Below are 50,433 nucleotides of genomic sequence, written 5' to 3' on the forward strand. Positions count from 1 at the left end.
ATGACGTCCCACCACTCCTGCGCGAGCGCGTAGCGCGCGTCGTGCTCGGTGGGCAGGTCGGCGCCCATCGCCCGGTACTCGGGTTCGTTCCAGCCGGCCACGATGTTGATGCCCGCGCGGCCGCCGCCCACCCGGTCGGCTGTGGCCAGCTGCTTGGCCACCACGACGGGGTGGTTGAACGCGGTGTGGACGGTGGTGAACACGGTGAGCCCGCGGGTGTTCGCGAGCAGCGCCGCGGCCAGCGTCGTCGGGTCGAGCACACCCTCGTGGAAGTTCGTCTCGCCGCCGTAGCCGATCCAGCGGGCGATGGGGAGCAGGAAGTCGATGCCGACCTCGTCGGCCAGCTTCGCCAGCCGCAGGTTGTCCTCCCAGCTGCCCGACCAGCGCTCGGGGATCTTCGTCACGGCGAGCCCCGACGAACAGTTGGCCGAGAACAGCCCCAGCTTGAATCCCTTGCCGTCGGCGACGGGCTTGACCATGGCCACTCCTCCAGCTGCGGTGCCGATGCGGATTGCGGAAGTCTCGCCTCCGGGATCAGGTGGGGCCATCCGCTTTGCGTGGTGGATGTCCGGACTGCGCACTCGGTGCGGGCGGCGGCGAGTGGACCTTGCGTCCTTGTGACGATCGGCACAGATGCTCTACGCTGCTCGCGGGTCAGAGCGGACCGGTTACGGAGGTCGGCATGTACGTCGCGCTTTTCTGGGGCAAAGTCAGGCCGGAGTGGCAGAACGACGACTGCGCGGCGATCGGCGGGCGCATGTTCGAGCGGGCCTCGGCGATGCCGGGGTTCGTCGCGCTGCACAAGCTCGACGTGCCCGACGGCCGTGAGCTGGCGGTCGCGTACTTCGAGACCGAAGAGCAGATGCGCGCCTGGTACGACGATCCCGAGCACCGAGCCGTGGAAACCTTGGGGCGCCGCGAGATCCTCGAGGACTACACGATCGAGATCCTCGAGCTGAAACGGGCGTACACCAAGGCGTCGTCGACCTTCGCGCCCACGGTGGCCGACGAACGCGCCGCCGACGGGATCGTGGCGGGGCTGCGAGCGGCGCCGGCGTCCTAAGTCCCGGCCAGCGCCCGGCCGGGTGACGTGCCGTAGTGCTCGCGGTGCAGCGCGGCGAAGCGGTGGGCGTTGCTGAACCCCCACCGCAGCGCCACGGCCGTCACCGTCGTGTCCTCCGGGCTCTTCGCGACGAGTTCCTCGTGGGCCCGGCGCAGGCGGATCTCGCGCAGGTGTTTCATCGGCGACGGCAGGTCGGCGCGGTGGAACGCCGCGTGCAGGCCGCGCACGCTCAGGCCCGCCGCGGCGGCGACGTCCTCGACGCGCACGTCGGTGTCCGCGTGCAGTTCCAGGAAGTCCCGCGCCCGCCGCACCGCGCGCGGAGCCGCCGGGCCGGCCGGGGGCGCGACCGTGGTGTCGAGGGTGTGGGGGAACGCGTCCAGCACCGTCGCGACGGCGAGCCGGAACAGCTGGGTCTCGGCCAGGCCGTGGTCGAGCGTGCCGCCGAACCGCGTGAGGTGGTCGGTGAGCAGGTGCCCGACGGCGCGCCACTGGTGAGCCCGGTGCGGTGCCGGTTCCCGGATCGCGAAGCGGACCGGCGCCGGCTCGTCGAATCCGAGCAGTTCGGCCGCCGTGTGTTCGAACGCCGCCCGGTCGAAGACGAAGTTCGTGACGCGCGCGTCGCCGGACCAGGTCAGGCGGCGCCGGCGGTAGGCGTCCATGGCGAGCGCGCCCGTGGTGGTGCGGGTGAGCTCGTCGGCGTCCGATTCGACGGAGAACGAGCCGGCCTGCGGTGCGGCCACCACGATGAAGTCGCCGAACGGCAGCGGTTCCACCACCACTTCCTCGCCGCCGAACGTCAGGTCCATCACGCGGACGCGCCCCGCGCCGCGGGTGACGTGGTGGCAGAAGAACGCGGCCGGGCCGCTCGGGCGCAGCTTGTACGGGCAGTACACCCGGGACAGCCGGGTCACCGCCTCGTCGGGGTCGGCCGTGCGCAGCACCTCCGCGTGCGACATCCGCGCAGTCTATCCCGGATCGGTGACGGACGTCCGAATGGTGAGAGGCCCGGGAGCGCGCGGTGAGTGCCGGAACCGGCCCCCGCCGTGCGCTCCCGGGCCTCGCCGGTGCGGCTGCCTGGCTCCTATCTTCGCCGGAAGTCACGCGCGGGCCCCGCGCGAAACGAATTCACGCACTCCGGTCCGGTGTGGACGGTTCCGGCCGGGTGCGGACGTGGAGGAGTCCGGGATGTCCGAGAAGTTCTTCGAGGCCGTGCGCCAGGCGCTCGGCGCCGAGGCCGTCGACACGAGCGCGGAAGCCGTGGCGCGCTTCGGGTTCAACCGGCTGCCGGGCGGCGACCGCGTGCCCGCCGGGGTCGTCTGGCCCGGCTCGGCGGCAGACGTGCGGGCGGTGGTGCGGCTCGCCGGGCAGCACGGCGTGGCCGTGTGGCCGGCCAGCACGGGGCACAACCTCGGACTGGGCGAGTACAGCCCGGTGCGCGACGCGCAGGTCGTGCTGGACCTGGGCCGCCGCATGAACCGCGTGCTGGAGGTGAACGAGACGCTCGGGTACGCGGTCGTCGAGCCGGGGGTCACGTTCCGGCAGCTGCGTGCGGAACTGGCCGCCCGCGGCGACGCGCTGATGCTCAGCGGCACGTCCGGCCCGCCCGACGGCGGTGTGCTCGGCAACGCCCTCGACCGCGGCGCGGGCTACACGCCCTACTTCGACCACTTCGGCATGCTCAGCGGCCTCGAGGTCGTGCTGCCCGACGGCGAGCTCTTCCACACCGGTGACGGCACGCTCGCCGGCGCGAAGACCCGCTACGTCAACAAATCCGGCTTCGGCCCGATGCTCGAAGGCCTGTTCTCGCAGTCCAACTACGGGATCGTGACGAGCGCGGCGATCTGGCTCATGCCGCGGCCGCCCGTGGTGCGCGCGTGGGGCTTCACCTTCCCCGACGACGCCGACCTGCCCGCGATCATCGAGATCGTGCGCGGGCTGAAGCTGGCGAACGCCGTGCCCACGCTGATCAAGGTCACCAGCGGGGCCTACGGGTTCGCGACCGAAGCCACCCACCCCCGCTACGAGCCGGGTGCCGGCGCGCTGTCCGATGCGGAGAGGCGGCGGTTGCAGGACGAGTACGGCACCGGCGCGTGGACGGTGACCGGCGCGTTCTACGGCCCGACCGGCGATGCCGTCGAGCCGATGATCCGCCGCGTGCGCGACGTCTTCGAGGCCACCGGCAAAGCGACGTACCTCTCGCACGACGAGATCGCCGCGAGCCCGGTGTTCCGGATCCACCTCGACACGTTCAGCGGCGAGCCGACGGAAGCCGAGCTCGGCCTGCTCGACTGGCGCCCCGGCGGCGGCGCGACCTGGTTCCTGCCCGCGACGCCGATGATCGGGGAGATCGCGCAGCAGCACCAAGAACTCTCGCGGCGGATCCTCACCGAGCACGGCTTCGAGTACTTCGCCGAATTCGTGTGCGGGCCACGGGCGGCCCGGGCGCTGCACCTCGTCATCTACAACCGTGCCGACGAGGCCGAGCGGCAGCGCATGAACGACTGCTACGCGGCCCTGGTCGAGGCCTACGACCGCATCGGCTGCCCGATCGGGCGGACCCCGACCGACTGGCAGGAACGCGCGATGGACCGGCTGCCCTCGCTGCGCAAGCTCGCCGGTGCGCTCAAAGGCGCGCTGGACCCGCAGGGCGTGCTCGCTCCCGGCAAGTACGGGATCAGCTGATGACGGGCGAAGTGCGCTGCGGGGGCCGGGTGATCGAGCTGGTCGAGCCGAAACGCTTCGCCGAGCGCCGGCAGCCGGTGCCGGAGCCGGGCCCCGGTGAAGTCGTGGTGCGCATGCGCGCGCTCGGCTTGTGCGGCACGGACTTGCACCTGTACGGCGGTCGGGCCACGCACTACCCGCACGTCGTCGGCCACGACGGTGCCGCCGAGGTGGTCGCGGTGGGCGAAGGCGTGTCCGGCGTGGCCACCGGGCCGCGGGTGACGATCGATCCGGTCGCCCACTGTGGACGGTGCGCGCACTGCGCGGCGGGTCGTCCGCAGCTCTGTCTTGAGGGCGGGTACCTGGGCATGCTGGGCCCCGGCCTGCTCGCCGAGTACGTGTGCGTGCCCGCGCGCCTGGCCGTCCCGCTGCCCGACGAGGTGTCCGATCTGGCGGCGACGGTGCTCGAACCGGTCGCGGTCGCGCTGCACCTGCTGAAGCGGGTGGCACCGCTGGTGCCGGAACCACTGCCGTGCGCCGTCGTGGGCGGCGGCCCACTGGGGATCCTGCTCGCGCTCGTGCTCGGGCACCACGGGTACTCGCCGCACGTGTTCGAACCGCACCCGGGTCGCCGCGCGCTCGCCGCGGCGGCGGGACTGCCCGCACACCCGCCGGAGGCCGCCGACGTCGGTTCGGGGGCACGGCTGGTCGTCGAAACCTCCGCGGCCGCCACCGGGGTCGCGCTGGCCGACGAGCTGGCCACCCCGGGCTCGATCGTCGCGGTGGTCGGGCGCGCGCCGCACTCGGTCGAACCGCCGAGCGTGCTGCTCAAGGAGCTCACGATCGTGGGCGTCAAGGGCGGACCGGGGCAGTACCCCGAGTCCGTGCGGCTCGTCGCCGAAGGCGCGCTCGATCCGGAAGCCGTGCTGACACACCGGTTCGGCTGGACCGAAGCCGGGGAAGCCTTCCGCCGCACCACCGACGAACCGGACCGCGTCGTCCGGGCTGCCTTGCACGGAGCGTGGGAGTGAACCTCGGCGGAGTGGTGCGGTACGGCCCGGAGCCGAGCCAGTTCGCCGAACTGTGGCCGGGTTCCGGGCCCGCCCGCGGCCTCGCGGTGCTGCTGCACGGCGGGTGGTGGCGGGCGCGCCACGGACTCGACCAGCTGAACCCGTTGTGCGCCGTCCTGGTCGGACGCGGCTGGGCCGTGGCCAACGTCGAGTACCGCCGCGTCGACGGCGACACCGGCGGCTGGCCCGCGACGGTGACCGACGTGCTCGAAGCCGTGCGGACGGCGCGGTCGTGGCACGCGCGACCCGGCCCGGCCGTCGCGATCGGACACTCCGCCGGCGGGCACCTCGCGCTGCTGGCCGCCGCGGAGTCCGCTGTGGACGCGGCGGTCGGGCTCGCGCCGATCACCGACCTGCCGCGGTGCGCCGAAGCGGGCCTGGGGGAGGGCGCGACGCCGCTGTTCCTCGGCGCCGCGGGCCCGGCGGCAGCCCGGGACGCGTCACCGCGGTTCCGGCTGCCCCTGGGCCGGCCGCACCTGGTGGTGCACGGGGATCGCGACGAGCGCGTTCCGGTCGAGCACAGCCGGGACTACGTAGCCGCCGCCCGCGCGGCGGGGGACGAAGTGGACTACGCCGAGCTGCCCGGCGCCGGTCACTTCGCCGTGACCGACCCGGGGCACCGCGCGTGGTCCGACGTCCGCACGTGGCTCGAAAAGCGGTTCCCGTGAGCGGAAGTTTTCGCGGAAACCGTCGAAATTGCCGAGAGCGCAACATCTCCGTTGAACGCGTTCGCCGCCGTGCCGATCATTCTGCCGTACCGACAACGAAGTCCGGTCTCGCCCAAGGATGTGCACCATGAAGTTCTCCCTGTTCTACCCGGTTTCCCTCGGTTCGCCGGACACGAAGCCGCTCGGCTCGGGTCTGCTCGGGCTCGACGCGGGACTCTACGGCCGGGCCGTCGCCGAACTGCGCGAGCAGGCGGTCCGAGCCGACGAAACCGGCTGGACGTCGCTGATGATGGCGGAGCACCACTTCGAAGTGGAGGGCTACCACGTCACGCCGAACCCGTTGCTGCTCAACGTGCACCTCGCCGCGCACACGAAACGGCTGCGGCACGGGCAGATGGGGCTCGTGCTGCCGAACTGGAACCCGCTGCGGCTGGCCGAGGACATCGCCGTCGCCGATCACCTCACCGGCGGGCGGCTCGACATCGGCCTCTCCCGCGGCTACCAGGCCCGGTCGGTCGGTGTGCTCGCGCAGCACGTCGGCGCGTCCTCGGCGGGCGCCGAAGCCACCGACGCGCGCAACCGGCGCGTGTTCGAAGAGTGGTTCGACGTCATGCGGCGCTCGTGGACCGAGGACCTGTGGTCGCGCGAAGGCGAGTTCATCCAGGTGCCGCCCGCCGGACTGCCCTGGGCCCACCCGATCTCGACGCGGCTGGGCGCCGGCGTCGCCGACGGTCAGGTGGCGCAGCTCGCCACCGTCCCGAAGCCGGTGCAGCTGCCGCACCCGCCCGTGTTCACGACCGTCACCAAGAGCGCCGCGAGCATCGAATGGGCCGCGAAGGTGGGCAGCTCCATCGTCACGCTCGCCACGGGCGACGACGTCGTCCACGGCATCTTCCAGAGCTACGCCGACGCGGCGGCGAAACACGGCCGCACGGTCCGCCCCGGTGAGTACCGGCCCGAAGGCGGGGTGGCGCTGTGCCGGCTCGTCGCGGTGGCCGAGACGCACGAGGAGGCGTGGGAGAGCGCCCGCCAGAGCCTCGCGTTCATGGGCGACTGGCTCGGCGAGTTCGGCTTCTTCGAGGCCTGGCGCCTGCCCGGGCAGGAGGGGCCGGTGCCCCGGACGCTCGAACAGCTCGTGGAGGCCGGGATGCTGCTGGTCGGCACGCCCGACGAGGTCGGCGAGCAGGTGCAACGGCTGCAGGACGAATTCGGGCTCGAGTACCTCGTGTTCATCGCCTGTGCCGGAGCGGTGGAGCACCGCCGGATGCTGGACACGATCGGCCTGTTCGGCGAGCACGTGATCCCCGCGTTCCAGCCCGTCCCGGTGGCCTGAGGTGCCCGAGGGGCCGGGCCGGACCGGGGAACCCGACCTGCAGTCGGTGCGGCGGGCGTTCGCGGCCCTCGACGTGCTGGTCGCGTCGGCGCCGCGAGCGGTGCGCGTCGCCGACCTGGCCCGGCACCTCGAAGTCAGCCCCGCGACCGCGTCCCGGGTGCTCACGACGCTGGTCGAGGAGGGTTACGCCGCGCGGACGCCCGACCGCCGCTACACGATCGGCGTGCGGTCACTGCCGCTGGCCACGAACTGGCTGCGGCGCCTGCGCGACGCGGCGCTGGGCCCGGCGATCCGCGTCGCGGACCAGACCGGCGAGATCGTGGTGGTCAGCCAGCTGCTGGGCGGTGAGCAGGTCCCGCTGCTGTGGCACCTGCCGCGGCGGCGCGAGGGCATCGGGGCCGACGTGCTCGGCCACGTGCTCAGCCCGTACCCGCTGTGGGCGACCGCGAGCGGCCGCGCGCTGCTGGGCAGCTTGCCGTCCGAACAGCGCAGCCGGTTGCTACCACCCGAACCCGTACCCCGGCTGACCGACGCGACCCCGCTCGACCGGGCGGGGATCAGGAGCGCCATCAAGGCCGGGCTCAAGGGCGGCCTGCACTTCGAGCGAGGCGAAGTCCACAGCGGACTGTGGTGCTGCTCGGTCGCGCTCGAACCCACCGGCTCCGGCGAGCGGCTCGCCCTCGCGGCGGTCTGCCTGGCCGAGCCCAGCGCCACCCAGGAAAGACGAATCCACCGCGTACTGCGGCAAGAGGCGTTCACCACGATCGTCGGTCTCACAGCGCTCGGGGCGCCGGAGTGAGGCAGACTCGGGGACGCGGGAGAGGAGTGCCATGACCGTCACCACGGGGCCGGCCGGCGTCGACGGGGAGCTGTTCCGCGAAGCGATGGCGGGCGTGTGCGCGCCGGTGTCCGTCGTGACGACCCTGCACGAGGGCCGCCCGCACGGGACGACGGTCAGCGCGTTCGCGGCCCTCTCGGCCGATCCGCCGCTGGTGAGCGTCGCGCTCGACACCGGGTCACGGCTGCTCGCCCGCGTCCGCGCCACCGGGCGGATCGGGATCAACGTGCTGACGCGGGAGCATTCGGCCCTCGCACTGAGCTTCGCGAGCAAGGCGGCGGACAAGTTCGCGGGCGTCGACTGGCTCCTCGAGGACGGCCTGCCGCGGCTGGCCGGCGCCGGGTGGCTCGCCTGCACCGTCGCGGACCTGGTGCCGGGCGGTGATCACGTCGTCGCGTTCGTCCGCGTCACGTCGGCGGTGCCGCGGCTGGACGAACCGCTGACGTACCACAATCGGGCGTTCGGCACCCATCTCCCGGAGGAGGCAGGATCGTGAAGGTTGTCGTCGGCACGGAGCCGCAGCTGGTGGAGGCGGACGACCTGACGTCGCTGTCGGTCGAACGCCGCGGCGGGGCGGACGTGGACGCGGTGCTGCGCGCGGCCGGCGCCGGCACGGTGGCGGACGAGCACGCGTGGCTCTCGATCGCTTGGCTGCGGGCCCGGGGCCCGGCCGGCGACGCCGAGTGGCCCGCCGGGTTCGCGAAGATGATCCACTACGCCGCCTCGAAGGGCTGGGCGGACGCCGAGCACAAGACCGTGCGCGCCCACATCGTCTGAGCCGGGGGAGAGGAGCGCGCATGGACGCGATCGTCGTCGGCAGCGGGATCAACGGCCTCGTCGCCGCGGCCGAGCTGGCCGGCGCCGGGTGGTCGGTGACGCTGGTGGAGCGCACCGACCGGCTCGGCGGGTTCATCACCAGCGAGGAGCGCACGCTGCCGGGTTACGTCCACGACACGTTCTCCTCGTGGCACCCGTTGTTCGTCTCCGGCGGCGCCTACGCGGCGCTCGGCGAGGACCTCCACCGCCACGGGCTGGTCTACCGCAACACCGACGGCCCCCTCGTCGCGAGCATCGCCGACGACGGGCACGCCGCCGTCGCCCACCGCGACCCCGAGCGGACCGCGGCCGGGTTCGAGCACGCCGAGGACCGGGCGCGGTACCTGAAGGCGCTGCGGGACTTCCTCGACCACGCCGGCCCGATCGGCGGACTGCTGGGTTCGGAGCTGCGCTCGCCGGCGTTGCTGCGCCACGGGGGCGGCCTCGCGCGCGAACTCGGGCGCACCGGTACGGAGCGGTGGCTGCGCGACTTCGTGACGAGTGGCCGGTCGTGGTGCGCGCGGGAGTTCACCGGCCGCGAGGCCGATCACCTGTGGGCGCCGTGGCTGCTGCACGCGGGCCTCTCGCCCGACCAGGCCACCGGCGGGTTCATGGTGCCGGTGCTCGCCGCGACCCTGCACGGCTTCGGCCTGCCCGTCGTCGAAGGCGGCGCCGGGCGGTTCGTGGACGCGTTCCGCTCGCTGCTGGAGGAACGCGGGGTCGAGATCCGCACGGGCGCGCCCGTGGAGCGCATCCTCGTCGAGCGCGGCCGTGCGACGGGGGTCGTCGCCGGGGGCACGACGCTGCGCGCGGACCGGGCCGTGCTGGCTTCGGTGACGCCGACGGCGTTGTACGGCGAGCTGCTGCCCGCCGACACCGTGCGCGCCGCGGTCGCCGACGAAGCGCGGCGCTTCCGCTACGGCCGTGGCGAGATGCAGATCCACGTCGCGCTGTCCGCCCCGCCGGCGTGGCGCGACGACCGGCTGCGCGAGATGCCGCTCGTCCACGTGTCCGACGGCTCGCCGAGCACGGGCATCGCCTGCGCCCAGGCGGAAGCCGGCCTGCTGCCCGACCGGCCGACCATCGTCGTCGGCCAGCAGTACGTGCTCGACCCGTCCCGCGTGCCCGCGGGCGCCGCCGCGCTCTGGTTGCAGCTGCAGGAGGTGCCGTTCGCGCCGGTCGGCGACGCGGCCGGCGAACTCGACGTCTCCGGCGGCTGGACCGCCGATCTCGCCCACGGGTACGCCGACCGCGTGCTGGACCGCATCGCGCGGCACGCTCCTGGGCTGCGTGAACAGGTCCTGGCCGTCGACGTGCTCACTCCGGCGGACCTGCCGCAGCTCAACGTCAACGCGGTCGCCGGCGATCCGTACGGCGGCTCGGCGGAGGTCGACCAGAGCTACCTGTGGCGGCCGCTGCCCAGCGCCGGTCGCCACCGCACGCCGGTGGCGGGCCTCTGGCACATCGGTGCCTCGACGCACCCGGGCGCCGGTCTGGGCGGGGGATCGGGGCACCTCGTGGCCCAGACCCTGCTCACGCCTTCCCGCTCGGAGCGGGTGTCGGCGTTCGTCAAGGGCTTGCGCCGCTGAGCTGTGCGGTCGCGGGCGGATCGACCTAGCATCGACCGGGCCGATTTCCTCACCGGCAGGCGGGAGGTGGCATGGTCCGCGGCGGCGAGCCACCCGTGAACCCGCCCGAGAAAGCGGTGCTGCGGCGCGCGCAGGCGATCCTCAAGTCGTTCGACGCGAGTTCCTCGGTGCTCGGGATCAGCGAGCTGGCCCGGCGCAGCGGCCTGCCGAAGGCGACCGTGCACCGGCTGGTGCAGGAGCTCGTCGAATGCGAGCTGCTGGAGCGCGACGGGCGCCGCTACCGCCTCGGCGGGTGGCTCTACGAGCTCGGCCAGCGCGCGCCGGTGCACCGTTCGCTGCGCGTGGTCGCCGCGCCGTTCCTCGACGACCTTGCCCACGTCACGCAGGAAACCGTCCTGCTCGTGGTACCGGGCCACGACGGGATGCTGTTCACGGAGAAGTACGTGGGCAGCCGGGGCCGCGGCCGGGTCGTGACGCAGCTCGACGGCCGGGTCCCGGTGTACAGCGCGGCTTCCGGCAAGGCCATCCTCGCGTTCGGCCCGCCGGAACGGGTCGACGAGGTGTGCGAATCGGCCTCGCCCGACGCGTATCCGCCGCTGGACGCGGCGCGGCTGCGCGCCGAGCTGGGTGAGATCCGCCGCCGCGGGTACGCCGTGTCGCACATCGAACCGGCCCCGGGCTACGGCGCCATCGCCGCCCCCGTGTGGTCCGACGGTGCCGTCGTCGCGGCGCTGAGCGTGGTGGCGCCCGGTGACCGGCTCGACGTCGGCCGGTTCTCGGCCGCGCTGCTGCTGGCGTGCACCGCGCTGACCCGCCGCCTGCGCGGCGCCCGGGCGCAAGCGTTCCACTGACCGGACCGTTGGTCTTCACCACGGGCGCTCGGCGCCGCACCATGGCCGCTCCCCAGCGGGACGGGCGCTCGTCCCGGGCAGACGAGGAGGACCAATGGCGGACTCTCTTCCCCCACCGCGCCGGTCGATGCGCCGCATCGTCCTGGCGGGCCTCGTGGGCAACGCCCTGGAGTGGTACGACTTCTTCCTCTACGGCACGGCCGCCGCGACCGTGTTCAACAAGCTGTTCTTCCCCGCGGTGGACCCGATCGCCGGCACGATCGCCGCCTTCGGCACCTACGCTCTCGGCTTCGCCGCGCGCCCGATCGGCGGCCTCGTCTTCGGCCACTTCGGCGACCGGATCGGCCGGCGCGCGATGCTCGTCACCACGCTCACGATCATGGGCCTCACCACCGCTCTGGTCGGCGTGCTGCCCACCTACCAGCAGATCGGGCTCTGGGCGCCGATCCTGCTGACGGTGCTGCGGGTGATCCAGGGCATCGCCGTCGGCGGTGAGTGGGGCGGCGGCGTGCTGCTCATCAGCGAGAACGCCGACCCGCGCAAACGCGGCATGCAGTCGGCGCTGGGCCAGAGCGGCGTCAGCGTCGGGTTCGTGCTCAGCGCGGCCGTGTTCGCGCTGCTGAGCGGGACGACCAGCCCGGCGGCGTTCCAGTCGTGGGGGTGGCGGATCCCGTTCCTGATCGGGATCGTGCTGCTGGGCGTCGGCCTGGTGATCCGGCTGAACGTGCTCGAAACGCAGTCGTTCCGCCAGGTGCAGCAGCGCCGCGAAACCGAACGCTTCCCCGTGCTCGCCGCGATCCGGCAGCACCCGCGCGCGGTGGTCGTGTCGTTCGGCGCGCGCCTGGCGGAGAACGGCGGCAGCTACATCTTCCTGGTTTTCGTGCTCACGTACGCGAACCAGCTCGGCATCGCGCAGTGGGTCACGCTCGTCGGCGTGGTCCTCGGCGAACTCTTCGAGGCGATCGCGATGCCGTTCTGGGGCGCGCTGACCGACCGCGTCGGGCGGCGGCCGGTGTACCTCGCGGGCGCGATCGCGATGATCGTCTGGGCGGTGCCGTTCTTCGCCCTGCTGCACACGCGCGAAACCGTGCTCGTGTGGGTCGCGCTCGTGGTCGCGAACGCGGTGTGCCACGGCGCGATGATCGGGGCGCAGGCGAGCTTTTTCAGCGAACTGTTCGGCAGCGGCGTGCGCTACAGCGGGGTCGCGCTCGGGCACGAGCTCGCCTCGGTGCTGGCCGGCGGCCTGTCGCCGCTCATCGCGACCGTGCTGCTCGCGTGGCTCGGCACGTGGTGGCCGATCGCGGCCTACCTCGGACTGCTCGGGCTGCTCACCGTCGCTGCGCTCGCGTACGCGCCCGAAACCGCCGCTCGCGACCTCGACGCGATCGGCCGGACGGACGCCGAGCGCACCACGGAACTCGCCCGATGACCGCGGCCGCCCTCGTCGCCGCGTACGAGCACCCGTACACCCGGCATCCCGCGTCGGGCACGACGACCGAGCAGGTCCTGCGAGCCGCGTTCCGGGGCGTGCTGGCCGAAGCCGGCCTGCGCGCCGAGGACGTAGACGGGCTGGGGGTCGCGTCGTTCACGCTCGCACCCGACCACGCGATCGATCTCGCGTGGCGGCTCGGCCTGCGGCTGCGCTGGCTCATGGAGGATCCGCACGGCGGCGCGAGCGGGCTCAACCTCCTGCAGCACGCGATCCGCGCGGTCGAGGCCGGCGACGCGGCGACCGTCGTCCTGCTCGCCGGTGACCACCTCGACCGCGCGGCGTTCCGGCACCTGGTGGAGAACTACAACCGGGCCACGGCGGAAACCCTGACCCCGCTGGGGATCGCCGGGCCCAACGCGCTGTTCGCGATGCTGACCCAGCGGCACGGCCAGGCCACCGGACTGTCCGAAAAGGACTACGCGCAAGTGCCGCTGTCGCAACGCCGCTGGGCCGCGCGCAACCCGCACGCGGTGTACCGCGCACCGCTCACGCTGGACGACTACCTGGCCGCCCCCGTCGTCGCGCCGCCCCTGCGCCGCTACGACTGCGTGCCGGTGGTGACCGGCGCGGACGCCGTGGTCGTCAGGGCCGGCGCGGAAGGGCCGCGCGTCGAGGTCCGCGCTTTCGGAGCCAGCCACAACCACGACGGGCAGCGGGGCGACGGGCTGCACACCGGCCACCACCTCGTCGCCGACCGGCTGTGGGCCGACGCGGCGCTCGGCCCCGCCGACGTCGACCTCGCCTGCGTCTACGACGACTACCCCGTGATGGCCCTGGCCCAGCTGCAGGACCTCGGGCTGGCGCCGGACCCGCGGCGCTTCCTGCACGAACGCCTCGCCGACGGGCACTGGCCGCTCAACCCGTCGGGCGGGCAGCTGTCCGCGGGCCAGGCCGGTGCCGCCGCCGGGCTGCACGGGCTCGTCGAAGCCGTGCGGCACCTGCTCGGCCGCGCCGGCGAGCGGCAGGTCGACCGGGCGCGCCACGCGCTCGTCACCGGCTACGGGATGGTCCTGCACCGCTACGGCGCCTGCGCCAACGCCACGATCCTGGAGGGGAAACGATGAGCGACGCGGTGACCGCCCGGGTCGAGCAGGTGACCGAGGCGAACGGGGTGCGCGTGGCGACCCTGCGCACCGGCGCAGGGGACGTCGTCGTCGGACGGCTCGACGGCGCCGAGGCACCCGGCGACGACGTCCGGGTGACCGCGGCGCCGTCCGGTCCGGGGACGGCGTGGGTCCCGGCCGGTCACCGGCTGCCCGACCGGGCCGAGCCGGCGCGGGCGCTGTGGCCCGCGACCTGCACGGTGCCCCGGCTGCTCACGCGCCAGGCCGAAGTGCACGGCGACCGGCCGCTGGTCGTCTGCGGAGCCGTGACCTGGACGTACCGGGACACCGCGGACCGCGCCGCGCGCGCGGCGGGGATGCTGCAACGCCGCGGCGTGGTGGCCGGCGACCGCGTGGCGCTGCTGTGCGGGAACCGCCTGGAACTGCTGGAGATCGTGCTGGGCTGCGCGTGGCTGGGCGCGATCGCGGTGCCGCTCAACACCGCCGTGCGCGGCGCCGGGCTGCGGCACACGCTGGCCGATTCCGGCGCGAGCGTGCTCGTGGCCGAACCGCACCTGGTCACGGCGCTCGAAGGCATCGACGTGCCCGAGACGCTGGCGCAGATCTGGGTGCTCGACGGTCCGGACCACCCGGTGCCCGCCGATCCCGTGCCCCCGGCCGACGCCGCGCCGGGCGACACCGTCGCGATCCTCTACACCTCCGGCACCACCGGACTGCCCAAGGGCGTGTGCTGCCCGCACGCGCAGTTCTTCTGGTTCGGAGTCACGGTCGCCGAATGCCTGGAGCTCGAACCCGCCGACGTGCTCTACACCTGCCTGCCGCTGTTCCACATCAACGCCCTCACCGCGTTCTTCCAGGCGCTCGTGACCGGGGCCCGGATCGTCTACGGCGAACGGTTCTCCGTATCGCGGTACTGGACCGAGGCCGAGGCGTGCGGGGCGACGGTCACGTACCTGCTGGGCGCCATGGTGCAGCTGCTGCTGGCCGCGCCGGAGTCCGAACGCGACAGTGCCCACGCGGTGCGGATCGCGCTGTCGCCGGCGACCCCGACGGCGTCGCACGAACCGTTCCGCGAGCGCTTCGGCGTGCGGCTGATCGAGGGGTACGCGTCGACGGAGACGAACATGATGGTCGGCGCGCACGCTCGCAGCCAGCGGCCGGGCTGGATGGGCGTGGTGCTGCCGGACTACGAGGCGCGCGTCGTCGACCCCGCGGGCCTCGACGTCCCCGACGGCGAAGCGGGGGAGCTGGTGTGCCGCTCGCGCCTGCCGTTCGCGTTCGCGACCGGCTACTTCGGCAACCCCGCTGCCACCGCCGCGGCCTGGCACGACCTGTGGTTCCACACCGGCGACCGGGTGGTGCGCGACGGCGCCGGGTGGCTGCGGTTCGTCGACCGCGTGAAGGACAGCATCCGCCGCCGGGGTGAGAACATCTCGTCGATGGAGGTCGAGCAGGTGCTGGCCGCGCACCCGGCCGTCGCGGCGGTAGCGGTCTTCGCGGTCCCGTCGGAGCTCGCGGAGGACGAGGTCATGGGCGCCGTCGTCCGGCGCGCCGATATCACGCCGCTGGAGCTGGTGCAGTGGTGTGAACCGCGGCTGTCGTACTTCGCGATCCCGCGGTACGTGGACTTCGTCGACGACCTGCCGCTCACCGAGAACGGCAAGGTCCGCAAGGCCGTGCTGCGCTCGCGCGGGGTGACCGGGGGGACGTGGGACCGCGAGGCGGCCGGCTACCGGCTCCGGCGCTGACGTCTCGTCCCCGCGTATGAGGGGACCGCCGCTTTTCGTCCTCGCGGTCGATCTTCCGAGTGCCGCCGTTCGGCGAACCTGGGAGGGAAGCCGAGGGACGGAGAACGGAATGGCATCGACGGACTTTCTCACCGAGGTGCGGCGCCCGCCGCGGGGCGAGGTCAAGGGCCTGCCCGTGTGGTACTTCGCGCTGGCCGGATTGCTGGTGGCGAGCAACGACATCGCCACGCAGTTCAGCGACCGCTACGCGTGGGTGGCGCTGCTGCCGCTCGTCCTGCTGCTGGTGCACGTGGTCCTGTGGTCGACGATGCTGTCGCGCCGGCGGCAGTACCTGAAGGCTGTGTGGCGGCGGAAGCAGGCTCTCGGGCTGGTCGCCGTGCTGTTCGTCGTGCGCCTGCTCCTGCAGGTCGTGCTGTCGCGGGTGACCGACAGCGTCGCACCGCTGCACAGTTACGCGCACCTGATCATCGGCCTGGTGCTGCTGGTCGTGACGACCGCGGCGGCGTGGTTCGACCAGTGGCTGGTGCTGCGGGTGCTCGACAAGGACCGCGCGTGACGCGACGTGGTCCGCAGCGCGGCGACGGCGGTGAGCGTGGATGCTGGGGACATGGCTCAGACTCTGCGGCTCGGTGCCGTCACGGTCACCCCGGTGTTCGAGTTCGCGACACCCAGCCGCCCGCCCGAGGTGATGTTCCCGGACCTGGACCGCGCCGTCTGGCGTGCGCACGAGAGCTGGCTCGCGCCCGACTTCTGGGATCCCGGGACCGGTCTCCTGCAGACGCGGGTGCAGACCTGGGTGCTGCGCAGCGGCGGGGAGACCGTGCTCGTCGACACCGGGGCGGGCAACGGCAAGGCGCGGCCGGAGATGCCGGTGTTCGACCACCTCGACACGGATTTCCTCGCCCGGCTGCGGGCGGCCGGCGTCGCCCCGGACGACGTGACGACCGTGGTCAACACGCACCTGCACGCCGACCACGTCGGCTGGAACACCGTGCTCGACGGTGGCGAGTGGGTGCCGGCGTTCCCGAACGCGCGGTACCTCGTGTCCCGCGCGGACCACGACTTCTGGAACCCGGCCACCGGTTCGCCCACCCGGCTCGGTGCGGGCAACGACGGCGTGTTCGAAGACAGCGTGGCGCCGGTAGCGCGGGCCGGGAACCTGGTGCTCTGGGAGGATTCGTTCGCGGTGACCGCCGAACTGCGGCTGGAACCCGCGCCCGGGCACACCCCCGGTTCGGCCGTGCTCGTCGCCGAGTCCGGCGGAGACCTGGGGCTATTCGTCGGCGACGTGCTGCACCACCCGATCCAGCTCGTCGCTCCGGATCTGAACAGCTGCTTCTGCGAAGACCCGGCGAGCGCCCGCGCGACCCGGCGGCGGCTCTTGGACCGCGCGGCCGACGCGACGGCGCTGGTGTTCCCGGCACACCTCGGCGGCGGGCTCGCGGTCGAGGTGCGCCGGTCGGGGAGCGCGTTCTCGGTGGCGCGCTGGGGGTTCGAGGCATGACGATCGTCCGGACCACCGGCGGGCGGTCGAAGGCCGGCGCGATCCCCACGGTGTGGACGTTGCCGGGATCCCTTACGCGCCAACGCGAACCTCCGCGGCGACCCGGCGAACGTGACCGTGGCCGGGCCGCCGGCGCCATGCTCGTGGCGTGCCTGTTCGCTTTGCCCGGGGCGGACGGGTTGTTCCGGCGCTAGATCAGCCAGATCTGCAGCGGGGCGCCGCTTCCCGAACCGGGCGGCGACCGGCGACCGATCACGTCGTTGACCGGACCCGCTCCGGCCGCCGCGCGCGCCGGCCGGTGACCATGCTGACGATGCCGGTGACGAAGGTCAGGATCAGGCCGGCGGACATCACGACGTTGCCCGCGACAGTGCCGAGGTCGGCGGACACCAGGTTCGGGGTGAGCTGCCCGGAAATCCCGCCGACCCCGACGATCCAGAACGCGATGAGCACGCTGAACACCGCGTGCCACCACCAGCGGGCGGTGGCCAGCGAGAGCAGGCCGGCCACGAGGATGAACAGGATGCCGGGCGGGAACGCGAGCCCGAAGGATCCTTGCGCCGCGGCGAACTTCGCCGGGTCGGCGGCCCACTGCACGAGCAGCCCGACGATCCCGATGACCAAGCCGGCGAACGCGAACAGGGTGAATCGGTTGAGACTGCGGACCATGTCCGACTCCTTCACAGGGAATGGGGACGCGACGAACCGGCGGTGACGACCGCGGCCACCCCGCACACCGCGGCGACGGCGAACCCGGCCAGCTGCCCCTGCCGGCCGCGAAGTCCCCGACGTGGCCCGGGTCGAGTAGCCGGTGCGCGGACTCCGGGGACGCGACGCCACCGAGGTTGAAGAACGCACTCATCGCCGTGACGGCCAGCGGCGTGAACCGCCACGGCACCACCGCGAACGCGGGGTAGACGAGCGGCCTCGGCCCGCCGTACCCGGTGGCCTCGTCGGCGACCGCTGCCACCACCAGCGCACCACACGTGGCGACGAGGAACCCCGATGCCGGCCGTGCGCACGGCCGAGCGCGGTGCGGGCTCGCTGGATCTGTGCGGACACCGGACTTCCCCTCACCGCGGGAACTGCGTTCGCGACCAGTGTCGGGGCGGGGCAGCGCACAGGAATCCGCCGGGAAGCGACACTTCGGCGGCGGGGAATACCTCACGGGACGTACGCGCAGCGTTGATCCGGCGCGGTTGCCCGGCCGTCGTTGCTGCGCTTGCAGTGGTCCGGAGCGCCGGAAGCGCCTACCCGTCGCGCAGACTGCCCTGCGACAGCACGGTGATGACCTCCGCGTCGCCCCCCCCGCCGAGGTCGGCGAACCGGTGCCGGCGCCCGGCCTGCGAGTAGCCGCTGTCGCCAGCCCCGAGCGTCATCATCGGATCGTTGCCCTCGAGCGAAAGCAGGTCCTGAGGCCGGCTCCGACGCGTCCTGACCGGAAATTCGCTGGTGACCGCCGAGCTGCCGCGGGCACACTGCGGGCGTGGCCGTACTGGAGAAAACCGCGTCCGCACGGGGGACCGGGCTGAGCCTGGCCTCGTGGGTGCTGTTCGGCTGCTCCGGTCCGCTGGCGAAGGCCGTCATGGCGGCCGGCTGGTCGCCGGGTGAGGTGACGGCGGTGCGGATCGCGCTGGCGGCCGGGTTGCTGCTGCCGGTGGTCGCGGTGCTGCGGCCGGGGGCGCTGCGGTTCCGGCGTCGTGAGCTGCCGCTGGTGTTCGGCTACGGCTTGCTCGGCGTGGCCGGCGTGCAGCTGTTCTTCTTCGTGGCGGTGGCGCGGATCCCGGTCGGCGTGGCGATGGTGCTGGTGAACCTGGCGCCGGCGCTGGTGGCGTTGTGGGTCCGGGTGGTGCGGCGCACGCGGCTGCCCGCGCTGGTGTGGGCCGGGCTCGCGCTGGCCCTGCTGGGGCTGGCGCTGGTCGCGGAGTTCTGGCACGGGGCGCGGCTGGACCCGGTCGGCGTCGCGGCCGGGCTCGCGTCGGCCGCTTGCTCGGCGGGGTACTTCCTGCTCGGGGAGCACGGCGCGCGCCGCCACGACTCGTTCGGGCTGACGGCGGCCGGGCTCGCGATCGGCGCGGTGGTGCTGGCCGTCGTCAGCCCGCCGTGGTCCGCCGGGCCGCTCACGAGCACCGCGGCGCTCGGCGGCCTCCGGATTCCGGTGTGGCTGCTGGTCGTGGTGCTCGCCGCGTTCGCCACCGCGGTGCCGTACCTCGCGGGGTTGCGGGCCCTGCGTGACCTGTCGTCGTCGCGGGCGAGTGTGCTGGCGCTCGTGGAACCGCTGGTGGCCGCCGTGCTCGCCTGGGTGCTGCTCGGTCAGGCGCTCGGGCCGGTGCAGCTGGCGGGCGTGGTGCTGCTGTTGGCCGGAGCGGTACTGGTGCAGGTCGCGAGCTCGCGGGTGCTGCCCGCACCGGGATGACGCGTCAGCGGAGCACCTCCGCGTTGTGCTCGCCGATTCCCGGCGCCGGGCGCGGGTCGAGGCGCGTGCCGTCGACCACCAGCGGGGATTTCGGGGCGCGGTGGGGCCCCACGCCGGGCTGGTCGAGGGTCGCGAACAGCTCCCCGTCGAGCGCGCCCGACCCGGGGAGTTCGGCGAAGGTCCGGTAGCGCTGCCACAGGATCCGGTTGCCCTCCAGCGCTTCGGCCGCTTCGGCGAACGGCGTGCGCTCGAACCACTGCGCCAGCAGCGTCGAGATCAGTTCGCGGTGTTCGTACCGCGCCGCTTCGCCGGTGAAGTCGATCCCGAGCGAGGCGGACAGGGCGGTGAACGTGTCCGTCAGGCCCGTGGCGGTCAGGAGCTTGGCCCAGTGCCGCTCGGTGAGCACGACGATCACCACGCGAACGCCGTCGGCGGTGGTGAAGTCGCGGCCGTACGTGCCGTGGACGTCGTTGCCGGATTTGGTGCGTTCGTGGTCGGTGACCTGGGCTTCGGCGAGGTAACCGAGGTTGCCGGCGGTGGCGAGGGCGACGTCTTCCAGCGCGACGCGCAGCGATGTGCCCCGGCCCGTCTGAAGCCGGCGGCGTTCGGCGGCGAGCAGGCCCGTCGCGAGGTACAGGCCGGCAGCGAGGTCCCACGCGGGCAGCACGTGGTTCACCGGCGCGGGCAGAGCGGCCGGTCCCGTGATGAGCGGGAAGCCGGTGGCCGCCTGCACGGTGTAGTCCACGGCGCCACCGCCGTCGGCGCGGCCTTCCAGCAGCGCGTGGATCACGTCGGGGCGCCGCGCCGAGAGGGCTTCGTAGGTGAGTTCCGGATGGCGGTCGGTGTTCGTCACGACGACACACGGTCCACTGTGGACGATCAGGTCGGCCACTCGCTCCCGGCCTTCGGCCGCCCCGAGGTCGAGGGCGATGGCGCGTTTGCCCTTGTTGAGCCCGGTCCAGTACAGGCTCGTGCCCTCGTCGGACAGCGGCCAGCGCGTGCGATCGGGCGCACCGCCGAGGGGTTCGACGCGCACGACGTCGGCCCCCAGCTGAGCGAGCGTGAGCCCGCACAGGGGAGTGGCGACGTAGCTGGAGATCTCGACGACGCGCAGTCCCGCGAGCAGCGGCTCAGGCATCGGCTTTCCCCGTGAAGTCGGGCTTGCGGCGCTCGCGGTGCGACGCGAGGCCTTCCCGCACTTCCGGGCCGGCGAACCCGTAGAACTCCAGCGCCACCGACGCGTCGAAGATCGCGCCGGCGAGCTGGCGGTACCACATGTTGAGGCTCTGCTTGGTGAAGCGGATCGCGTTCGGGGCGCCGTTGGCGAGCTCGTGGGCGATCTCCCGCGCCGTCGGCAGCAGGTCCGCGTCGTCGTCGACGCACAGCGACACCAGGCCGATCCGCTCGGCCTCCTCGCCGGTGAGCGGGCGGCACGTGAGCAGGTAGTACTTCGCCTTCGCCATGCCGCACAACAACGGCCAGCAGATCGCCGCGTGGTCCCCGGCCGCGACGCCGAGCCGCGTGTGACCGTCGACGATCTTCGCCGTCCTGGTCACCACGGACACGTCGGCCAACACCCCCGCGACGAGTCCGGCGCCGACCGCCGGGCCGTGGATCGCCGAGACGATCGGCTTCGAGCAGTCGATCACGTTGTACACGAGGTCACGCGCCTCCCGCATGGTGCGCGAGCGGGCTTCGAAATCGGTGGTCAGCTTCTCGACCAGGTCGAACGAGCCACCGGCCGAGAACCCCTTGCCCTCGCCGCGCAGCAGGACCGCGTTCACCTCGGGGTCGCGGTCGAACTCACGCCAGATGTCCGCGAGCTCCCCGTGCGCCTCGTCGCTCACGGCGTTGAGGTTCGGCGCGTCCAGCACCAGTTCGACGACACCGTCCTCGTCCGGCCCGTCGACCCTCAGCTGCGCGAAACGTCCGTATCGGCTCATGCGGCTCCCTCCGTGGTCAGGCGGCGGGCGGGCGCGGACCTTCGAGGCGAGGTGACGTCACGCCCTCTCGCCGTGCGGACCGGGCCGGTGCCCATCCTCGCCGTGAGGCTAGCGAGTCCTGGGTGAGAGGGCGCAGCGGACGAAGGTGTTCCGCCACCCGGGTGGGCCCCCAGCGCGCGGATCCGGGCACGCCGAGCTCTTTGCGGAACAGCTCGTGGAAGCCTGCTTGAGCTCGCTACCCGGTCGGTGGTCGTGTCGCACTCGTCGGCTTTCGCGGTGCGCAACCTGACCGGGTGCCACCAGCAGAGCCACCGGCCGTTCGGGCCGGCGGGCGGGCTCGCCGCCCAGCCGGCCGAAGCGCGGCTCGACGGCGTGCCGGTGCCGGTGGCGGCCACAGTTCGCCCGCGGACCGCCCGGCCGAACTGGTGCTGCGCGACGAGCGGTCGACTGCGGAGGAGGCCCGCGACGTTTACAGGGTGGAGGTGGATCTGGACGCCCTGACGGTGATCCGGTCACCGCGCGGTGACCTCGAACCGTAGCCCGGATCACGGCCGGGGCCGCCGCTGAACGACACGAGCGCGGGGGTCGGCCGCGGTGCGTCCGTCGAGCCACGAGGCGGGGTCGAACGTGTTCGCGGAGGGCAGCTGGTCGGGGTCCCGGTGGAAGAACAGCGGGTAGCTGAAGAACGCCGTCTTTTCCGGGCCCCACGCGGTGGCGGTGCGGCTTTGGTGGGCCAGAGCCGCACGGATTCGAGCACGGCCGCGGGGAAGCTAGTGCGATTGGGTGAGGTCGCGGCCCGCCGGCTCGGCGTGGACTTCGGCGAGGCGGTCCGGATGCGTCGCAAGCAGCGCCTGGACCCGGAAGACGACGATCCCGGCCGCGTCGGAGGCGAACAGCCGGCGGGGCAGCTGTCCCACCGGGTCGGTGTCACCGCTGTCCGGTCGGGCCGCCGGGCTGGCGGCGAGGCTACCCGGCCGTGGCAGCGCCACCTGCTCGCGGACGCGATCGAGGAACCGCTGCCGCGTCTCGCGGCGCTGGGGCTGTGCCCGCACGCCCAGTTGGCATCCAGGCGCAGTTGTGCGAGCAGGTCGGTCAGCTCGGCCGTCGCGGCGCCGCGGCCGGCGCAGTTCGTCGACGGCCGGCCGGTCGGCTCGCAGCTCCTGCGCGATCCCCATCACCTATGGCCGGCGCTTGATCACGCCGGTCGCGAGCCTCGGCAGCACCACCGCGCCACCACGCGCACGGTGTCGGCCACGGACGCTCGTGCGGCGGGCTCGCGCGGCTTCGAGATCTCGGCGAGGGCCGGGTCTTGTCGCGTCACCGTGTCCGGGGCTTACCCATTGCGGGCCGCGCGTCCAACGTCGACGCACCGCAGTGCCGCCGGGATCCACCGCGCCCGCCGCTGGGCCGAATGGCCGGTTGCCGTGCTCCGCTCGGTCGAGAGTTCTTTTCGGGCCGCCAGGAAAAAGGCCACCTACTCGTCGGTGAAATAGCACGTTCATCCTCAGGAAAATGGCCTTGGTGACGAGAGGATCGACGTCGAAGGTTCTGCGCTCGCCCGGGACCGTGATCAAGCACATCTTGGCTCAGTGAAGCCGTGAACTGATCTTCGCGGCACCGTCGCGGACGTTTTCTTGATCGCGTGTTTTCGGGGTCGGGACAGCGGGTAGCTGAAATGAGTGACGCAGCCACATTCCTGTTCGCCTTGTTTTCGGGGGCGGCGTGCGGGTTGTGAGTGTGGAACTCGCTACCGCAACAGTCAGGAGGAGCGGTTATGAAGGCAGGAACGCGGATGGCGCTCGGCGTCGCGGCGGGATATTTGTTGGGGCGTACGAAGAAGGGGCGTCTGGCGTTGATGCTCGCGGCGGCCGGGGCCACCGGCAAGACCGGCGTGTCACCGGCGAAGCTCGTCCAAAGTGGCCTGAAGCAGCTGAGCTCGACCGCCGAGGTCGGGCAGCTGACGTCGCTGGCGCGGGATCAGCTGCTCACCGCGGCCAAGTCCGCGGCGGTGACGGCGGCGAGCGGGCGGATCGAGTCCCTGAGCGAACGTCTCCAGGACGGTGGCGGGCTCAAGCAGGCCGCGAAGTCCGGGGGGAAGGCCGCCGGGAAGGTCACCGGCGCGAAGACGGACGACGAAGCCGGCGAGGACGAAGAGACCGGCGAAGTCGAGGACGAAGCCGAGGTCGTGGACGAGGAGGAGCCGGAAGAAACCGGTTCCGCGAAGTCGCGACGGCGTGGGTCGAGCCGCCGGTCGGGTGAGGACGACGACGAGAGCGGCGAGCGTCCGCCACGCCGGCGTTCGGCGAGCCGGAGGTCCGCGTCGTCCGAGGACGACGACGAAGGCTCGGGCAGCACCCGCACAGCCACCCGCCGCTCGCCCGTGCGGCGGGCGAGGAGGTGAACCCAGTGGTCACGAAGACCCTGAAGAAGACCACGGACAAAGTGACGGACACGGCCGGCAAAGCGACCGGCGCGGCTACCGGTGCGGCTACCGGCGCGGTGTCGAAAGCGACCGGCGACACCAGCGTGCTGACCGATGCGCTGAAGGGGCTGGGCCAGGCGGCGATGAACCGCGCGACGACTTCGCTGACCAAGCGGATCTCGTCCACGGCCGGGCGCCTGACCGACTTCGCCGAAGGCGGTGGCGGGAGCCTGCTGGAAGCCGCCACCGGCGGCAAGCCCAGCGTCAAGGGCAAAGCGATGGTGGGCGCGGTCAAGGGCGGGCTGTCCGGGATCGCGCAGAAGGTCAAGGACGCGTTCACCGGCGGGGGCGGCGGTGGCCGGGGCGACAAGATCAAGCTCACCAACATCGTCGAGGAGATCGACATCGGCGCGCCCATCGACCTCGTGTACGACCAGTGGACCCGGTTCACCGAGTTCCCGTCGTTCATGAAGAAGGTCAAGAACGTCGAGCAGGTCAGCGACGAGACGACCGAGTGGAAGGCGCAGGTCTTCTGGTCGCACCGCAGCTGGGAGGCCACCATCCTCGAACAGGTGCCCTACGAGCGGATCGTGTGGCGCTCGAAGGCCCAGAAGGGCCACGTCGACGGCGCGGTGACCTTCCACGAGCTGACCCCGGACCTCACGAAGGTCGTGCTCGTGCTCGCGTACCACCCGCAGGGCCTGTTCGAGCGCACCGGCAACATCTGGCGCGCCCAGGGCCGCCGCGTGCGGCTGGAGCTCAAGCACTTCCGCCGGCACGTGATGACCGAGGCCCTGCTGAACCCCGACGACGTCGAGGGCTGGCACGGCGAGATCCACGACGGCCAGGTCGTCGAGCAGCAGGACGAGGACAGCGACCGCGAAGAAGGCGTCGGCACCGAGTCCGAACAGGACGAAGGCGACCGCGAAGCCGGTTCCGAAGAGGACGAGTACGGCGAGACCGACGAGGACGCCGAAGAGTCCGAAGAGGAGCCGGAGGAAACCGAAGACACCGACGAGTCCGAAGACACCGACGAAGCCGATGAGGACGCCGAAGACGAGCAGCCTCGCCGCCGGCGCGCCCGCGCGGGGGCCGGCAGAAGTCGTGGAGGGAACCGATGACGACAGCCGTACAGCCGTCCGGAGGGGGCGGGGGATTCGACCGGCCGAGCTCGAGCAGCCTCGCCGACGTGATCGACACGATCCTCGACAAGGGTCTCGTGATCGACGCGTACGTGCGGGTGTCCCTGGTGGGCATCGAGCTGCTCACCATCGACGCGCGGGTCGTCGTGGCCAGTGTGGACACCTACCTGCGGTTCGCCGAGGCCGTGAACCGGCTGGACATCTCCGACACCGAGCAGAAGGGGTTGCCCGACCTGCTCGAGGACGTGACCTCCGGTGGCGCCAAGGCGAAGACCAAGGGCGCGATCGAGGCGGCCGGCGACAAGCTGCGCGACATCCTCGGCGAGGACGAGGAAGAAGGCGAACCCGCGGGCCGGGGACGAAAGGGGCGGTGACGCGATGAGTACCGACACGAAGACCGGCACCGCCGTCTACGTCTACGGCATCGTGCCCTCCGACGTCGAGCTCGACGACGACGTGCAGGGCGTGGGCGACCCGCCCGCGGCCGTCACGACCGTGCGGAGCGGACCGATCGCGGCGCTGGTGAGCGAAATCCCCGAGGACGCGCCACTGGGCCGGCCCGAGGACCTCACCGCGCACGCCGGTCTGCTGGACGCGGCCGCCGCCGAACTGCCCGTGCTGCCCCTGCGCTTCGGCGCCGTGGTCACGGACGAGCAGGCGGTCGTCGAGGAGCTCCTCGACGCGAACCGCGACGACTTCACCGCCGCGCTCGACCAGCTCGAGGGCAAGGCGGAGTTCATCGTGAGGGCGCGCTACGACGAGCAGGCCATCCTGCGGGAGGTCCTGTCCGGCAGCGAGCAGCTGCAGCAACTGGCCGAGGCGATCCGGGGCAAGCCCGAGGACGCCACCCGCAACGAGCGGATGGCGCTGGGCGAGCAGATCACCCAGGCGATCGAGGCGAACCGCGCGGCCGACACCCAGCGCGTGGCCGACGCGCTCGCCGACGTGGCCGAAGGGATGGCCCCGCGGCAGCCGACCCACGAGGAGGAAGCCGTGCACCTGGCTGTCCTGGCCGAAACCGCGCGGCAGGAGGACCTGGAAGCCGCGCTGGACGAGCTTGCGAAGGAGTGGGAAGGCCGCGTCGAAGTCCGCCTGCTCGGACCCTTGGCGGCGTACGACTTCGTCGTCACCCGGACGCCGGAGTAAGGCGATGGGTCTGCTTTCGGGGATCGCCGGCCTGCCGCTCGCGCCGCTGCGCGGAGTGCTCGCCCTGGGCGAGCTGATCCGGCGCCGGGTCGACGAGGAGATGCACGACCCCGCGTCCGTGCGGCGCGAGCTGGAAGCCGTGGAACGGGCGCGGGCGGCCGGCGAGATCTCCGCCGGGGAAGAAGCCGAGCGGCAGCAACGGGTGCTGGATCGACTGACCCGGGCCCGGCCCGGGCCGTCCGACGAGAAGAGGAGGTGACGGCCGATGGCCACGTCGAAGGGCGAGAGCCGCACGTCGTCGACCCGCCCTCGTGCGAGGGACGCAGTGGTCGCCTCGACGGCGGCGGCCGCGGCGGTGCGGCAGCTGGACGAGCTGATCACGAGCGAGCCGGTGGGCGTCACGTCCGTCGAGCCGGTCGAGGACGGCTGGATCGTGGAGGTGGAGGTGATCGAAGAACACCGCATCCCGTCTTCGGCCGATCTGCTGGGGCTGTACGAGATCGAGCTGGACGGCGAGGGTGACCTCCTCGCGTTCCGCCGGACGAACCGGTACGCGCGCGGCAAGGCGGGTACCGGCAACGAGGGGAGCTGACATGGTTTCGGGGCAACCGGTCACCAGGTCCCAGGGTGGGCTGGGCGCCGCGGGCGGCCAGCCCGCGAACCTCGGTGACATCCTCGAACGCGTCCTGGACAAGGGACTCGTCATCGCCGGCGACATCCGGGTCAACCTGCTCGACATCGAGCTGCTGACCATCAAGCTGCGGCTCGTGATCGCGTCGCTGGAGACGGCGCGCGAGGTCGGCATCAATTGGTGGGAGAGCGACCCGTGGCTGACCGGCGACAACGGGCAGCTGCAGAACGAGAACCGGCGGCTGCGCGCGCGCATCGCCGAACTGGAGTCGGGGCGCGCACCGGAGGCCATCGAGGCCGGCGAGTCCGTCGAGTCCATCGAGTCCATCGAGGACGGTGGGGGCGACGATGACCGGGAATGATGCGACCGGTGTCTGGCTGTACGCCGTGACGCGTCCGGCCGGGCTCGCCGAGCCGGACGCGCCGCCGGGCGTGGCGGGGGAGCCGCCGCGGGTCGTCGAAGCGGGCGGGCTGGCCGCGGTCGTCGGCGACGTGCCGCTGACCTCGTTCGGCGAGGAAGCCTTGCACCGCAACCTCGAAGACCTCGACTGGCTCGCCGCAGTGGCCCGCGCGCACGACACGGTGATCGCGAACCTGGTGGACCGCGCGCCGGTGGTCCCGATCCGGCTCGCCACCGTTTACCACGACGACGCATCGGTGCGCGCGGTCCTCGAGCAGCGAGCCGCGGACTTCGAGCGGACGCTGCGGCACGTATCGGGCCGGGTCGAATGGGGCGTGAAGGCGTTCCTGGACACCGAACCGGAGCCGGCCGCCGCCGCATCGCCGGGCAAGGGCGCGGGTGCCGCGTACCTGGCCCGGCGGCGAAACGCGTTGGCCGCGCGGGAAAAACGAGAGCAGCGCGCGGCCGAGGAGGTGCGGCGCCTCCACACCGCGCTGGCCGAGCTGGCGGCCGACGCCTGCACGCACCCGCCGCAGAGCCGCGAGCTCGCAGGGGAGGCCGGGCCGATGGTGCTCAACGGCGCGTACCTCGTCGACGCCGGGCAGGCCGGCCGATTCGCCGAGGCGGTGGATTCGTGCGGCCGGGAAAGCGCCGCACTGTCGGTGCGCCTGACCGGTCCGTGGCCGCCGTATTCCTTTTCTTCGCTGGAGGGACCATGACTTTGCCGGCGCGTGCCGGGGAACGCAACGTCGCTTTGATCGACCTGCTCGACCGCGTATTGGCGGGTGGTGTCGTGGTGAGCGGGGAAATCACGTTGTCGATCGCCGACGTCGATCTCGTCCGGATTTCCCTGCGCACCCTGCTCACATCCATCTCCGCATTGCAGCCGCGCGATGGGTGACGAACGGGAGAACCGGATCAACGCCGACCCGGAGACGGCCGAGCGCAGCCTCGTGAGCCTGGTGCTGACGGTGGTCGAGCTGCTGCGCCAGCTCATGGAACGCCAGGCCCTGCGCCGCGTCGACCACGGCGACCTCGGCGACGACAAGGTCGAGGAGATCGGCCAGACGCTGATGTACCTCGATCTTCGCATGGACGAATTGTGTGAACATTTCGGCCTGGACCGGCGGGAGCTGAATCTTGATCTGGGCCCGCTGGGTCCGCTTCTTTCCGAGGAATAGGGTTTCGCCGGGGCATTTGCGGGTATTCGTGGGCATCGCTTCGAAAGGAACTCAGCGATGGCTGTCACCGGACTCATCAGCGCAATCGTCGTCGGATTGGTCATCGGCGTGCTCGGGCGTTTCGTGGCCCCGGGCAAGCAGAAGATCCCGATCTGGCTGACGATCGTCATCGGCATCATCGCGGCGTTCGCGGGCACCGCCATCGCGCGCGGCGCCGGCTACGCCGACACCTCGGGATTCGACTGGCTCGAACTGCTGACGCAGGTCGTGCTGGCCGCGCTCGGGGTCTCGCTCACCGCTGCCGCCTACGGGAAGAGGCGCAAGGTGTGGCGCTGACCCCTGCCCAGAGCCCAGCCCGGTCCAGCCCCTTCTGGACCGGGCTGGCGCCCGTCCGGCGCCGGCTCAGTCGCGCCGGCGTTCGCGCAACTCGCCGATGACCTGCTGACCCGTGTCCTCGGCGTCATCGATCCCTTCGGGTGGTTCGCCATCGCCGTGCCTCTCCTGTGTGGGATCGGGGTTCGGGGTGCTCCCGCTGTTCGTCCATAGCGGGCGGGTACCCGCCGCGGCTCCGGTTGATCCCCACGGCGCCGGCGGTAACGCGCGATCGTGGACCTGCCCACTGTGCGAGGCCGCGGCGCAGCACGGTGGCGTCGTCGATGAGCGGGCCGACGATCGCCGTGCCGAGCACGACGACGTCGGCCGCCGCGGGCAATGGTGTCGCTGCACGGCCCGGAGCCGGTGCGGTGTCCACCCACAACGAGAGTGCTTCGGGCAAGGCCGTCACGCCGCGGCGGCTCCGTGCAGAACCGGGTCAAACCTCCGGTTCTTGGCGCTGTGTCGCGAAGTTGTGGTGAGGTGGTGCACGTCCCGCAGTGCCACGACCGGCGAGGAGCGCTCCGCCACCGGGACCGCGTGCGCCGATCTGCCGGGGCAGCGACCGCCGCAGCCGACCGGATCCCCGCCACTCAAGCCGCCGGGCCGGGCCGGCCTCGGTGCGCGCAGGCCAGCGCGTAGGACCCGCTCGGCGGCGCCGAGCAGCGCGTCGCGCTCGCGCCACTCCAGCCAGCGGGCGGTGTCGTCCGCGACCCGGTCCAGGGCCGCGGTCTCCTGCGCCGTCGGGGTGTGACCGCTGAAGTGGTGGTGGGTCGAGAGCACGGCGAGGCACCGCCCGTCCTCCGGGGCGCGGACCGGCGTGCTCTGCACCGCGTGGATTCCGGACGCCAGCAAGGCTTCCTGGGTGGGGGTGTGGTTGAGGGCCGGGCTGTCGCCGACGTCCGGGACGACGACGCGGTGCAGCTGCCGGGCGGCGGAGGCGCAGGTGGTTTCCGGGCCGTCCCCGTGCGAGAGGTGGGTGAGGAACTCCTGGGGCAGACCGTGGTGGGCGACCAGCCGCAGCCTGGTGCGGAGGAGGGTCTGCGCGGCTCCCGCGTCGGCTTCGGCGACGAGAATGCTCGCGAGCAGCGCGTCGTCGAGCACGCGCCGGGGCGCGGGGAGACCCTGGTGGCGCAGGGGGAAGACGACGGGCGGCTGGCCGGGGCGCAGGGTGCCGGTGAGCCAGGGCCGCGCGGTCCCGGGCCGGGGCAGGTCGAGCAGCGCCCGGGCCAAGTCGGCCATCCGGACGTTGCTCTTCTGCGAGGCGGTGCGCAGCACGGCGTGGGCGACGTCGGTGTCGGCCAGCCGGTAGCGTTCGACGAGCATGCCGAGCGCCTGCGCGATCACGGGGCGGGTGGCGAGCTTGGCCTGCAGGTCCACGAGGCAGGGGTCGTCCTCGCGCGCCACGCGGGCGAAGGTCCGTGCGGCAGCGACGGTTTCGTGGACGTCGAGGACGTCGTCGACCCGCGCGATGCGCAACACCCGGCGCACGATCCCGCGGGCCGCGACGACACGCAGGCGGCTGCCTTCGCGAGCGAATTCGTCACCCGCGCGCAACAACATCCGGGCCGCGGCGCCGCTGAGGATCGTGACCGGCGTGAGGTCGACGATCACCTCACCGCCGGGCCGGCACACCTCGCGCAGCTCGGCCTCGACCGCGGCGATCGCGGCGCCGCAGAGGTCGCCGGTCGCCGTGACGACCGGCAGCCGGAGTTCCCGGTCCTCGTGCGGGGTGTCGCGGAACCGGATCAGCCGGCCCGCCGATGGGGTGCCATGGGGTCATCTCTCCCCGTCGGGTGGAGTTTCGTTCGTGACGCGATCGCGCGCCGTTCGCTGTGGGGGTGAAAAACCGTGAACTACCCGGAGTGCGGTGCGGTCAAACGGTTTCCCGGCGGTTTCCCCGGGTAGCCGGAGGGCGGGCGAATCGTGATCACCGGCGCGAGCGGGAACATCGGCGCCGCGCTGCTGCGGCAGCTGCCCGAGGACGGGGAGATCGGCGGCGGATCCCCGACCTGGCGGCCGAGCCGTACGCCGCCGCCTCGTGGCTGCAGCCGGACCTCGGTGAACCCGGTTCCGGCGAAGCGCCGGCGCGCGCGTTCGACGACGTGGCCTGGGCCTTGAGGCTGATCCTCGAACAGCGTGCCACCGGCCCGTCCACCCTGGCGGCACCGGACGTGCTCGACGGCGGCGCTCTCGACCGGTTGTCCGGCGGACTGCGTTGGCACGATCGGGAGACCGCTCGGGCCGTTCGCCGCGCACGTCGCGTGGACGGCCGGGCTCCAGCCCTGCCGGGGTGGCTGTGACTTTCCGATCGGGTGGCGCTCCTGGACACCACCCGCGCCGAGGTGGACCCGGGCTGGCGGCCGTGGCACACCACCGAGGCGACGCTCGCGGAGCACGCGGCCGGTGCGTCGCCGCCGCTGGTTCGCGCCGACACCGACTTTCGGTCATGGCAGCGGGGAATCACGCGCCTGCGGCCGACGCACCAGTCGCAAGCGTGAAGACTGCCCCTGCGGCGCAGTGGTGGGTGCACGGAGTCCGGCGTGCCAGCTGGGCGATAGGTCCACTGTGGACTTGTGGTAGCGGATTCGCCGCGCTGCCGCGGATCCCCTGCCTGCCTACACTGGTCCGCGTGGAGTCCAGGACCGGCGAGACCCGCACCGAGCAACTCGGCCGGAACGTGAACGAGCTCCTGCAGGAGCTGCGCGTGGCCCAGGCCGGGGTGCAGATCCTGTTCGGGTTCCTGCTGACGGTGGTGTTCACCGCGCAGTTCCGCGCCGCGAGCGGGTTCGAGAAGGCGTTGCACCTCAGCGCCGTCCTGCTGGCGGTGTCCGCGACCGCGTTGCTGGCCGCGCCCGCGGTGCGGCACCGGGTGCTGTTCCGCGCCGGTGCGCGGGAGGACATCGTCGCGATGGGCAACCGCGTGGTGGTGGCCGGCCTGGTGTGCCTGGCGCTCGCGATCACGACGACGGTCGCGTTGATCGCGAAGGTCGTGTACGGCTCGGTGGGCATGGCGATCGTGGCCGGGGCGGTGCTGGTGCTGTTCGCGATCCTGTGGGCGGTGGTGCCGCGGCTGGTGCGGTGGCGCGGCTGACGCCGGTGGGGAGATCAAGCGCCCGGATCAGCGCGTGGTGCAGGCGATGAACGCGTAGGGTGGCCGCATGGGGGAGCTCGCGGACGCGTTCGAAGCGGTCGTCGCGAAGTGGTCGGCGCCGGCCTCGGTCAGCGGCGTACCGACTCCGCTGGGCGAGACCCGCGTGATCGGGTGCGGCGACGGCGATCCCATCGTGCTCCTCCCCGGCGGCGGCGCCACGGCGGCCTCGTGGTTCGGCGTCGCCGGCCGCCTGCCGGGGCGGGTGTACGCGGTGGATCTGCCCACCCACCCGCGGAACCTCGACGACCTGATGTCCTGGGTGGACGCCGTCCTCGTCGGCCTGGAGCTCGACCGGATCACGCTGTGCGCGCACTCCTACGGCGCGTGGATCGCGCTCAACTACGCCCTGCGTCACCCGGCCGTCGTGTCCCGGCTGGCGCTGCTCGATCCGACGGACTGCTTCACCGGCCTGAGCCCGCGGTACCGCCTCCGCGCCGTCCCGCTGGTGCTCCGCCCGTCGGGCCCGCGCCAGGAAAGCTTCCTCCGCTGGGAAACCGCCGGCCGCCCCCTCGACCCCGACTGGCTGCGGCTCGTCCGCGCCGTCGCCGACCTGCCGCCCCCGCACATCGTCTTCCCCCGCCGCCCGAACCTCCTGGGGCTCACCGTCCCGACCCTCGTGCTCATCGCCGCCCACAGCAAAGCCCACGACCCGCGCCGCGTCGCCGAGCGCGCCACGCACCAGCCCACGATCACCGCGGACCTCCTCGACAACGCGACCCACCACAGCATCCCGGTGCACGAACCGGATGTCCTGGCGGCACGGCTGACCCGGTGGCTCGTCAGCCAGGGTTGAACGCCACCGGTGGGAGGATTTTCAACCCGGACCTCCCCGCGGGTTCCGGCGGCTACTGTGGGCGCTTGTGTGCCGGGAGGGACGATGACCACTGACGACTTGCCGCGCCTCGACGTGAAGATCGAGGTCCTGGTGCTCCCCGTCTCCGACGTGGAGCGGGCGAAGGAGTTCTACGGGCGGCTCGGGTGGCGGCTGGACGCGACGCCGCCCGGGATCGTGCAGTTCACGCCGCACGGATCGGCGTGTTCGGTCCAGTTCGGGGAGGCGCTGACGGACGCGGCGCCCGGATCGGGCAAGGGGTACCTGGTCGTCGCGGACATCGTGGCGGCGCGGGACGCGCTGGTGGCCGCGGGGGTCGAGGTGGGGGAGATCTTCCACGGCGGGCCGGGCGGGCGGGAGCCGGGGCTCGACCCGGATCACGGCACATACCGGTCGCGCGCGACGTTCGCCGACCCGGACGGCAACCAGTGGCTGCTGCAGGAGATCACCAGCCGCCTGCCGGGGCGGGTGGACGCGAGCGAAGCGGCGTTCTCGTCGGTCAGTGACCTCGGCGCGGCCCTGCGCCGCGCGGAGGCCGCGCACGGTGAACACGAGAAGCGCACCGGCGAGCGCGACGCGAACTGGCCCGACTGGTACGCCGAATACCTGATCGCCGAACGGGCCGGGACGGAACTGCCGACCTGACACCGGGGCGGAGGAGATCATGACGGACGGGGCACTCGCGGGCCAGACCGTGGTCCTGATCGGCGGCAGCGCCGGCATCGGACTGGAAACGGCGCGGCTCGCGCTGGCGGAAGGCGCGAAGGTCGTCCTGACGGGACGCAATGAAGAACGCCTCGAGAAGTCTGTGGCCGAGATCGGCGCGCAGGGGAGCGCGGCGTTCGACGCGAACGACCCGGCCGCGGTGGCGAAGTTCTTCGAGGACCTGCCGAGCCCGATCGACCACATCCTCATCACCGCCGGCGGCCCCGCCTACGGCGCGATGCTCGACATGACCGCCGCCGAGATCAGCGAAGCGCTCAGCGGCCACATCGTCGTCGCACTGGAGGTCGCGCGCCACGCCGCGCCGAAGATGCGGCCCGGCGGCGCGCTCGTGCTCATGGGCGGCACCGGCGGCCGCAAGATCAGCCGCGCCCTCGGCATCGCGTCCGCCGCGACGGCCGCGCTGCCGCCCTTCGCCGCGGCGCTGGCCCTCGAACTCGCGCCGATCCGCGTCAACCTGATCGCCGCCGGGTTCGTCGACACGCCCCTGTCGGCCTCCCTCCTCGGCGACGACCTCGACGCCCGCCGCACCGAACTGAGCGAACGCCTCCCGATCGGCCGCGTGGTGGGCCCCGGCGACGTCGCCGCGCTCGCCGTGCACCTCATGACCAACACCGCCCTGACCGGCGCCACCTACGACATCGACGGCGGGCAGCAGTTCGTCTTCTGACCCCGCCGCCCGAGAGCGATCGGGCTCGTGGTCCTTCGCGTTGTCTGTCCACTTGCGACTACGCGGTGAGCACCTCGAGCGATGTCGGCGGGAGTGGTGAAGAGGTGGGGTGAGAGCCGGAGCTTGCCTTCGCGCCGGACGGCGTCGATGCCGGCTTCGGTGAGGCGGCGGTGGAGCGTGGCCGAGCCGGTAGTGGTGCCGGTGAGGACGACGAGCGCGGAGCGCGCCGGGTCGCCGGCCGGGCTGACGAGTCGGTGGCGGCAGGGGTCGAGTCCGGCGAGTAGACGCCGAGCCGCTGGTCGTGCTCGGCGGTGGCGGCCGGGCCGGTGTCGAGGAACAGCTGCAGCGCGGCGAGCCGAGGGAGGAAGTTCGCAGGGCAGAACACGTCGAACGCGCGCACGCCGAGGTCGTCGCGGAAGGTCGGGCGCGTATGTGCACCAGGCTGCGCTCGCCTTGGTGCGCGAGCCGGTAGGCCTGCTGCGGTTCGAGGCGGTGCCGCCACGTGAACCCCGTGTCGGACGGGCCGCAGAGCCACGTGCAACCGCAACACGCGACCGCGTCGACCGGGGCGACGTCGAGGTACCGGGCGCCGAGGGCCTGGGAAGCGTTGACCACCAAGGGGATCCCGGCCCGGCGGGTGACCGCGCCCAGGGCGTTGAGGTCGAGGGCGCGGCCGGTGAAGGAGTCCACCCACGTCAGCGCGACGAGCCGGGCGCGCGGGCCGATCGCGTTGGCGGTCAGGTCTCGCCGGCCGGGCGCAGCGCGGTCGTCCGGACGCCTCAGCGGGCGAGGCGCTGCCAGGCCAGCACGGTGGCGGGGCGGTCACCGGCGAGGACGAGGATGTCGTCGCCCTCGGTCCAGCCGAGGCCGTTGACGATGAGGTGCCGGCCGTGGGAGGTGCTGTTGCCCAGGACGAACCTCTGCGGGTCCGCGCCGATCGGCCGGGCGAGGGCCGTGCGCAGGCGCTCGGGGAGCGCGGTGAAACCGTCGTCGTAAAGGCGGTGCGGAGCGGCTTTGAGCGCGGCGGCGGGCCGGACGGGGCAGCGGGCCCTGGTGCGCGGTGTCGAGCCAATCCCGTCCGTCGAACGGCCGAACTGCGCGGCCGCGGTGGCCACCGGTGAGTCCGGGGCATCCATCACCGCAGTGTCCGCCCGGCTGCAGTGAGCCGCAGCCTGGTCAGCCGAGCCACGAGGCGAGGCGCTCGTCGTAGTCCGGACAGGGGCGCAGGCCGCGGCCGGCGGCCGGGGCCAGGTGGCCGAGCGTGACGAAGCGGGCGGTGATCGCGGCGGGCAGGGTGCCGGCGAGGTGCGGGCGGCGCTGGGTCCAGTCCACGCAGTTGCGGGCGAACACCCGGCGCGGGCTCAGCTCCGTGACGTCGAGGCCCAGGTCCCGCAGGAGCGCCTCGCCGGTGGGCGTGAGGGCGTGGTCGCGGTCGTCGAGCGGGCGCAGGGCGCCGGCGGCCAGCAGGCGATCGCGCAGTTCGACCCCGCGGCGGCCGGCGAGGTGGTCGTAGCAGGTGCGGGCTTCGGTCAGCGTCCGGGCGGCGCGGTGGGCGTGCAGCGAACGGACCGGCGCCGCCGGCGCCAGCCGCGCGAGTGCTTCGACGACGGCGGCCACGTGCGGCCCGGCCAGTTCGTGGTAGCGGTGCCGGCCCTGGGCGCGGACCACCACCAGGCCGCCGTCGACGAGGCGGTGCAGGTGGTCGGTCGCGGTGGCCGGGCGGACGCCCGCACGGGCGGCGAGCTCGCCCGCAGGCAGGGCGTGGCCCTCGGCGAGCGCGGCGAGGATGCGGATGCGCGTCGGGTCGCCGATCAGGGCCGCGACGGGCGCGAGGTCGCGGTCGGGAACCGGGTCGGTCATGGGGCCAGCGTGGCACGGGCACGGTTTGGTCCCCGCCGAACCGTCGCGCTCCTACCGTCGGCGGCACCGATCCGGAAGGAACATGATGACCACGGACATCGAGCACATCTTCACCGCGTGGGACGACGCGCTGGGGGCGAAGGACGTCGACGCGGCGATGGCGCTGTACGCCGAGGACGCGACGCTGGAGAGCCCGCTCGTCTGCCACCTGCTGGGCACGGACGAGGGCGTGCTCCGCGGCCGCGAGAACCTGCGGGAGTTCGTCGAGAAGGTGTTCGCGCACCAGCCCGCGAAACGGCGGCGCTACCGCACGGGCTACCTCACCGACGGTTCACGCCTGCACTGGGAGTACCCGCGGGCCGCGCCCGACGGGGAGCAGCTGGACCTCGTCGAGGTGATGGAAGTGCGCGACGGGGTGATCGCGCACCACCGGGTGTACTGGGGGTGGGTCGGGGTGGGGATGCTCGCTCGTGGCGAGCACTCCCGCTAGCCGGTGCCGATCGGCGCGGGTGGCTCGGCCGGTTTCCGGCCGGTGCCGCGCCGGACGGCGCAGGTCGTGGCTCGATCAGCCGGGTGCGCCGGAGGTGGCCGGCGGACGGTGCTCAGCCGGGTGATCAGCGGGTGGTGATCCTCGGGGTCGCTCGGAGCCGGTGGTGATCAGCGGGTGGTGATCAACCGGGTGCGCTGCGGTGCTGATCAGGTGGTGATCAGTCGGTTTCCGGCTGTTGCCACTCGCGTCCCGCGCGCTGCGCGGCGGCGCGGATCTCGTTGGCCGCCCGGCGCCGCTTCTCGCCGGTCGGGTGGCCGAAGTGGGTCCGGCGCGGGGCGGGGACGGGGACCGTCTCGGTGTCCCGGGGTGTCTGCTCCTTCATTGCAGCCTCCGTTCTTTTGACAGGACAACGATTCCTGATCCCCGCCGTCGCGGCAAGGACATTCATCGGCGCTTCACTCGGACGGTGTGGACCACTACGAGCACGAACCCCGCGAGGAACCCGGCGAAGACGAATCCGCCGCGGGCGGCAAAAACGCCGGTCAGGAGGGTGAGCACCGCCGTGACGTCGGCCAACACGAGCACCGCGAACCAGCTGATGCGCCCCGCCGCGGCCCCTACTGCGAACGCGCGCGCGGTGAAAGACTGGGGTCGCAGGTCGGCTTCGATGTCCAGCAGGGCACGGCGGTCTCGTTCGTCCAGCAAGGAACCTCCTCACGCGTCGGCCGTTGGTGAACGGCTACCCGGGTGCGCGCCGGTTACCCGTTTGCCGGCCGGGCGGGCGCGGGTACGCCCGGAACACGACGATCGGGAGGTGATCGGCATGGCCGTGGACGAAGACCTGTGGACGGAGTTCCACCGGGTGGTGAACATGACGTCGCGCGAACTCGCCGACTGGCTGCGCACCCGCGAAGCGGGCACCGACGACGAGCCCCTGCCGGACCGGGCGGGCCCGCGGAAGGGACACCACGTCCTGGCGATCCTCGGCAAGCGCAAGTCCGATGTGGACTCCGACGACGAGGCCGTGATGCGGGCCGTGGTGGACCGCGTGCACGCCGAACGCCGCGACGACCTCGAACCGGTGGCCGGCGAGGCCCATTGGCGCCGCCGCCTGATGTCGCTCGGCCACGACCCGCTGAAACCCGTGCGCTGAGGGGCACGCGGCGGTGGCGGGGGCGGCGGTCCCGCCACCACCGCGAGGTTTCAGTCCACCGGCGGCGGCGCGGGTTCGTCGTCGTCGGCGGAGAGCTCCGGGTCGCGCCAGTCTTCGGCGCGGGTGGGGCCGTTGCCCTTCAGCAGGCCCTGCAGCTCGGACTTCAGCTCGTCGTCCTCGCGGGGCGAGTGCTGGTCGCTCTCGCGCAGCATGAACACCTCCAGCCTGGTCGGGACGGGCTCTCGGCTGCGGTTACCCCGTGGCCGGCCGGGAAAACCCCGTCGCCGAGTCCGGGCTAGGGCGTCCGCTCGGGGCCGGACTCGGATCGGCGGTGGTGGCATTCGGTGCACACCATCGTCTGGCCGAGCAGCGCTCCGTCGCCGCCGACGAGCCGGGCGACGTGCAGGCTCGGCTGCCCGCACTTCTCGCACGGGATCGGCTGGTTCTCCCGGCTGATCATCATCCGGTTCGACACGAGGGCCTCCTCCGGGTCGGGGTGGTCCGGACCGCGTACCCGCCGGTTCGCGCGACACTCCCGGCCGCCCTCGATGCCACTCGAACGGAGCAACCTCCGGTTCGGAGGTCCGGGGCAAGACTCGGAGCCGGCGCGTCCCCCGGCGTTCTCACGCGGGCTCCGGGCGGTTTCCCCTCGAGTCCTCGGGACCGCCGGTGCCGTGCGGTGCGGTGCCGCTCAGTCGTCGCCGGGCCATTCGCCACTGGCCTTCTCGTAGCCGACGGCGCCGGCGCGTTCGGCGGCGGCCTTCACCGCGCCGAAGATCGCGCCCTGCACCGCGGCGGCGATGAGGATCTCCTGCCACGTGCGGTGCTTGTCGGTGGCGTTGGGCGCGTCGCCCTCCCCGGCGATCTTCTGCCACACGAGCTTGAACACCTGCCCGGCGACGAGACCGCCGAGCGCGCTGACGGCGAAGTTCAACGGTTTGTACAGCGTCTTCTTCATGCCCGGCGGGTACCCGCACGGGATCGCGCGCGAACCTGCGGGCGGTGGCGCACCACAGAGCGAGCACCGCCGCGGCGGCGTAGGCTCAGTTCATCGCGGTTCAGCCAGCAGCCGCCTGCCGTCGTCTCTCCCGGATGCGTCCGGGAGGCCGGAGACGGAGCAGGCCGGAACTGCGGGCTGCCGCCTCTGACGACGCGTCGAAGGAGGCGCGCCATGACCCAACCCTTTTCCAGCACGTCGTTCGTCCACTTCGCGCGGTCGCCGAGCGTGCTGGTGACCACCACGGCCGAAGCGAGCATGGTGACCGTCCGCGGTGACGTCGACCTCACCATCACCGGCCGGCTCGAGGCACAGCTGGCGGAGGAGCTCGAGCTCGCACCCGCCGCGCTGATCGTGGACCTGCGCGAGGTCACGTTCTGCTCGTCCGACGGCTTGAGCACGCTCGTCGGCGCGCAGGAGGCGGCACGCGCGGCCGGCGTGCCGTACGCGATCGTCACGGCGCAGCACGCCGTGCTGCGCCCGGTCCGGTTGCTGGGCCTCGACCGGGTCCTGCCGATCCACCGCACGCTGCGCGAGGCTCAGGAGTGGCTCAGCGTCGTCAACCGCCTGCGCTGAGTTCGGCGCCGGTCAGTTCCCGCAGCAGCGCGGCGAGACCGCCGGGCGATCCGGGGGCGGGAACGTCGAAGCGGTCAGCGGTGTCCACACCGGACCGGGCGCCACGCGGATCCCCCGGTCGGCCGGCACCTGGGCCACCGAGTACATCCACGCGTGGATCGCGCCCTCGGTGGCCGGGTAGCCGATCAGGGATTTGGTGCCACGCAAGCCGTTGACGGATCCGGTGCACCGCAGCGTTGTTCACGAGCGGGTGGGCGCTGTGCGCGGTCAGGGTTGTTGCCCTCTGTGGTTATCCGGGCGCCCGCCGTCCCAGAGCCGGAGACCGACGGTCCGGCCGGCATGTTTGGCAGCCCGGTGGACCGGGTTATCAGCAATGGTGCCCCGAGCGCCGGGAAAGGGGAGGCGGAGTGATCGCGGAGAGGCTGCACGCGGTCCTGGGCCGGTTCGGCCGGTTCCGGCTGCTCGCCGTCTCGGGCACGCTGGGCGCGACGTCGCGACCGGACTTGCGTGATTCGCTCCTGAAGGCGGCCGTCGACGCTCCCGACGGCCTGATCGCCGACATCTCGGCGCTCGACATCCCCGACCCGGTCCAGATCGGCGTGTTCTCCCTCATCGCGCGGCGGATCGAGGAATGGCCCGCGGTACCGTTCGCACTCGTGTCCGAACGGACGGAGCACCGGGAACTGCTGCGGGAGCGCTCCGTCGACCGGTTCGCTTGCGTCGCTCCGGATGCCGGCGCGGCGGCCGAACGGATGGCGCGCCCGCAGCGGCAGCGGCTGCGGTGCGAGATCGAGCGGTCACCGAACGCGGGGCGCGAGGCGCGGGCGTTCGTGCGCACCACGTGCGCGGCGTGGGGCACGCCGGAGTTCGCCGACGACGCGGCTCTCGTCGCCAGCGAACTGGTGGAGAACGCGGTCCAGCACACCGGTTGTGAGCCGACGCTCCAGCTCGACCTGAGCCGTGGGCGCTGCACCGTCGCGGTCGGCGACGACAACCCGGCGCCCGCGCTCCTGCGGGAGAGCGTCCGTCCGGCGGGGCCCGGGCTGGGACTGCGGATGGTGGCGCAGCTGGCCCGCGCGTGGGGCAGCAGCCCGGCGTGGCGGGGCGGCAAGGTCGTGTGGGCGAAGCTGAGCGCCCGGTCCGGGTGAGCCCTACCTCGGCGGGATCGGGTGGTGCTCGCGGATCAGCTCGCCGCCGCGTGCGTAGTCGTCGTCGGCGTTGTGCGTGAGCACCCCGACGGCCTCGCCGCCGCGTTCATACCAGACGGTGAACCCGCCGTCGCGCGACACCGGGCAGGCGTGGTCGAAGCCGTCACCCCAGGCCGCGTACTTGAGCACGTGGTCGCCGATCTCCGACCAGAAGCCGGGAACCACGTCCCAGGACGCGGGCACGCCCGCCGCGGACCGGCCGGCAACCTCACCCATGGCGAGGCCCTCGCCCCAGTGCTCGACGGCGAGCGCGCGCCCGGCCGAAGGGTTGTGGGTGAAGGCGACGTCGCCCGCCGCGTAGACGCCGGGGCGGCTGGTGCGCAGGTGCTGATCGGTGCGGACGCGGCCGTGCTCGACCGCCAGGCCGGCCTTCTCGGCGAGCTCGACGCGCGGGCGGATGCCGGTCGCGAGCAGCACGAGGTCGGTGTCGAGCGCCGGGACGAGTCCGGTGTGGACGCGGTGGCCTTCGGTGACGGACTCGAGCCGGGTTTCGCGAAGCACGCTGACGCCCTCGGCCTTGAGCCAGTGCAGGATCAGCTCGCCGGCGTCGCGGCCGAGCCGTTGCTCCTGCGGCACGGAACCGGGGCACAGCACGGTGACCTGCACTCCCAGCCGGGCCAGTGAAACCGCGGCTTCGCAGCCGATGAACCCCGCGCCCACCACCACGGCACTGCGTGCGGACCCGGCCGCCGACCGCAGTTCCCGCGAGCTGGTCAGGGAACGCAGGCAGCGGACGTCCGGGTGCTCGGCGCCCGGAACGGGTGGGCGCACCGGCTCGGCGCCCGTCGCGAGCACGCACCGGGTGAAGGGGTGCACGGCGCCGGACTCGGTCCGGACTTCGTGCTCGCCGAGTTCGGCGACCGGGTCGTCCAGAACGAGTTCGACGTCGTCGCCGGGACCGTCGAGCGCGATGTCGGCTTCCCCGGATTCGCCGCGGAGGAAGTCCTTCGACAGAGGGGGCCGCGCATACGGTGGGTTCGGGTCCGCGGAGAGCAGCCGCACCCGGCCCTTCCCGCCGGCTTCGCGATAGGCCCGCGCCGCCGAGACGCCGGCCGGGCCGCTGCCGATCACCACCAGGGATTCGTCCGTCATGCCCTCCGGCTACCCGGCTGCCGGGCTCTCACACCGCCCGCGCCGCTTCGAGGTCGGCGACGAATTCCGCGCGGGCCGTCTCGCGGTCGGGCGCGCGCAGCACCGCCGAGGGGTGCACGGTGACCACGGCGGCGCCGAACAGGCCCGCCAGGTCCGGGGGCGGGTCCAGGCGCTCACCCCGGTGTTTCGTGAGCCGGAACGAGGAGCCGTACACCGATTGCGCCGCGGTGGCCCCGAGCAGCAGCACCAGCCGCGGCCGCACGGCTCGCAGTTCCGCGACCAGCCACGGCCGGCACGCCACGACCTCGGCCCGCGAAGGCTTTTCGTGGATCCGGCGCTTGCCGCGCTCGGTGAACTTGAAGTGCTTCACCGCGTTCGTGAGGTACAGCGCCTCCCGCTCGAACCCGGTTTCGGCCAGTGCGGCGTCGAGCAGCCGGCCCGCCGGGCCGACGAACGGCTTGCCCTGCTCGTCCTCCTGGTCACCCGGCTGTTCCCCGGCGACGAGGATCTCCGCCCGGCTCGGGCCTTCGCCGAAGACGGTCCGGGTGGCGTCGCGGTGGAGCGCGCAGCCGGTGCAGTCCGCAGCGGCCCGGCGCAACCGGGCGAGGTCCGTCGAATCCGGGGGTTCGGCTCCGTCCGCGTGCCTGCGCCGCCGGTTACCCGGTCCAGGGCGCGCCGACACGTCAGGTGTGGTCTCGCTCGCAGCGGGTACCCCTGGCGTTCGGACACCCGGGAGGAGGACCGCCCCCATGGACGGTGACGTCGAGACGTTCCGCGAAAGCGGCCTGTGGAAGAACAAGATCGACGGCCACCAGCGGGCGTTGAACACGTTCACCGACCGCGGGCGGGCTGTCACGACGGGCCGGCACATGGCGAAGGCGCGCCGGGTTGCGCACCGCGTGCGCGACGAACTCGGCGCGCTCGTCACCCACGACGACTACCGCACGAGCCACAAGGGCGTGCGGATCGAGCCGCGCCCGTGACCGTCCATTCGGGACGGTCGTGAATGGGAACGCCTGCCGGACAACGGTTCGGCGCGCCGGGTGTGACGGGCGGGCAGCGGGGTACCCCGTCCGGATGAGACTGGGAGTACTGGACATCGGGTCGAATTCGGCCCAGCTGCAGGTGGTGGACGTGTCCGCCGGAGCGCCGCCGCTGCCCGCGCACGCGGTGAAGGAGCCGACGTTGCTGGCCGAGGAGCTGTTGCTCGACGGCGCGCTGAGCGAAACCGGTGTCGAACGGGCGGCCGAGGCGGTCGGCCGGGCCGTGGACGCGGCGGTGCGGATGGGGGTCGACGAGCTCTACCCGTTCGTCACGGCGGCGATCCGCGACGCGGCCAACCGGGACGAGGTCATCGACCGCATCGAGGCAGAATCCGGAATCCGCCCGCAGTTCCTGTCGGGTGAGGACGAAGCCCGCCTGACCTACCTCGCCGCCCGCCGCTGGTACGGCTGGTCGGCCGGGCGGCTGCTGCTGATCGACATCGGCGGCGGGTCGATGGAGCTGGTGCTGGGCCGCGACGTCGAGCCCGAGCTGGCGCTGTCGCTGCCCTTGGGCGCCGGGCGGCTCACCCGCGAGTTTCTCACCGCCGACCCGCCGACGGGCAAGCAGGTCAAAGCTGTGCGCCGGTACGTCCGGGACACGCTTTCGGAGGTGCTCGACCGACTGCGCTGGGAAGGCCGGCCGCGGCGGGTCGTCGCGACGTCGAAGACCTTCAAACAGCTGGCCCGCCTCACCGGTGCGGCACCCCAGCGCAAGGGCCCCTTCGTGGCGCGCGAACTCGAGATCACGAAGCTGCGCGAGTGGATCCCGCGCCTGACGGAAGTCGGCGCGGCCAAGCGCGCCGGCTTCCGCGGCATTTCGCACTCGCGGGCCCGCCAGGTCGTGGCCGGTGCGCTCGGCGCCGAGGTGACCCTGTCCGCCCTCGACGTGAAGCGCGTCGAGGTCTGCCCGTGGGCGCTGCGGGAAGGAATTCTGCTGCGGCACCTGGAGCGCGTGGCGGAAACGCCGTCCCTGCCGCTGACGCCGCTGTCGCGGTACCCGGGCGCGAAGGTCCGGCCGTTGCACGCCGCCGAGGAGCAGACTTCGTCGTGACGGGCGGCCGGGTGCCGTTGCGGCGACGGCACCCGGCCCGGCTCACGGCTGTGAAAGCCCCAGGTGGTCCCGCAGCGTCGACCCCGAGTACTCCGTGCGGAACACTCCTCGTTCCTGCAGCAGCGGCACCACCTTGTCCGCGAACTCGTCGAGCCCGCCCGGCGTCACGTGCGGCACGAGGATGAACCCGTCGGACGCGTCCTGCTGCACCAGGTCGTTGATGGTGGTGGCGACGGTGTCGGCGGAGCCGATGAAGTTCTGGCGGCCCGTGACCTCGATGATGAGCTCACGGGACGTGAGGTTCTTCGCCTCGGCGAGCTGCCGCCACTCGTGCGCGGTGGCGACGGGGTCGCGGTACTGGCGCACGCTCGCGCGGCCCTGGGAGAACAGCTCCGACCCGACGACCGGGTCGAACGAGGGCAGCGGTCCGTTCGGGTCGTGGTCGGAGAGGTCGGTGTTCCACACCTGCTCGAGGAACTTGACCGCCGTCGCCTCGCTGACCTGGGCGAGCCGCACCTCGTGGGCCTTTTCGTGGGCGTCGGCGTCGGTGTCGCCGAGGACGAAGGTGGCGGCGGGGAGGATGACGAGCTGCTCGGACGTGCGGCCGTACTTCGCGAGGCGGCCCTTGACGTCGCGGTAGAACGGCTGGCCGCTCTCGAGCGTGGCGTAGCGGGTGAAGATCGCGTCGGCGGTGGCGGCGGCGAATTCGCGGCCGTCGTCGGAGTCCCCGGCCTGGATGATGACCGGGCGGCCCTGCGGGCTGCGCGGTACGGGGAAGCGGCCGTCGATCGTGAAGTGCTCGTCGTGGTGGGAGAACGCGCCGGCACGGGCGTCGGACAGGAAGCGGCCCGAGGCCTTGTCGGCGAGCACCTCGTCGCCTCGCCAGGAGTCGAACAGCTCCCACGCCGTGCGCATGAACGTCTCGGCGCGCGAATAGCGCTGGTCCTGCGGGAGGAAGCCGCCGCGGCGGAAGTTCTCGCCGGTGAAGGCGTCCCACGACGTCACGACGTTCCACGCCGCCCGCCCGGCCGAGAGATGGTCGAGCGACGCGAACTGCCGCGCCACCTCGAACGGCTCGTTGAACGTCGAGTTGATCGTCCCCGCGAGCCCCAGCCGTTCGGTGACGGCGGCCAGTGCGGCGAGCACGGTGAACGTGTCGGGCCGGCCGACGACGTCGAGGTCGTAGATGAGCCCGTTCTGCTCGCGCAGCCGAAGGCCCTCGGCGAGGAAGAAGAAGTCGAACTTGGCGCGTTCGGCCGTCTGGGCGAGCTTGACGAACGAGCTGAACTCGATGTGGCTGCCGGCTTCCGGGTCGCTCCACACCGTCGTGTTGTTGACGCCCGGGAAGTGCGCCGCGAGGTGGATCTGCTTCGGCTTCGTCATCGGGTCCCTCCTCAGGCGGCGTAGCGGTTCGCGGGCCGGGGCAGACCGAACCGGCCCCGCAGCGTCGTGGCGTCGTCGTAGTCCTGGCGGAACGCGCCGCGCCCGCGCAGTTCGGGCACCAGGCCGCGCGTGATCGCGGTGAGATCGTCGGGGATCGCGCCCGGCCGCAGCCGGAAGCCGGTGAGGCCCGCGGCGTGCCAGTCGAGCAGCAGGTCGGCCAGTTCGGCGGGCGTGCCCGTGAAGACGAGCGCGTCGGACGGGTACTCCGCGCCGGCCACCTCGTCGAGCCGCGCCTTGCGCTCGGCCGCCGCGCCCGGCTTGTCGTCGAGGAAGACGACGAGGTCCGCGAACACCTTCAGGCGATCGTCGAGCGCGCCGAGGATCTCACCGGCCTGCGAGCGGTCCCGCGGAGTCACGTAAACCAGGTCCGCGGCGCGCCCGGCCAGGCGGTAGGCGACGTCGGTGTGCGCGAGCGCCGCGACGAGCGGCTGGCCCTGCGGCGGCCGCGGCGTGATCGACGGGCCCTTCACCGAGAACCAGCGGCCTTCGAAATCGATGTAGTGCAGTTTGTCGCGGTCGACGAACCGGCCGGTGGCGACGTCACGGATCTCGGCGTCGTCCTCCCAGCTGTCCCACAGGCGGCGCAGCACCTCGACGTAGTCGGCGGCTTCGTCGAACAGGTCCTCGGCCGGGCCCGGGGAGCGGCGCCCGAAGTGGGCGTACTCCTCGTCGTGGCGCGACACCTGCACCCGCACGCCCGCGCGGCCGCCGCTGACGTAGTCGAGCGTCGCGATCGCCTTGGACAGGTGGAACGGCTCCGTGTGGGTGACCACGGCCGTCGGCACGAGCCCGATGCGCGACGTCAAGGGCGCGACGCGCGACGCGATCAGCACGGCGTCGAGCCGGCCCTGCACGACGTCGGTGCGGTCCTCGAACGGGCCGCGGGCGTCGGTGCGCAGCGACAGGAAGTCTTCGAACGTGACGAAATCCAGCTTCGCCGCTTCGGCCTCCTGCACCAGGCCGGTCCAGTAGCCGGCCGTGAGCAGTTCGGCCGGCCGCGCGGCCGGCTCCCGCCACGCCGCCGGGTGCCAGCCCGCGCCCTCCAGCGCGACGGCGAGGTGTGGTCCTGCGGTCATGCGCCCGTCCTTCCGCTCGGCCTGCCTTCGAGTGTGCTCCCGGCCCCGCCGGGCGGGCAGCCGTGATCAGTCATTGGGAAACCCGGGCTTTTCCCGCCCGGGCGGGAATAACGCGACGGGGTAGCGTTCTGGCGGGAAGAGCGTGCACGAGGGAGTGGTGATGGCGGGAGAAGGCCTGGTGACGGTCGCGAGCGGCCGGCCGGTGGGCGAGACCGTGGACCGGCTGGTGGAGCTGGCCGAAGGCGCGGGGCTGGTGGTGTTCGCGCGGATCGACCACGCCGCGAACGCGGTCGCCGCGGGCCTGACGCTGCGGCCCATGCAGCTGCTCGTGTTCGGCCACGGCCGCGGTGGCACCCCGCTGCTCGCCGACGGCCCCACGAGCGGCCTCGACCTCCCGCTCAAGGCCCTGGCGTGGGAAGACGAGGACGGCCGCACCCACGTCACCTACAACGACACCGCGTGGCTGGCCGAGCGCCACGGCCTCGGTGCGGCCAGTGCCGCCGCCGTCGCCGCTCTCGGCAAAGCCGTGCCGACGCTCATCGCGAAGGCGACGGAGTAGCGCTCAGCCGGACGGCAGTGGCTGCTCGGTGCATCAACCTCTCCTGAGGCCTCGCGCCGCCGGGAAACCGCGCGGGCGAGAGCTGGGCTACGCGAAACCTCGCGCGGCCGGCGGGCTCTCGGCGATCCGGGTCTGGCCGGCATCCGCAGGCGGCACAGGGGCGGGTCGCGGTCGGGAGCGCGTCGAATTCCGGCGCCGGCTGCTCAGCTCAGGAGCGTCGAATGCCGCGCCGCCACCGTGACGGGGCCGGCCAAGCCGGGCTGCAGGCGGCGGGCCGCGTCGAGGTGGTCGGCGGTCCAGATCATCTTCACGGCGGCCGCGGTGCCCTCGTGGTCGTCGCCGGCGAGGTCGCGGTGGACGGCGGTCAGCAGGCGCGCGTCGGCGGCCGGGTCGCGGGACACGACCGCGGGGAGGGCCGCCGAGCCGGTCAGGGTGCGGGCGGCGGCTTCGTACCAGCGGGCCAGTTCGTCGCTCGCCGCGAGGACCTCGGTGCGCGCGGCCGTGCGGTCGCCCGACGGGCCGCCTGTGTCACGGCGCCACAGGTCCAGCACGGCCTCCGCGGTCAGCCGCAGCACCGCGACGGCCGTGATCAGCGCGGCGACGTCGGGCAGCGGCACGTGCTTGGGCCCGCGTTCGGTGAGGAAACCGCGGAACGCATCGTCGAGGCGGCGCGCGGCCGCGGCGGCCCGCCGGCTCTCGGTGCCCGGCTCGGCCGCGTCGGGCACGGCGTCGTCACAGCGGCTCACGCCGTATTCGACCGCCACGCGCAAGTAGCGCGCGGCTTCGGCGAGCCCGTCGCCGACGGCGCGGCGCAGCTCCGCGGCCGCCCCGCGCGGCCAGAACACGAGGCCGACCACGAGGCTCACGGCGCACCCGATCGCCACGTCCTCCACGCGCAGCAGCCCGAGGCGCAGGCCCGCCGGCTGGATGAGCGAGAACAGGAGCAGCAGCGCCACCGTGAACCCGGCCTGCCCGGCGGCGAACGAGATCACCGCCGGCGCGAGCCCGGTGAACACCACGGCGATCGGCAGCAGCGCCCAGAACACGACCGTGTCGTGGCCCAGCAGCAGGATCAGGGCGCTGCCGACCAGGATCCCGGCGACCGTCCCGAGCAGCGCGCGCACGGAGTTCTGCCCGGTGCTCAGCGCGTTGGACCTCAGCACCGCCATCGTGCCGAACGCGACCCAGAACGAGTGCTCCACGCCGGTCAGCCCCGCGACGAGCACGGCCAGCCCGAGCGCGATCCCGCCGCGCAGGCTGTTGTGCATCGTCACCGAGTTCCACACGACGTGCGCGCCGGTGCGCTCCTGCAGGGACGACAGCGCCGAGCCCGCGCCGTCGGGCCGCCGCCCGATGAGGTGCTCCCACCAGGTGCGCCGCCGCGCCGCGACGGTCAGTTCGATGTTCTGCGCGATCGCCGTGATGGCGAAGCTCATCTCCTGCGCGCGGAAGCTCGGTTCGAGCGACGTCACGAACTCCGCGGTGTCCGGATCGGGCAGTGCGGACGTGACCGCGCGCTCCATCGCCGCCCGGGCTTCGCGGACGCGCGCGAGTTCGCCCGCGAGATCGTCGGGCGCCGACGGCGCCGACTGCAGCAGCCCGGCCCCGTGGTCGAGCAGCAGCGCGGCCGCGAGCTTGACCTCGGCGACGGCCTCGCCCGCCGTTCCGTGGCCTTCGGCGACGGGCATCCGCGCGAGGATCGAGTCGAGCCAGATGACCTCGTCGATGAGCCGCACGAGCGTGCGCGTCGAGGTCGTCAAGCCGGTCGGCCGGTAGGGCGTGCCGAAGAACGAGCGGCGCAGCGCGGTGACCGCCGTGGTCGACTCCGCGATGACGTCGTCCACCTCGGCGACCAGGTTCGGCAGGAAGCCGCAGCGCACGCACTCGACCTCGGTCCGCAGTCGCTGCGCGAGCAGCGCGCACGCGCGGGCCGTCGCGATCCGCAACGGGTTGCGCACCGGGGAGGGCCACAGGACCGCGATCGCGACCATCGACGCGACCCCGGCCAGGGCCCAGCCGAGGAGCCGGTCGGGCAGCGTCGACACCGGCCCGGGCAGGGTCGCGGGCAGGATGAACGAGACGAGCAGCGAGTTCGTCGCGCTCGCCAGCACGGAGCTCACCACGGCCGAGAACAGCACGACGAACGCGACCACGACCGTCGTCGCCGCGGCCAGCCACACGACCCGCGACACGAGCGTGCCCAGCGAAATGAGCGCGGCTCCGGCCAGCACCAGCGCGCCCTGGGCGAACACGCGGTCGCGGATCGGGCCGCCGAAGTCGACGAACAGCAGCAGCGCCACCGAGCCGACGGACGCGAACAGCGCCGTCACGGGATTGCCGATGACCAGGTTGCCGATCGCGAAGAGGGCGGGGAGCACGATCGCCGCGCGGCCCGTGCGGCGCAGCGCCGAAAGGTTGTTGTCCCGCTCCCGCAGCCACCCGAGAACCGCCATCGCGCCGTGCCTTTCCGTCCGGGGCACCGCGCCCGCACGGGCGAGCATGGTCGGCGGAAACCGCGCGTGTCAAGAACCCCGGGGGCCCGTACCGGGCCCGGGAAATCCACAGTGGAACGCGCGCGCAGTGGAGCTCTGCCGACGAGCGGGCGAGCCTGGTTGACTGTCCTCATGCTGCCCTGGGACGCCCCGCTCGCCGGCCGCCTCGACCGCCACTCGTTCACCTCCGAGCTGTTGCGCGGCAACCCGCTCGGCGACCCGCACGAACGCCCGCTGTGGGTCTACGTTCCGCCCGGCTACGAGGATTCCGCTGAGCGGTACCCCGTGATCTACGTGATCCAGGGCTTCACCGGCCAGGTGCCGATGTGGGGGAACCGCACCGCGTTCCGCCCGTCCTTCCCCGAAACCGCCGACGCCGTGTTCGCCGCCGGCGCGCCCGCGTGCGTCGTGGTCTACGTGGACGCGTGGACCGCCTACGGCGGCTCGCAGTTCGTCGACTCCCCGGGCACCGGGCACTACCACTCGTACCTGTGCGACGAACTCGTGCCGTGGGTCGACGCGCACTACCGGACCATTCCCGAGCGCGAGTCACGCGCCCTCAGCGGCAAGTCCTCGGGCGGGTTCGGCGCGATGATCACACCCATGCTGCGGCCCGACCTGTTCGGCGCACTGGCCACCCACGCGGGCGATGCGCTGTACGAGCTGTGCTACTTGCCCGAATTCGGCAAGGCCGCCCGCGCGCTGCGCGCCTACGACCACGACGTCTTCCGCTGGTGGGACGACTTCCGCTCGCGTCCGGCTTTCACCCGGCCCGGCGACGAGTCACTGCTGGTCGCCTTCGGCGTCGCGGCCTGCTTCTCCGCGCTCGCGGACGGCACTCCGGAGCTGCCGTTCGACCCGGTCAGCGGCGTGGTCAAGCCCGAGGTGTGGGACCGCTGGCTCGCGTGGGACCCGGTCCGCCTGGCCCCCGCCCACACCACCACCCTGCGCGACCTGCGCGCCGTGTGGATCGACGCGGGCACCCGCGACGAATGGTTCCTCGACCTCGGCGCCACCGCCTTCCGCGACGAGGTCCTCAAGGCCGGCCTCCCCGCGGACCGCCTCCACTTCGAGCTGTTCGACGCCGGCCACGCCGCCATCGACTACCGGTACCCGCTCGCACTGAAGTGGCTCGCGGAGCGGCTCGCCCGCTAGGGCTGCGGACAGCCTCCGTCCACTGTGGATGGCAGGCGGCCCTCAGCGGGCCGGTATGACGGAAAACGACCGGCCAGCCACAAGGCAAGGTCTCTGGCGATCTGGTCTCGGTCGGCGCTGGTTGTTCGGGTGTCTTCCGGCTGACCGGGGTGATGGCATTCGACCTCGTACCCACCGTCGCCAAGCAGGGAGACAGCCGCGTGCCAGTCTGCGCTCGGGCTGGCGGGGTTGACCGTCAGGAAGGTGTTTCGGGGTGGGCGAGATCGGTGATGAGCATGAACAACGCATCTTCGGAGGGATCGTCGATGTGGTCGCCGTTCTCTGTGCCGGCGACGTAGTAGCTGGCGGTCATTCCATTCGTCTCTCGGTGAGCTGATCCACCGGACGTCAGGATCGCATGCCGATCGTGCTTTAGTACTGCAACAACACTTCGTTAGGTAGTCACCGGCGTGTCGGTTAGGCTCTGGTTCGACGGTCGTGTAGTTGATCTTGTGTGCTGGAGATGGTGAC

At 72.8% G+C, this 50,433-nt stretch carries 60 protein-coding genes and 3 pseudogenes (1 of these 63 only partly in view); 41 read left to right on the forward strand and 22 right to left on the reverse strand.

Features of this window, described 5'->3' with window-relative positions; genetic code table 11:
• On the reverse strand, positions 1-479 hold the 5' portion of the coding sequence (locus tag ACIA77_RS32465) for an LLM class flavin-dependent oxidoreductase (RefSeq protein ID WP_395889837.1). It extends 625 nt beyond the left edge of the window; the window shows 479 of its 1,104 coding nt (coding positions 1-479); the start codon lies at positions 477-479; its stop codon lies beyond the left edge, outside the window.
• A gap of 203 nt (positions 480-682) precedes the next feature.
• Between ACIA77_RS32465 and ACIA77_RS32470 the strand changes: the two genes are divergently transcribed.
• Positions 683-1,063: an antibiotic biosynthesis monooxygenase family protein gene (locus ACIA77_RS32470; protein ID WP_395889838.1), complete on the forward strand. Its 381-nt coding sequence runs from the start codon at positions 683-685 to the stop codon at positions 1,061-1,063.
• Here the strand turns inward: ACIA77_RS32470 and ACIA77_RS32475 are convergent.
• A complete protein-coding gene (locus tag ACIA77_RS32475; protein WP_395889839.1) occupies positions 1,060-2,019 on the reverse strand; it encodes an AraC family transcriptional regulator in 960 nt (319 codons plus the stop codon). The two genes, ACIA77_RS32470 and ACIA77_RS32475, sit on opposite strands and share 4 nt — an antisense overlap.
• 229 nt (positions 2,020-2,248) lie before the next feature.
• On the opposite strand from ACIA77_RS32475, the gene ACIA77_RS32480 reads away from it, so the two are divergent.
• The 14 genes from ACIA77_RS32480 to ACIA77_RS32545 all read left to right on the forward strand — a co-directional run bounded on the left by ACIA77_RS32480 (position 2,249) and on the right by ACIA77_RS32545 (position 16,697).
• Positions 2,249-3,745: an FAD-binding oxidoreductase gene (locus tag ACIA77_RS32480; protein WP_395889840.1), complete on the forward strand. Its 1,497-nt coding sequence runs from the start codon at positions 2,249-2,251 to the stop codon at positions 3,743-3,745.
• Positions 3,745-4,755, forward strand: a complete 1,011-nt coding sequence (locus tag ACIA77_RS32485; RefSeq protein WP_395889841.1) for a zinc-binding dehydrogenase — start codon at positions 3,745-3,747, stop codon at positions 4,753-4,755. The genes ACIA77_RS32480 and ACIA77_RS32485 overlap by 1 nt, the downstream gene beginning before the upstream one ends.
• Entirely contained in the window at positions 4,752-5,462 is a 711-nt protein-coding gene (locus ACIA77_RS32490; RefSeq protein WP_395889842.1) for an alpha/beta hydrolase family protein, read from the forward strand. The genes ACIA77_RS32485 and ACIA77_RS32490 overlap by 4 nt, the downstream gene beginning before the upstream one ends.
• 127 nt (positions 5,463-5,589) lie before the next feature.
• Positions 5,590-6,795, forward strand: a complete 1,206-nt coding sequence (locus ACIA77_RS32495; protein ID WP_395889843.1) for an LLM class flavin-dependent oxidoreductase — start codon at positions 5,590-5,592, stop codon at positions 6,793-6,795.
• 1 nt (position 6,796) lies between these two features.
• Positions 6,797-7,594 (forward strand): IclR family transcriptional regulator, encoded by a 798-nt coding sequence (locus ACIA77_RS32500; RefSeq protein WP_395889844.1) that lies wholly within the window; start codon positions 6,797-6,799, stop codon positions 7,592-7,594.
• A 31-nt stretch (positions 7,595-7,625) separates the two neighbouring features.
• Positions 7,626-8,129, forward strand: coding sequence for a flavin reductase family protein (locus tag ACIA77_RS32505; RefSeq protein ID WP_395889845.1), 504 nt, complete (start codon positions 7,626-7,628; stop codon positions 8,127-8,129).
• Positions 8,126-8,410 (forward strand): hypothetical protein, encoded by a 285-nt coding sequence (locus ACIA77_RS32510; RefSeq protein ID WP_395889846.1) that lies wholly within the window; start codon positions 8,126-8,128, stop codon positions 8,408-8,410. Before ACIA77_RS32505 ends, ACIA77_RS32510 begins: the two co-directional genes overlap by 4 nt.
• Before the next feature lie 20 nt (positions 8,411-8,430).
• Positions 8,431-10,038 carry a phytoene desaturase family protein gene (locus ACIA77_RS32515; protein WP_395889847.1) on the forward strand — a complete coding sequence of 536 codons (1,608 nt, stop codon included), beginning with the start codon at positions 8,431-8,433 and terminating at the stop codon, positions 10,036-10,038.
• Positions 10,039-10,109: 71 nt separating this feature from the next.
• Positions 10,110-10,889, forward strand: a complete 780-nt coding sequence (locus tag ACIA77_RS32520) for an IclR family transcriptional regulator (protein WP_395889848.1) — start codon at positions 10,110-10,112, stop codon at positions 10,887-10,889.
• 94 nt (positions 10,890-10,983) lie between these two features.
• On the forward strand, positions 10,984-12,318 hold the full coding sequence (locus ACIA77_RS32525) for an MFS transporter (protein WP_395889849.1): 1,335 nt from the start codon (positions 10,984-10,986) through the stop codon (positions 12,316-12,318).
• The gene (locus ACIA77_RS32530) at positions 12,315-13,445 is read left to right on the forward strand and encodes a thiolase family protein (protein WP_395889850.1); all 1,131 of its coding nucleotides are present in this window, start codon (positions 12,315-12,317) and stop codon (positions 13,443-13,445) included. Before ACIA77_RS32525 ends, ACIA77_RS32530 begins: the two co-directional genes overlap by 4 nt.
• The gene (locus ACIA77_RS32535; protein ID WP_395889851.1) at positions 13,442-15,193 is read left to right on the forward strand and encodes an ATP-dependent acyl-CoA ligase; all 1,752 of its coding nucleotides are present in this window, start codon (positions 13,442-13,444) and stop codon (positions 15,191-15,193) included. Before ACIA77_RS32530 ends, ACIA77_RS32535 begins: the two co-directional genes overlap by 4 nt.
• 109 nt (positions 15,194-15,302) lie before the next feature.
• Positions 15,303-15,749: a hypothetical protein gene (locus tag ACIA77_RS32540; protein WP_395889852.1), complete on the forward strand. Its 447-nt coding sequence runs from the start codon at positions 15,303-15,305 to the stop codon at positions 15,747-15,749.
• A 51-nt stretch (positions 15,750-15,800) separates the two neighbouring features.
• Positions 15,801-16,697 (forward strand): MBL fold metallo-hydrolase, encoded by an 897-nt coding sequence (locus ACIA77_RS32545; protein ID WP_395889853.1) that lies wholly within the window; start codon positions 15,801-15,803, stop codon positions 16,695-16,697.
• 252 nt (positions 16,698-16,949) lie between these two features.
• On the opposite strand, the gene ACIA77_RS32550 is transcribed toward ACIA77_RS32545, so the two are convergent.
• A complete protein-coding gene (locus tag ACIA77_RS32550; RefSeq protein ID WP_395889854.1) occupies positions 16,950-17,366 on the reverse strand; it encodes a hypothetical protein in 417 nt (138 codons plus the stop codon).
• A 581-nt stretch (positions 17,367-17,947) separates the two neighbouring features.
• Positions 17,948-18,076: a hypothetical protein gene (locus ACIA77_RS32555; RefSeq protein WP_395889855.1), complete on the reverse strand. Its 129-nt coding sequence runs from the start codon at positions 18,074-18,076 to the stop codon at positions 17,948-17,950.
• A gap of 107 nt (positions 18,077-18,183) precedes the next feature.
• On the opposite strand from ACIA77_RS32555, the gene ACIA77_RS32560 reads away from it, so the two are divergent.
• Complete coding sequence (locus ACIA77_RS32560) at positions 18,184-19,113, forward strand: EamA family transporter (protein WP_395889856.1); 930 nt, start codon at positions 18,184-18,186, stop codon at positions 19,111-19,113.
• 4 nt (positions 19,114-19,117) lie between these two features.
• On the opposite strand, the gene ACIA77_RS32565 is transcribed toward ACIA77_RS32560, so the two are convergent.
• Together ACIA77_RS32565 and ACIA77_RS32570 are read right to left on the reverse strand one after the other, a co-directional pair.
• Positions 19,118-20,251, reverse strand: coding sequence for a CoA transferase (locus tag ACIA77_RS32565; protein WP_395889858.1), 1,134 nt, complete (start codon positions 20,249-20,251; stop codon positions 19,118-19,120).
• Complete coding sequence (locus ACIA77_RS32570; protein WP_395889859.1) at positions 20,244-21,056, reverse strand: enoyl-CoA hydratase/isomerase family protein; 813 nt, start codon at positions 21,054-21,056, stop codon at positions 20,244-20,246. The genes ACIA77_RS32565 and ACIA77_RS32570 overlap by 8 nt, the downstream gene beginning before the upstream one ends.
• Before the next feature lie 779 nt (positions 21,057-21,835).
• On the opposite strand from ACIA77_RS32570, the gene ACIA77_RS32575 reads away from it, so the two are divergent.
• From ACIA77_RS32575 to ACIA77_RS32630, 12 genes are all read left to right on the forward strand, one after another.
• Positions 21,836-22,549, forward strand: coding sequence for a hypothetical protein (locus ACIA77_RS32575; protein ID WP_395889860.1), 714 nt, complete (start codon positions 21,836-21,838; stop codon positions 22,547-22,549).
• Between the two features lie 281 nt (positions 22,550-22,830).
• Positions 22,831-23,457, forward strand: a complete 627-nt coding sequence (locus ACIA77_RS32580) for a hypothetical protein (protein WP_395889861.1) — start codon at positions 22,831-22,833, stop codon at positions 23,455-23,457.
• Entirely contained in the window at positions 23,454-24,599 is a 1,146-nt protein-coding gene (locus ACIA77_RS32585; protein ID WP_395889862.1) for an SRPBCC family protein, read from the forward strand. Before ACIA77_RS32580 ends, ACIA77_RS32585 begins: the two co-directional genes overlap by 4 nt.
• Positions 24,596-24,994 (forward strand): gas vesicle protein GvpJ, encoded by a 399-nt coding sequence (gvpJ, locus tag ACIA77_RS32590; RefSeq protein ID WP_395889863.1) that lies wholly within the window; start codon positions 24,596-24,598, stop codon positions 24,992-24,994. The genes ACIA77_RS32585 and gvpJ overlap by 4 nt, the downstream gene beginning before the upstream one ends.
• Before the next feature lie 4 nt (positions 24,995-24,998).
• The gene (locus ACIA77_RS32595) at positions 24,999-25,766 is read left to right on the forward strand and encodes a GvpL/GvpF family gas vesicle protein (protein ID WP_395889864.1); all 768 of its coding nucleotides are present in this window, start codon (positions 24,999-25,001) and stop codon (positions 25,764-25,766) included.
• Between the two features lie 4 nt (positions 25,767-25,770).
• Entirely contained in the window at positions 25,771-26,025 is a 255-nt protein-coding gene (locus tag ACIA77_RS32600; RefSeq protein ID WP_395889865.1) for a gas vesicle protein GvpG, read from the forward strand.
• Between the two features lie 6 nt (positions 26,026-26,031).
• Positions 26,032-26,358 (forward strand): gas vesicle protein GvpO, encoded by a 327-nt coding sequence (gene gvpO / locus ACIA77_RS32605; RefSeq protein WP_395889866.1) that lies wholly within the window; start codon positions 26,032-26,034, stop codon positions 26,356-26,358.
• 1 nt (position 26,359) lies between these two features.
• Complete coding sequence (locus ACIA77_RS32610; RefSeq protein WP_395889867.1) at positions 26,360-26,758, forward strand: gas vesicle protein; 399 nt, start codon at positions 26,360-26,362, stop codon at positions 26,756-26,758.
• Entirely contained in the window at positions 26,745-27,515 is a 771-nt protein-coding gene (locus ACIA77_RS32615; protein ID WP_395889868.1) for a GvpL/GvpF family gas vesicle protein, read from the forward strand. Before ACIA77_RS32610 ends, ACIA77_RS32615 begins: the two co-directional genes overlap by 14 nt.
• A complete protein-coding gene (locus ACIA77_RS32620; RefSeq protein ID WP_395889869.1) occupies positions 27,512-27,697 on the forward strand; it encodes a gas vesicle protein in 186 nt (61 codons plus the stop codon). Before ACIA77_RS32615 ends, ACIA77_RS32620 begins: the two co-directional genes overlap by 4 nt.
• Entirely contained in the window at positions 27,690-27,977 is a 288-nt protein-coding gene (locus ACIA77_RS32625) for a gas vesicle protein K (protein WP_395889870.1), read from the forward strand. Before ACIA77_RS32620 ends, ACIA77_RS32625 begins: the two co-directional genes overlap by 8 nt.
• Positions 27,978-28,034: 57 nt before the next feature.
• Positions 28,035-28,313 carry a GlsB/YeaQ/YmgE family stress response membrane protein gene (locus ACIA77_RS32630; protein ID WP_395889871.1) on the forward strand — a complete coding sequence of 93 codons (279 nt, stop codon included), beginning with the start codon at positions 28,035-28,037 and terminating at the stop codon, positions 28,311-28,313.
• A gap of 444 nt (positions 28,314-28,757) precedes the next feature.
• Here the strand turns inward: ACIA77_RS32630 and ACIA77_RS32635 are convergent, their stop codons facing one another.
• Both ACIA77_RS32635 and ACIA77_RS32640 read right to left on the reverse strand, forming a co-directional pair.
• Positions 28,758-29,831 (reverse strand): ANTAR domain-containing protein, encoded by a 1,074-nt coding sequence (locus ACIA77_RS32635; protein ID WP_395889872.1) that lies wholly within the window; start codon positions 29,829-29,831, stop codon positions 28,758-28,760.
• A pseudogene (locus ACIA77_RS32640) lies at positions 29,832-30,101 on the reverse strand (STAS domain-containing protein); the annotation flags it as partial.
• Positions 30,102-30,664: 563 nt separating this feature from the next.
• On the opposite strand from ACIA77_RS32640, the gene ACIA77_RS32645 reads away from it, so the two are divergent.
• The 5 genes from ACIA77_RS32645 (at position 30,665) to ACIA77_RS32665 (ending at position 33,728) form a co-directional block, all read left to right on the forward strand.
• The gene (locus ACIA77_RS32645; protein WP_395889873.1) at positions 30,665-30,850 is read left to right on the forward strand and encodes a hypothetical protein; all 186 of its coding nucleotides are present in this window, start codon (positions 30,665-30,667) and stop codon (positions 30,848-30,850) included.
• Positions 30,851-30,981: 131 nt separating this feature from the next.
• Entirely contained in the window at positions 30,982-31,443 is a 462-nt protein-coding gene (locus ACIA77_RS32650; RefSeq protein WP_395889874.1) for a DUF6328 family protein, read from the forward strand.
• A gap of 67 nt (positions 31,444-31,510) precedes the next feature.
• Complete coding sequence (locus tag ACIA77_RS32655; RefSeq protein WP_395889875.1) at positions 31,511-32,296, forward strand: alpha/beta fold hydrolase; 786 nt, start codon at positions 31,511-31,513, stop codon at positions 32,294-32,296.
• Between the two features lie 84 nt (positions 32,297-32,380).
• Positions 32,381-32,980 (forward strand): VOC family protein, encoded by a 600-nt coding sequence (locus ACIA77_RS32660; protein ID WP_395889876.1) that lies wholly within the window; start codon positions 32,381-32,383, stop codon positions 32,978-32,980.
• A gap of 19 nt (positions 32,981-32,999) precedes the next feature.
• Positions 33,000-33,728 (forward strand): SDR family NAD(P)-dependent oxidoreductase, encoded by a 729-nt coding sequence (locus ACIA77_RS32665; RefSeq protein WP_395889877.1) that lies wholly within the window; start codon positions 33,000-33,002, stop codon positions 33,726-33,728.
• A 513-nt stretch (positions 33,729-34,241) separates the two neighbouring features.
• Here the strand turns inward: ACIA77_RS32665 and ACIA77_RS32670 are convergent.
• From ACIA77_RS32670 to ACIA77_RS32680, 3 genes and pseudogenes are all read right to left on the reverse strand, one after another.
• A pseudogene (locus ACIA77_RS32670) lies at positions 34,242-34,529 on the reverse strand (aminotransferase class V-fold PLP-dependent enzyme); the annotation flags it as partial.
• Positions 34,508-34,864, reverse strand: coding sequence for a hypothetical protein (locus ACIA77_RS32675; protein WP_395889878.1), 357 nt, complete (start codon positions 34,862-34,864; stop codon positions 34,508-34,510). The gene ACIA77_RS32675 and the pseudogene ACIA77_RS32670, both read right to left, overlap by 22 nt.
• A gap of 40 nt (positions 34,865-34,904) precedes the next feature.
• Positions 34,905-35,588 (reverse strand): ArsR/SmtB family transcription factor, encoded by a 684-nt coding sequence (locus ACIA77_RS32680; RefSeq protein ID WP_395889879.1) that lies wholly within the window; start codon positions 35,586-35,588, stop codon positions 34,905-34,907.
• 85 nt (positions 35,589-35,673) lie between these two features.
• Between ACIA77_RS32680 and ACIA77_RS32685 the strand changes: the two genes are divergently transcribed.
• Complete coding sequence (locus ACIA77_RS32685) at positions 35,674-36,078, forward strand: nuclear transport factor 2 family protein (protein ID WP_395889881.1); 405 nt, start codon at positions 35,674-35,676, stop codon at positions 36,076-36,078.
• A 217-nt stretch (positions 36,079-36,295) separates the two neighbouring features.
• Here ACIA77_RS32685 and ACIA77_RS32690 read toward each other — a convergent pair whose 3' ends face one another.
• Positions 36,296-36,460: a hypothetical protein gene (locus ACIA77_RS32690; RefSeq protein ID WP_395889882.1), complete on the reverse strand. Its 165-nt coding sequence runs from the start codon at positions 36,458-36,460 to the stop codon at positions 36,296-36,298.
• A 62-nt stretch (positions 36,461-36,522) separates the two neighbouring features.
• Complete coding sequence (locus tag ACIA77_RS32695; protein ID WP_395889883.1) at positions 36,523-36,783, reverse strand: DUF3040 domain-containing protein; 261 nt, start codon at positions 36,781-36,783, stop codon at positions 36,523-36,525.
• Between the two features lie 118 nt (positions 36,784-36,901).
• On the opposite strand from ACIA77_RS32695, the gene ACIA77_RS32700 reads away from it, so the two are divergent.
• The gene (locus tag ACIA77_RS32700; protein WP_395889885.1) at positions 36,902-37,231 is read left to right on the forward strand and encodes a DUF3140 domain-containing protein; all 330 of its coding nucleotides are present in this window, start codon (positions 36,902-36,904) and stop codon (positions 37,229-37,231) included.
• Between the two features lie 50 nt (positions 37,232-37,281).
• Here ACIA77_RS32700 and ACIA77_RS32705 read toward each other — a convergent pair whose 3' ends face one another.
• The 3 genes from ACIA77_RS32705 to ACIA77_RS32715 form a co-directional block, all read right to left on the reverse strand.
• Complete coding sequence (locus ACIA77_RS32705) at positions 37,282-37,443, reverse strand: hypothetical protein (RefSeq protein ID WP_395889886.1); 162 nt, start codon at positions 37,441-37,443, stop codon at positions 37,282-37,284.
• Between the two features lie 83 nt (positions 37,444-37,526).
• Positions 37,527-37,706, reverse strand: coding sequence for a hypothetical protein (locus tag ACIA77_RS32710; RefSeq protein ID WP_395889887.1), 180 nt, complete (start codon positions 37,704-37,706; stop codon positions 37,527-37,529).
• Positions 37,707-37,922: 216 nt separating this feature from the next.
• The gene (locus ACIA77_RS32715) at positions 37,923-38,189 is read right to left on the reverse strand and encodes a DUF4235 domain-containing protein (protein ID WP_395889888.1); all 267 of its coding nucleotides are present in this window, start codon (positions 38,187-38,189) and stop codon (positions 37,923-37,925) included.
• Positions 38,190-38,402: 213 nt separating this feature from the next.
• On the opposite strand from ACIA77_RS32715, the gene ACIA77_RS32720 reads away from it, so the two are divergent.
• Complete coding sequence (locus tag ACIA77_RS32720; protein ID WP_395889890.1) at positions 38,403-38,804, forward strand: STAS domain-containing protein; 402 nt, start codon at positions 38,403-38,405, stop codon at positions 38,802-38,804.
• Positions 38,805-38,858: 54 nt separating this feature from the next.
• Here ACIA77_RS32720 and ACIA77_RS32725 read toward each other — a convergent pair.
• Positions 38,859-39,029 (reverse strand): annotated as a pseudogene (locus ACIA77_RS32725) (NAD(P)-dependent oxidoreductase); the annotation flags it as partial.
• A gap of 182 nt (positions 39,030-39,211) precedes the next feature.
• Here ACIA77_RS32725 and ACIA77_RS32730 point away from each other — a divergent pair.
• Complete coding sequence (locus tag ACIA77_RS32730; protein ID WP_395889891.1) at positions 39,212-39,952, forward strand: ATP-binding protein; 741 nt, start codon at positions 39,212-39,214, stop codon at positions 39,950-39,952.
• A gap of 3 nt (positions 39,953-39,955) precedes the next feature.
• Here ACIA77_RS32730 and ACIA77_RS32735 read toward each other — a convergent pair whose 3' ends face one another.
• Positions 39,956-41,104 carry an NAD(P)/FAD-dependent oxidoreductase gene (locus tag ACIA77_RS32735; RefSeq protein ID WP_395889893.1) on the reverse strand — a complete coding sequence of 383 codons (1,149 nt, stop codon included), beginning with the start codon at positions 41,102-41,104 and terminating at the stop codon, positions 39,956-39,958.
• Between the two features lie 28 nt (positions 41,105-41,132).
• Positions 41,133-41,786 (reverse strand): UdgX family uracil-DNA binding protein, encoded by a 654-nt coding sequence (locus tag ACIA77_RS32740; protein ID WP_395889895.1) that lies wholly within the window; start codon positions 41,784-41,786, stop codon positions 41,133-41,135.
• A gap of 67 nt (positions 41,787-41,853) precedes the next feature.
• Here ACIA77_RS32740 and ACIA77_RS32745 point away from each other — a divergent pair, with 67 nt between their 5' ends.
• Positions 41,854-42,087 (forward strand): DUF2188 domain-containing protein, encoded by a 234-nt coding sequence (locus ACIA77_RS32745; protein ID WP_395889896.1) that lies wholly within the window; start codon positions 41,854-41,856, stop codon positions 42,085-42,087.
• A 94-nt stretch (positions 42,088-42,181) separates the two neighbouring features.
• Positions 42,182-43,198, forward strand: coding sequence for a hypothetical protein (locus ACIA77_RS32750; RefSeq protein WP_395889897.1), 1,017 nt, complete (start codon positions 42,182-42,184; stop codon positions 43,196-43,198).
• 42 nt (positions 43,199-43,240) lie between these two features.
• Here ACIA77_RS32750 and ACIA77_RS32755 read toward each other — a convergent pair whose 3' ends face one another.
• The gene (locus ACIA77_RS32755; RefSeq protein ID WP_395889898.1) at positions 43,241-44,581 is read right to left on the reverse strand and encodes an NtaA/DmoA family FMN-dependent monooxygenase; all 1,341 of its coding nucleotides are present in this window, start codon (positions 44,579-44,581) and stop codon (positions 43,241-43,243) included.
• Between the two features lie 11 nt (positions 44,582-44,592).
• On the reverse strand, positions 44,593-45,717 hold the full coding sequence (locus ACIA77_RS32760; RefSeq protein WP_395889899.1) for an LLM class flavin-dependent oxidoreductase: 1,125 nt from the start codon (positions 45,715-45,717) through the stop codon (positions 44,593-44,595).
• 160 nt (positions 45,718-45,877) lie between these two features.
• Here ACIA77_RS32760 and ACIA77_RS32765 point away from each other — a divergent pair, with 160 nt between their 5' ends.
• A complete protein-coding gene (locus ACIA77_RS32765) occupies positions 45,878-46,276 on the forward strand; it encodes a DUF302 domain-containing protein (protein ID WP_395889900.1) in 399 nt (132 codons plus the stop codon).
• 203 nt (positions 46,277-46,479) lie between these two features.
• Here ACIA77_RS32765 and ACIA77_RS32770 read toward each other — a convergent pair whose 3' ends face one another.
• Positions 46,480-48,729: an FUSC family protein gene (locus ACIA77_RS32770; protein ID WP_395889901.1), complete on the reverse strand. Its 2,250-nt coding sequence runs from the start codon at positions 48,727-48,729 to the stop codon at positions 46,480-46,482.
• Between the two features lie 171 nt (positions 48,730-48,900).
• Between ACIA77_RS32770 and ACIA77_RS32775 the strand changes: the two genes are divergently transcribed.
• Complete coding sequence (locus ACIA77_RS32775; RefSeq protein ID WP_395889902.1) at positions 48,901-49,923, forward strand: alpha/beta hydrolase-fold protein; 1,023 nt, start codon at positions 48,901-48,903, stop codon at positions 49,921-49,923.
• Positions 49,924-50,433 lie beyond the last annotated feature (510 nt).

The sequence above is a fragment of the Amycolatopsis sp. NPDC051903 genome, assembly GCF_044452505.1.
Lineage (GTDB): Bacteria > Actinomycetota > Actinomycetes > Mycobacteriales > Pseudonocardiaceae > Amycolatopsis.

Coding starts and splice junctions, on each gene's coding strand:
- ACIA77_RS32690 (WP_395889882.1), bottom strand. CDS start 36,460: ATGAAGGAGCAGACACCCCGGGACACCGAGACGGTCCCCGTCCCCGCC.
- ACIA77_RS32545 (WP_395889853.1), top strand. CDS start 15,801: ATGGCTCAGACTCTGCGGCTCGGTGCCGTCACGGTCACCCCGGTGTTC.
- ACIA77_RS32515 (WP_395889847.1), top strand. CDS start 8,431: ATGGACGCGATCGTCGTCGGCAGCGGGATCAACGGCCTCGTCGCCGCG.
- ACIA77_RS32720 (WP_395889890.1), top strand. CDS start 38,403: ATGACCCAACCCTTTTCCAGCACGTCGTTCGTCCACTTCGCGCGGTCG.
- ACIA77_RS32470 (WP_395889838.1), top strand. CDS start 683: ATGTACGTCGCGCTTTTCTGGGGCAAAGTCAGGCCGGAGTGGCAGAAC.
- ACIA77_RS32665 (WP_395889877.1), top strand. CDS start 33,000: ATGACGGACGGGGCACTCGCGGGCCAGACCGTGGTCCTGATCGGCGGC.
- ACIA77_RS32600 (WP_395889865.1), top strand. CDS start 25,771: ATGGGTCTGCTTTCGGGGATCGCCGGCCTGCCGCTCGCGCCGCTGCGC.
- ACIA77_RS32535 (WP_395889851.1), top strand. CDS start 13,442: ATGAGCGACGCGGTGACCGCCCGGGTCGAGCAGGTGACCGAGGCGAAC.
- ACIA77_RS32610 (WP_395889867.1), top strand. CDS start 26,360: ATGGTTTCGGGGCAACCGGTCACCAGGTCCCAGGGTGGGCTGGGCGCC.
- ACIA77_RS32480 (WP_395889840.1), top strand. CDS start 2,249: ATGTCCGAGAAGTTCTTCGAGGCCGTGCGCCAGGCGCTCGGCGCCGAG.
- ACIA77_RS32755 (WP_395889898.1), bottom strand. CDS start 44,581: ATGACGAAGCCGAAGCAGATCCACCTCGCGGCGCACTTCCCGGGCGTC.
- ACIA77_RS32655 (WP_395889875.1), top strand. CDS start 31,511: ATGGGGGAGCTCGCGGACGCGTTCGAAGCGGTCGTCGCGAAGTGGTCG.
- ACIA77_RS32715 (WP_395889888.1), bottom strand. CDS start 38,189: ATGAAGAAGACGCTGTACAAACCGTTGAACTTCGCCGTCAGCGCGCTC.
- ACIA77_RS32735 (WP_395889893.1), bottom strand. CDS start 41,104: ATGACGGACGAATCCCTGGTGGTGATCGGCAGCGGCCCGGCCGGCGTC.
- ACIA77_RS32475 (WP_395889839.1), bottom strand. CDS start 2,019: ATGTCGCACGCGGAGGTGCTGCGCACGGCCGACCCCGACGAGGCGGTG.
- ACIA77_RS32630 (WP_395889871.1), top strand. CDS start 28,035: ATGGCTGTCACCGGACTCATCAGCGCAATCGTCGTCGGATTGGTCATC.
- ACIA77_RS32620 (WP_395889869.1), top strand. CDS start 27,512: ATGACTTTGCCGGCGCGTGCCGGGGAACGCAACGTCGCTTTGATCGAC.
- ACIA77_RS32760 (WP_395889899.1), bottom strand. CDS start 45,717: ATGACCGCAGGACCACACCTCGCCGTCGCGCTGGAGGGCGCGGGCTGG.
- ACIA77_RS32675 (WP_395889878.1), bottom strand. CDS start 34,864: ATGGATGCCCCGGACTCACCGGTGGCCACCGCGGCCGCGCAGTTCGGC.
- ACIA77_RS32745 (WP_395889896.1), top strand. CDS start 41,854: ATGGACGGTGACGTCGAGACGTTCCGCGAAAGCGGCCTGTGGAAGAAC.
- ACIA77_RS32750 (WP_395889897.1), top strand. CDS start 42,182: ATGAGACTGGGAGTACTGGACATCGGGTCGAATTCGGCCCAGCTGCAG.
- ACIA77_RS32685 (WP_395889881.1), top strand. CDS start 35,674: ATGACCACGGACATCGAGCACATCTTCACCGCGTGGGACGACGCGCTG.
- ACIA77_RS32495 (WP_395889843.1), top strand. CDS start 5,590: ATGAAGTTCTCCCTGTTCTACCCGGTTTCCCTCGGTTCGCCGGACACG.
- ACIA77_RS32700 (WP_395889885.1), top strand. CDS start 36,902: ATGGCCGTGGACGAAGACCTGTGGACGGAGTTCCACCGGGTGGTGAAC.
- ACIA77_RS32765 (WP_395889900.1), top strand. CDS start 45,878: ATGGCGGGAGAAGGCCTGGTGACGGTCGCGAGCGGCCGGCCGGTGGGC.
- ACIA77_RS32615 (WP_395889868.1), top strand. CDS start 26,745: ATGACCGGGAATGATGCGACCGGTGTCTGGCTGTACGCCGTGACGCGT.
- ACIA77_RS32505 (WP_395889845.1), top strand. CDS start 7,626: ATGACCGTCACCACGGGGCCGGCCGGCGTCGACGGGGAGCTGTTCCGC.
- ACIA77_RS32530 (WP_395889850.1), top strand. CDS start 12,315: ATGACCGCGGCCGCCCTCGTCGCCGCGTACGAGCACCCGTACACCCGG.
- ACIA77_RS32775 (WP_395889902.1), top strand. CDS start 48,901: ATGCTGCCCTGGGACGCCCCGCTCGCCGGCCGCCTCGACCGCCACTCG.
- ACIA77_RS32595 (WP_395889864.1), top strand. CDS start 24,999: ATGAGTACCGACACGAAGACCGGCACCGCCGTCTACGTCTACGGCATC.
- ACIA77_RS32660 (WP_395889876.1), top strand. CDS start 32,381: ATGACCACTGACGACTTGCCGCGCCTCGACGTGAAGATCGAGGTCCTG.
- ACIA77_RS32540 (WP_395889852.1), top strand. CDS start 15,303: ATGGCATCGACGGACTTTCTCACCGAGGTGCGGCGCCCGCCGCGGGGC.
- gvpO (WP_395889866.1), top strand. CDS start 26,032: ATGGCCACGTCGAAGGGCGAGAGCCGCACGTCGTCGACCCGCCCTCGT.
- gvpJ (WP_395889863.1), top strand. CDS start 24,596: ATGACGACAGCCGTACAGCCGTCCGGAGGGGGCGGGGGATTCGACCGG.
- ACIA77_RS32520 (WP_395889848.1), top strand. CDS start 10,110: ATGGTCCGCGGCGGCGAGCCACCCGTGAACCCGCCCGAGAAAGCGGTG.
- ACIA77_RS32580 (WP_395889861.1), top strand. CDS start 22,831: ATGAAGGCAGGAACGCGGATGGCGCTCGGCGTCGCGGCGGGATATTTG.
- ACIA77_RS32550 (WP_395889854.1), bottom strand. CDS start 17,366: ATGGTCCGCAGTCTCAACCGATTCACCCTGTTCGCGTTCGCCGGCTTG.
- ACIA77_RS32555 (WP_395889855.1), bottom strand. CDS start 18,076: ATGACGCTCGGGGCTGGCGACAGCGGCTACTCGCAGGCCGGGCGCCGG.
- ACIA77_RS32625 (WP_395889870.1), top strand. CDS start 27,690: ATGGGTGACGAACGGGAGAACCGGATCAACGCCGACCCGGAGACGGCC.
- ACIA77_RS32770 (WP_395889901.1), bottom strand. CDS start 48,729: ATGGCGGTTCTCGGGTGGCTGCGGGAGCGGGACAACAACCTTTCGGCG.
- ACIA77_RS32705 (WP_395889886.1), bottom strand. CDS start 37,443: ATGCTGCGCGAGAGCGACCAGCACTCGCCCCGCGAGGACGACGAGCTG.
- ACIA77_RS32525 (WP_395889849.1), top strand. CDS start 10,984: ATGGCGGACTCTCTTCCCCCACCGCGCCGGTCGATGCGCCGCATCGTC.
- ACIA77_RS32680 (WP_395889879.1), bottom strand. CDS start 35,588: ATGACCGACCCGGTTCCCGACCGCGACCTCGCGCCCGTCGCGGCCCTG.
- ACIA77_RS32485 (WP_395889841.1), top strand. CDS start 3,745: ATGACGGGCGAAGTGCGCTGCGGGGGCCGGGTGATCGAGCTGGTCGAG.
- ACIA77_RS32570 (WP_395889859.1), bottom strand. CDS start 21,056: ATGAGCCGATACGGACGTTTCGCGCAGCTGAGGGTCGACGGGCCGGAC.
- ACIA77_RS32565 (WP_395889858.1), bottom strand. CDS start 20,251: ATGCCTGAGCCGCTGCTCGCGGGACTGCGCGTCGTCGAGATCTCCAGC.